The organism is Actinacidiphila sp. bgisy144 (assembly GCF_057708105.1).
Genome location: NZ_JBYIRM010000033.1, coordinates 1 through 57,420 on the forward strand (window position 1 = coordinate 1; position 57,420 = coordinate 57,420).

A 57,420-nucleotide genomic window follows, 5' to 3' on the forward strand; every position below is an offset into this window, starting at 1 on the left:
AACTCACCTTCACCTTCAGGATCTTGTCGTCCCCCGACTTGGGGCTGATCCGGCCGTCGGTGTTGCTGGTGGTCACCAGCAGAGCGCCGTCGTAGCCGAGAACGGTGCGCAACCGGCCGTACGTGGAGACGAGTTCGCTCTGCGGAGCGGCGACGAGCCGGGTGCCGTCCAGCGGGATGCGCCACAGGCGTTCGCCCTTGAGCGCGGCCATCCAGATGCAGCCGTCGGCCCAGGCGATGCCGCTGGGGGAGTCGGTCTCGGTGCCGAACTGGGCGACGGGCGAGGTGTATCCGGCGTGGCTGGTCTTTCCCTGGGTGGCGGGCCAGCCGTAGTTGTGGCCTGCTTTGATCAGGTTGAGTTCGTCGGCCTTCCGGTCGCCGAGTTCCGAGGCCCACAGGTTGCCCGACGGGTCCCAGGCCAGGCCCTGCACGTTGCGGTGCCCGATGGTGTAAACGACGGACTGGCCGAACGGGTTGCCCGGAGCCGGCTTGCCGTCGGGCGTCATGCGCAGGATCTTGCCGCCCAGCGAGGACTTGTCCTGCGGCAGCGCGGTGTTCTCCGCGTCGCCGGTGCCCGCGTAGAGCATGCCGTCGGGGCCGAACGCGATCCGGCCGCCGTTGTGGTGGATGCTGCGCGGGATGCCCTTGAGGATGACGTGGAGCGTGCCGAGCTGGTGGCCGGCGCTCGCCGTGGGCGTGTACGTCAGCCTCGCGACGCGGTTGTCGGTCGCGGTGGAGAAGTAGACGTAGATCAGCCGGTCGCGGGCGAAGCCCGGGGACAGCGCCAGTCCCAGCAGGCCCGTCTCGCCCTGGGAGCTCTTGGTGGAGACCACCCCGGGCACCGTGCCCGCCACGGTGCGCTTGCCGCCGCCCGGCGCGATCCGCTGGACCACGCCGGTGTCGCGCGAGTTGACCAGCAGGTCGCCCCCGGGCAGCCGGACCATGCCCCACGGCACGTTCAGGCCGCTGGCGACGGTGCCGGTGACCTTCGCCGACCCGGTGGCCGAGCCCGCGGTCGGGGTCGGTGCGGGGGTCGTGGCCACGGCGGAGGGCGCGGAACCCGCGGAGCCGGCCGTGCCGGTCGTACCGGTTGTACCGGTCGTGCCGGTCGCTCCCGTCGCGGGCGTGGCCGTCGTCGGGGTCGCCGACGACGAGGAGCCGTCCGAGGCCGAGGAGCAGCCCGCCAGCAGCAGCGCCGCCGCCGCGGCGGCGCACCCCGCCGCCCGCAGCCGCCGCGCTCCGGCGCCCGCCCCGCGCGGCCCGTCCGCGTGCCCCGTCCCTGCCCTGCGCCATCCCTTCATCCGACCGGTCGCCCTTCCTCGTCGCAGCCGGCGCGGTGCGGTGCGCCCGGCCGGGCCCGCCGCGGACCCTGCGACCACTCCTACCCGATGCCCCCGCCCGCCGCGACCCCGCGCGCCGGGGGCTGCGCCGACCCGGGGTCAGTGCGCGGCCAGCAGCTGCCTGATGCCGCGGCGGACGAAGGCGCGGGCCCGCAGGGCACGGCGTACGCGGCGGGGCAGCCCGATCGGCGGCGGGGCGGAGTAGCGGCGGTCGCGGATGTCGCGGACCAGGTCGGCGGGGGCGCCGAGTTCGGTCAGCACGTCGAGGGCCTCGCCCTTGGTGATCAGGCGCCCGTCGCGCAGGGTCACGGTGGCGCGGGCCAGCACCAGCGGGCCGAGGTCCACCCAGATGTCCCGCAGCCAGGGCACCGGGCTGCGGGTCGCCGGGAGCCAGAAGCGGGCCAGGTCGTGCCGGATGAACTCCTCCAACTGCCCGGGGGCCAGCGGCGGCAGCAGTTCCGCGGCCGGCGGACCGTACAGCGTCAGCGCGCCGTCGTGCAGCTCGCGGCGGGTGACGGGCGTCACGGGGCGCGCCATGAGGTGGTTGTGCGCCCAGGTGAAGTGGTCGGCGCGGGCGTCGTCGAGCGCGGTCCGCGCCATGTACGTGCAGTGCAGCTTGGCCGCGGCGGGTTCCTCGGCCAGCAGCCGCCGGTGGACGGCCCCCAGCTGTTCGCGGTGCCCGGCGTCCGGCGGGGTCTCGACAACCGCGACCAGGTCCAAGTCGCTGTGGCCGGGCCGGAAGTCGCCCATCGCCAGCGAGCCGTGCGCCCATACGGCCACGACCGGGGCCGCCGCGGTCGCCTCGGAGACGAAGCGCTGGAGCACGAGGTCCGTTTCGGTGGCCGCCATGCCGTCATCGTCGCACCGGCCGGCCCAACGGCGGACCGTTTCCCGCCGACCGGCCCGGACCCCGGGGGCGGGTGGTGCGGGGCAGGCGGGGCAGGCGGGGTGGGCGGAAATCGTATGGTCGCGGGCGCGGCAGGCGCTCTAGGGTCGCGGTATGTCTCTTCGTCTTCGTATGCGCCAGGCCCTGCCGGAAGCGATGCGCGCCCGGGACAGGGCCGCCGTGAGCGCGCTGCGTTCGGCGCTGGCCGCGCTGGACAACGCCGAGGCGGCGCCCGTGGACGAGGGCGCGCTGCGCGGCCTGGCGCTGGAGCAGGCGCCGGTCGGGGCGGGGGCCACCGAGGTGGAGCGGCGCGCCCTGAGCGAGGAAGAAGCGGCGGGCGTCGTACGGGCCGAGGCCGACGAACGGGAGGCGGTCGCGGCCTCGCTGACCTCGCCCGCCCACGCCGAGCGGGCCGCCCGCCTGCGCGCGGAGGCCGCGGTGCTCCACCGCTTCCTCACCGCCGAGTTGCCGTAAGGAGGGCTGTGTCACCGCGACCGGGGGGTGAGACGGACAAGTTCGGCAACCGCTACGAGGGCGCCTGGACCATCAGGCACGCGCTGTACGTGCTCCTGGGCAGGGGAACGTCGATCTGCCTGGAGCCCAGCGGGCCGGTGGGCGAGGGGGTCGAGTTCGTCTACCGCCATGCCGGGGAGACGGAGGTTCACCAGGTCAAACGGCAGGACCGGAACGCCAACGGCTGGAACGTGGCCTCGCTGCGGGCCAAGGGGATCTGGGACCACCTACGTTCCCATGTGACGGCCGGACGGACCTTCTGCTTCGTCTCCGCACTCCCCGCCCGCGCGCTCGACGAACTGGCAGATCGGGCCCGCCGGGCGGACGACGCCGCCTCTTTCGAGGCCGAGTGGTTGACCGAGGAACTCCGCGGCCCCTTCGAGGCCCTGGCCTCGGGCGACATCTACGGGTCGGCCGAGGTCGCCTGGCGCATGCTGCGTGGCTTCAGGGTCCACTGGCACGACGAACGGGACCTTGTCCGTACCAACGCGGTCCTGGCCGAGCAGGTCCTTGCGGGTGGTCCAGGCCCGCTGACCGCGGTCGGCCTCGGCCAGCTTCTGGTGGACAACCTGGGGACCACACTCGACGCCGCGGCCCTCACCGACCGCCTGGCGCCGTACGGACTGCGGCGCGTCGGGCGGGCGGACGGAACCGCGGTGTCCGACGAGGTGAGCCGGACAACGCGGAGGTGGGCGGCAACCGTCGAGCGCGAGCTGCTCCGGCCCGTCATCCCGCGACAGGAGGCCGCCCGGATCGTCGAGCAGATCAGGGCGGACCCCCGTCAGCTGGTTCTCCTGGTCGGTGCGGCGGGCGGTGGGAAGAGCTCGGTGCTGCACCAGGTCTTCACCTCTCTCGACGGTGCGGCCACTGCCGTACTTGCCTTCCGTCTCGACCGGCTGGGACCTTTCGACTCGACTCATGACCTGGGGCAGCGGGTCGGACTGAGCAGATCGCCGGTCGCTGCCCTCGCTGCTGTGGCCGACGGGCGTTCGTGCGTGCTGGTGGTGGACCAGCTCGACGCGGTCAGCCTGGCGTCGGGACGCATCCCCGATGCCTTCGACGCGGTGGCGGACCTCGTGGACGAGGCCGCGGCGTACCCGGACATGCGGGTGGTGCTGGCCTGCCGTGCGTTCGATGCCAAAGCCGACCACCGCATCCGCCGGCTTGCCGATGCGGACAGCTGCACTCGCATCACGGTCGAGTCGCTCACCGACGCCCAAGTCCACGCCGCCCTCTCGGGCATGGGGCTCGAACCGGCCCGGCTCACCGGATCGCAGCGGACACTGCTGCGGTCGCCGCTGCATCTGGTTCTCCTCGACCGGGTCCGCGACCAGGAAGAGGCGCTTTCCTTCCACAGCACCCGGCAGTTGTTCGACGCTTTCTGGGAGGCCAAACGCCGCGACTGCGAGCGTCATCGGCCCGGCATGCGCTTCCACGAGGCGATGTCCGCTCTCGTGTCCGCGATGAGCTCGCGGCAGAGTCTTTCCGTGCCCTACAGCCTGCTCGACACGGACGACCTCGCCGCCAGCCGGGAGATCCTGCTCTCCGAGCACGTCTGCGTGCGCGACGGCCGAACACTCGCCTTCTTCCACGAGAGTTTCTTCGACTACGCCTTTGCGCGTGACTGGCTGCGGCGCGGCGAAAGCCTGGTCGTGTTTCTCACCGGCGGGGAACAGGAGTTGTTTCGGCGGGGGCAGCTCCGGCAGGTGCTGGACCACTTGCGGGACGAGGACCCCGAGAGGTTCGCGGAAGAAGTCGAAAAGCTGCTCACCAGCCCGGAGATCCGCTACCACCTCAAGGACCTGACCCTGGCGGTGCTGCGCGGACTGGACGAGCCCAGTTCCACCGAATGGGGCGTCGTCACCCGGGTGCTGGACACCCACCCCGCGTTCCGCGAGCCGCTCATCGGCCTGGCCACCATGCCGGCGTGGTTCCGGCGCGCGGACGAGGAAGGGGCCGTCGAGAGGTGGTTGGCCGGCGCCGACCCGCGCGAGCGGGACACAGCTGTGCGACTGCTGGCCTCGGTCGCCGACTCACTGCCCGACCGGGTGGCCCGTCTCCTTCAGGCGCGCAGGTCGGATTCCTCCTCCCCGGACTGGCTGAAGCAGATCGTCCTCCGCAGCAGCCTGGCCGGCAGCCGGTCCCTCTTCGACCTCGTGCTCGACGGCGTGCGATCCGGCCTGTTCGGCGGAGCAGAACGCGAACTGTGGATTCCGGTGAGTGAACTCGCAGAAGGAAAGCCCGGCTGGGCGGTCGAGTTGCTGGACGTGCTCCTGACGGAACAGGTGAGTTCTCCGCGGCTCGACCCGCACGGACGGGTCACCTTCCTGCTGGGTAGGGACCACGAGGCCCTCCGCGCGGTGGAGGCTGCCGCCGCCGGCGCCCCGGAGGAGTTCTTCGTTCGGCTGGTGCCGGTCCTGGTGGCGGTGGTCAAAGCGACGGCCCGCACGACAGCGGACGGATGGCCGGTCCGCGACCGGCAGTTCCCGTACCGTCACGCGGACGACGACCCCAGAGACCTGGGCGGGGCTCTGGTCCACGGCCTGGCCGCTGCCCTGCGGCTCCTTGCCCGGCAGGACCCCGCCCGGGTGCCCGAGCTGGTGCGCGGACTCGTCGGCCTGCCGTACGACACCACGCAGTGGCTCCTCTACCAAGCCCTGTCCGCAGCCGGTCCCTCCCTCGCCGACTGGTCGGCCGAGATCCTCCTCGAGGGTGCCCACCGTCTTCTGACCGGCTCCGCGGAAAACGTCGTATGGGGCACCCGGGAGGTTCTCCTCGCCATCGGGGGGACCCTCTCCGACAAGACCCTGGGGCGGCTGGAGCACATGCTGCTGCACCTGCGCCTTCCCCCGGACGGGCAGCTCTCACCCTGGCACGAGTTCACGCTGCTGACGGCCCTGCCGGAAGCGCGACTCTCCGAGCGGGCGGCACGCCGCCTCGGCGAACTGCGCCGGCTCCACGGCGACCGGCGTCAGCCCGACGAGCCGGAGGGCATGACCGGTGGGTCCATCGGTCCGCCCATTGCTTCGGAGTCGGCCCAGCACATGAGCGACGACCAATGGCTGACCGCCATGCGAAAGTACAGCCGGGACGAGACCAACTGGACGAACTTCACCGGCGGCGCGGGCGAACTGGCCCTGGTGCTCCACACGATGACGGTGGCGGACCCCGACCGGTTCGCGCGGCTCGCGCCGCGGATCGACGCCGGGACACACCCCGCCTACGGTGCCGCACTTCTCCGCGGCTTGGGCGAGGCCGAAGCATGTGCCGACCCGGAACCGGTCTTCGCGGCGGTACGCCACTTCGCGGGTCACCATCAGACGGAACAGGAGCGTTGGCTGGGAGACGCGCTACGGAAATACCTCGACAGTGTTCCGCTCGACCTGGTGGAAATGCTTCTGGAGTGCGTTCTCGGGTCGGACGGGACGGGAACGGCCGAACACCCGGATCGCGCGCGTGCGGACGATCCGTCGCGTGACCTGCTCACCGCTGGGATCAACACGGTGCCGGGCAGCGCAGCCTGGGCGCTCGCCGACCTGCTCGTGCGGGACCCGGACGGGTCCCGCGCCTTAGCGATCGTGCCCCGCCTGCGGCACCTGGCAGATGTTCCGTCCCTCGATGTCCGGGCGTGCGTGGCCCGCGTGCTTCACGCCGCGATCGGTCACGACCGCCAGGCCGTCGCCGACGCCTTCGGCGCGCTGGTCCGCGGGCCTGACCACCTCCTGGCTTCGCCGTACGTGTCCCGCCTGGCCGTGGCCTTGATGCACGGGGACCCGGGCGCGGTCCGGCCCCAGGCGGAACGCATGCTGACGTCCGCCGTGGACGCGGTACGGCGGTTCGGCGGACAGGTCGCCGCGCTGGCGGCGATGGAGTGGGCGATGCCGGACCTGCTGGCAGCGGTGCTCGCAGGACACGACGCGGCGCAGCGGCAGGGAGCCGCCGGCGTGTGCGCCGTACGCCTTGGCAACACCGGGGACGCCGCGCTCGCCCATCATGCGCTCGTCCGGTTCTTCCACGATCCCGAGGCGGAGGTCCGGCAGGCAGCTGCGGAAGTAGCGGCCGAACTGCGGGGCCGGCGGCTGGGACCGCACCGACGGACACTTGACGCACTGATGGATTCCCTCGCCTTCGAGACGGCCCTACCGCAGTTGCTGATCACGCTCGAACGCGCCCCCGACCGGATCGACGAGCTGGTTCTGACGTGTGTCCGCCGCTTCATCGCGGTCTTCGGAGCCGCGTCGGCCGATCTGCGGCGTCGGGCGGCGGCCGACTCCTACCAGATCGGCGAGCTGCTGGTGCGGTCGTACGTCCAGGCGTCCTCGCCCACGCGCAGGTCCGAGATCCTCGACCTGCTGGACGAGCTGCTGCTTCTCGGTTCCTACGGAGTGGCCAAGGCGATCAGCGACATCGATCGGAACTGAGCGGGACCGGTTGCTCCGCGATGCCGACGGCGGCGGGGGAGTGCGGTCGATGCCTCGGATGTGCGCCGCCGCGCGCCCTGCCATGCGTCCGGCGCATCAGACGACGCGTTGAGAGCACCCGGCACCGCCAGGGGCCGCGTGCTGTGCTGTGCGGATGACATACCGATCGGAGCACACCAGGCACGCGAAGTTCCTCGACACCTTGTCGCACGAGGAACGTGCGGCGTTCTCCCAGCTCGGCACTCCGCGCCTCTATGCCGGCGGGGAGTTACTGATGCGCGAGGGCGAACACGTGCCGGAGCTGATGGTCCTCCACGAGGGCCTGGTGAAGGTGACCGCACGACTGGACGATCAGCGGGTCGCGCTGCTGGACATCAGGATGGACGGGGACATCGTGGGAGAGTTCGCGGTGATGGACTTCGGGCCGCGCTCGGCCACGGTCACGGCCTGCGGCCCGGTCACCGCCACCGTTGTCCAGCGGCGCGAGCTGGAACCCGCCAACCCCACGATCTGGAAGGCCCTTTGCTTCATGGTGGCCTTCGGGGCGCGCCGGTCCGTCCGCTGGCGACTGGACTTCGGTGGGCAGCAGGTCGATGTGCGGCTGGCCCGTGTACTGGTCGAACTGGCCGAGTCCTACGGGCGGCCCGATCCCGGGCGACCCGGCTCGGGTGCGGTGCTCATCGACGTCGACCTGTCGCAGTCCGAGTTCGCCGAGCTCATCGGGTCCACGCGGAACACCGTGCACAAGCACCTCGCACAGCTGCGACACGACCGCATCATCAGCACCGGAGACCGGCGGACCTACGTACGGGACCTGCGCCGCCTGCGGGAGAAGGCACGGCTGTGCGTGCCGGTCGACCGGGGTCGCGAGCACGGCACCGGGCAGAGGGCAAGGATTTCGCGTTAATACGGCTTTCTCGATGATGTCGGCCTCCTTCTCGGACAGTTGGCGTGCACCGCACCCAACACCATCCGAAAGGTGATGAGCCGTGAACGAGATCTCCCTGTACCGGCCGCCGGACGGTCTGCCGTCCTGCCGGCTGTGTCTGGCCGTGGACGTGGAGCAGTACAGCCGTTTCGACACCCGGACCCAGTCGGCCGTCCAGGCCGACTTGGTCCGGATGCTGGACGAGGCGGCAGCGGCGACCGGGCTGGACCGCACTACTTGGGCTCGCCAGCCGCAGGGCGACATGGAGTTCGCCGTGCTCCCCGAAACCACGCCGGAGACGTCCGTGCTGGGCCCGTTCGTGCACCATCTCGGGGCGCGCCTCGCGGACCGCAATGCCCGGTCGGCCGCCCCCCGGGTCAGGCTGCGGCTGGCGGTCGACATCGGCGTGGCCGCGGACGCCGCTCTTGGGCATGCCGGCCCGGCGCCCGTCGCTGTGGCGCGTTACGTCAACGCGTACCAGTTGAAGGAAGCACTCGCCGCCCTCACCACCGCGGATCTCGCGGTCATCGTGTCGGACCGGCTGTACCAGGATGTCGTGCGGTCCGGCCTGGTCGGCCTCGACCCGGCCCAGTACGTGCGGGTCCACGTCCAGGTGAAGGAGTTCGGCGGGTACGGCTGGATTCGGGTGCCGGGCCACACCCCCGACGAGGTGCGCCGGTGTGAACCCGCCGCTCGGGAGCCGCGCTCCTCGCCCGAGGGCTCCGCTCCGAGCCGGACGCCGCTGTCCCAGCACGTCCACCACGGCGTCGCGGTCGGGGGGAACGTGTCCGGTGCCCTCACGGTCGGCCCGTACGGGTGGCCTGCGCGGACCGGTCCTGGGGCCGCCGAGTGACCGCGCCGGCCGAGGACGAGGGCGAGGACCGTCCCGAGCGGTGGAACCGCCAGTGGGCGGAGTACGGGGTCAACGTCGGCCACGCCGTGTACGGCGGCATCCACATCCACCCGCCCGTTGTGCCCGGCCCGTCGTCCTGGTCTGCCGGCGGCATGCCGTACCTGGGGCGCGTCGCGCGTCACCGGAAGTTCCTGACCACCCTTGCCGACTTCACACAGGTATGCCGCCGAGCCGTCGGAGCCATGTCGGACCTCCGACTCGACGATGCCGGAAAGGAGCAACGATGACACCGACCGGGACCCAGGGCGTCTTCGCCCGAATCGACAGCAGGGTTCTCGAACTGTCATGCGGGCCGCGCACGTCGCCCGTAGAGAGCAGGAACGCCCTGTACGGGCCGCGACGGGACGCGGAGGCGGGCGCGGCGGTCCTGCGGGAAGCCGTCCGTGCAGCGCAGGGCGAACGCGGCGACAGCGACGAACGGCTGTTCGTCGTCTGGTTGCTCCTCCCCGGGTGCTACCGGACCCTGCATCGCCTGTCCCGCCAGTGGCCGGTGGGTCGTGCCGATCTCGAGGCAGAAGCCGTCCTCGCCGTACTGGAAGCCGTCGACGCCGCCGACCCGGACGACCCCGCGATGGGCGGACTCCTGGTCAAGGGCGCGGTGAACCGGATGTGGGCTTACGCGAAGCGCGTCGCGGCGGAGATCCCGGTGGCCGATGTCGGTGCGATCGCCGAGGCGCGCAACCGCGTCGACCCGCAGGAGGAGTCGCCCAGCTCGTACGAGGAGTGGGAACTGCACGTCATGCCGCCGCCGCGCCGTGAGGGGCTGAAGGCCACGCTCCGCTTCGCCGAGCCGCGCTCCCGGCAGCGCGGCGGGCGGGACGGAATCCGCCTGGCCGACGTGGTGTTCCGCGCGCGCCGCCACGAGGAGGCCGACCTCGTCGGCACGCTGGCCCTGCGCCCGACCGGAGCGGACCGGTGAGCGCGCGGTCCGGCCCGCCGCTGGGCTTCGCGGAAGCGCTCGACCTGCCCCTGAGCGTCGATCTGCGGACGGCTGCCCGAGCCCTCGGCATCTGCCCGGCAACGGCGTACAAGCTGATCCGCCTCGACGCCTTTCCCTGCACCGTGTTGCGCCTCGGCTGGCGCTACCGCATCCCCACGGCCGGCCTGCTGCGTGCCCTCGGCATCGAGGAACGGCCGGTCTACGCCGTGCCTCTGGAGGACGACGCGTCACCTGACGCCAGGTTCGACAACACCCACCCGCATGTATCGGAGGTTTCGACATGAGCATCCCGTCCCTGCTGCGGCAGAAGCCGGACCAGCCCCTGAAGTGCTTCGCCGTCGGCCCCATCGGCGATCCGCATGCCGCCTACGGCACTCCTGAACACGAGGCGTACGAGCACCACCTGGCCGTCTTCGAGCAGGTGATCGCGCCTGCCTGCGCGAAGCACGGCATCACCGTGCTGCGCGCGGACGGCATCGCGCACGCCGGTGACATCAACGAGCAGATCTGTCGGCATGTCGTCGAGTCCGATCTGGTCATCGCGGACGTCACCGGTGGCAACCCCAACGTGATGTACGAACTGGGCCTGCGGCACATCACCGGCAAGCCCACGATCCACATCGGGGAAGCTGCGCAACTGCCCTTCGACATCGCGTCGATCAGGACGATCCGGTACCAGCGCACCCGAAGCCATCTGGCTGCCGCACGCCGCGAGATCGAGAGCGCTCTGGAGGCCGGACTCCGGGACGGGTTCGAACTCCTCACGCCCGCAAGGGTGCTACGTGGGCTCCAGACCGGTGACGGTACGACACCGACCGAGGACGAGGGCGGCGAGGCGGACGAGGACCCGCCCGGGCTGCTGGACGACTTCGTCGTGATCGAGGACGGAGTGGGCGAGGTGACCTCCGACCTGGAGGAGATCACGAAGACGGTCGAGACGATCGTGACGCTCACCGAGCAGGCCAGCGTCGAGGTGCTCGATCTGGCCCATGCGAACGCGCCCGCCAGTGCACGGCTCGCCGCCGTGGGGCGGTACGCACGGGCACTCGGCGGGCCGGCTACCGAACTGAACACGGTCGCGGAGAGGTTCGCGGGACGCATGGCGACCATGGACAGCGGCGTGCGTGCCGCACTCGGCCTGATCGAGATGACACTGCCCGAGGAGCGGGGTGAAGGGGCGGAAGAGTTCCTGGAGCAGTTGACGTCCCTGGCGGAGATGGCGCAGGAGGGTTTAGTGCAGGCCGCCTCCTTCGGCGAGTCCCTGGAGGGATTGGTCCGTATGAGCCGACAACTGCGCAAGCCCGTGAAGGAGATCACCGCGGCGGTTAAGCAGCTGACCTCCTCGATCGGAAGGACGGGGGAGTGGGCGGAGAAGGCCCGCGCGCTGGCGCGGAGCGCCACCGCTGCGTGACGCGGTCGCGGTAGGGCGCAGGGGAGGGGTCCGGCCCGTGGGGCCGGGCCCCTTTGCGTGCCTGGTGAGCCTGCGGTGCGCTCACGTCCCCGGGGGCGGGTCGAAGGCGGTGGGGAGGGTGCCGGGGGCGACCGGGGTGCGCTGGCCGCTGCCCGAGACGGGGAGGCGGGCACCGTCCAGGGCCGGGTCGACGTAGCGGGCGAACCACTCGTCGAGCCGGGCGGCGAGCTCCGCCCGGGTGCCGGCGTGCTCGGGTGCCTCCGCGAGGTTGCGCTCCTCGCCGGGGTCCGCGGCGAGGTCGTACAGCTCGTGCGGGCCGTGCGGGTAGCGGTGGACGTACTTCCGGTCGCGGGTGCGGATCATGCGGACCGGGCCGTACTCGTCGTAGACGACCACCCGTTCGTGGCCGGAGGGGTGCCCGGCGTCCGCGAGCAGGGCGGCGAAGGAGCGGCCGGGCAGCTGCGGGTCTGGGGCGTGGTCCAGGCCGAGGTGGTCGACGAGGGTGGGCAGCACGTCGTACTGCGACAGCAGGGCGTCGCAGACGCGCCCGCCGGGGATGCGGCCGGGCTGCGCGGCGATGAAGGGCACCAGCACCGAGCTGTCGTACATGTTCTGCGGGAAGGTGCCGTTGCCCTTGCCCCAGATGCCGTGGTGGCCGGCGTTGAAGCCGTTGTCGCTGGTGAAGACGACCAGGGTGGACCGGGTGAGGCCGAGCGCGTCGAGCCGGTGCAGGACCCGGCCGATGGCGGCGTCCATCGCGGTGGTCGCCGCGAAGTAGCCGATCAGCGCCTGCCGGGTGTCGGGTTCGCCGCCGACCGGGGAGCCGTCGTCGGCGAACGGCTGCCAGGGGTGCGGCGGACCCTGCGGGCAGGTCTCGAAGGCGCAGTCCTCGTACAACGCGGTGTAGCGGCTGGGGTGCTGGCCCTTCCACGGCTTGTGCGGCGCGGTGAAGTGCAAGGAGAGGTGGAAGGGTTCGGGGCGCTCGGCCTCGGCGGCCAGGAAGCGCTCGGCGTCGGCGGCGAGGGCGTCGGTGAGGTAGTCGGGCTCCTCGGTGCGGACCCCGTCGCGGTACATCGGCGCGCCGCGGTAGGGGCCGCCGCCGCTCTCGTGGGCGTACCAGTGCACGAAGCCGGGGCGGGGCCGGTCGTTGGCGCCCAGGTGCCACTTGCCGCTCAGGCCCAGCCGGTACCCGGCGCCGGCGAGCAGATCGGTGAAGAGGGTGCGGCCGGCGAGGAAGTCGATGCCGGTGCGGCCGGCGTGGTGGTAGGAGAGCCAGTCGTGGACGCCGTGCTGGGAGGGCAGTTGGCCGGTGAACAGCGAGGCGCGGGCCGGTGAGCAGACCGGCGAGGTGCAGAAGAAGCGGCTGAGCAGCACGCCGCCGGCCGCCAGCGCGTCCAGGTGCGGGGTGTGGATCTCGTGGTTGCCGGCGCATCCCATGGCCCACGGGCCCTGGTCGTCGGAGAGGATCAGCAGGACGTTCGGGCGGTCCGGATCGTGGCTGGCCATGGCGCTCCAAGCAGGTGCGGCGCCGGGCCCGGGGCGGGCCGGCTGGACGCCTCACATGCTCAGTGCCGGTGCCGCGGCCAGTCAATCGCTGCAAGCGTATGAATAAGTAATGAATCAGCTGGTGGTTCACACGGACGCTGGAAACATTCCTGCAATGATTCACGAGAACCGCGAGTCATCTGCAATTCATACGCTCTAAGAGCGCTTGTTCTCGGCAATGTTCTGAGGCAATCATATGGCCACGCCTTCCCCGACCCAGGGTCACCGTCACCCGAGGAGTGCAGGTATGTCCGCTGCCAGACAGTCCACGGACGCCGCAGAGACCGGCCGTCCCCTCGCCCGCCGCGCCGTCCTCGGCGCGGTCCTCGCCACGGCCGCCGGCCTCACCGCCGCCTGCGGTTCCGGTTCCGGCTCCGGCGGGGGCGGCGCGAACTCCTTCACCTACTGGTCGATGTGGAAGCAGGACGAACCCCAGGCCAAGGTGCTCCAGGCGGCGATCGCGCGGTTCACCAAGGACACCGGCATCAAGGTGAGCGTCCAGTGGAAGGGCCGCCAGGTCATCCAGCAACTGGCCCCCACCCTCAACACCGGGAACGTCCCCGCCGACCTCGTCGACTCCTCCGACCGCTTCGCCTACGCCCAACTCCAGGCCACCGGCCAGGCGCTGGACCTCACCCCGGTGCTGGAACTGCCGATCCCCGGCGAGCGCGGCAGCACCGTCGGCAGCGTCGTCCCGGCGAAGTACCACTCCCTGAGCACCACCGCCGGCACCCTGTGGCAGATCCCCTACGAGATCGTCACCACCCAGATCTGGTACGACGGCCACGCCCTGCCCGACGTCGCCGCGAAACCCCCCGCCACCTGGGCGGAGTTCAGCACACTGCTGGCCGCCCGCAAAGCCGCCCGCGGCGACGGCCCGCTCGCCCTGGACGCCGACGTCCCCGACTACGCCGCCTACTGGACGTACTACGCGGTGCTGCGCGGCCTGGGCCCCGGCGCCTTCGGCAAGGCCGCCACCGACAAGTCCGGCGCACTGCTGAAAGCGCCCGGCTTCGTGGACGCGCTGCGCCCCATCGAGGCCCTGGTCAAGGCCGACGACTTCACCAAGGGCTACGACGGCTCCAAGTGGCCCGCGGTGCAGCAGAAATGGGCCAAGGGCAAGTCCGACTTCCTGCTGCTGGGCACCTTCGCGCCGAGCGAGACCGCCACCTTCGCCACCTCCGGCTTCACCTACCGCTCCTTCCCGTTCCCCGCGTTCACCGCCGGCGGCGACACCTCCCAGGACATCTCGCTGATCGGGTTCTCCATCCCCAAGAAGGCCCGGCACGCCGCCGCCGCCAAGAAGTTCATCGCCTACTTCCTCGCCAAGGAGCGCCTCCAGGGCATCGCCACCCAGGCCAAGAACATCACCCCGCGCGCGGACATCGCCGCCCCCGCCGAACTCGCCGACGCGCAGAAGGCGATCGCCTCCGGCCACGTCGTCAAGACCCTGGACGGCGTCAAGGAGACCGCCGCCGAGTGGTACACGAAGGTCTTCCTCCCGCTCAACACCAGCTTCCTCACCGGCCACCTCACCGCGCAGTCCTTCGCCGGCAAGCTCGCCTCCCAGTCCGCCTCCTACTGGAAGACGGCCTCGTGACGGCGGCCGGCACGCTGCGCCCGGACGCCCCCGCCGCCACCCGGCGGCGCGCCCCCACCGCGCCCGGGGGAGTACGGCCCAGCCCGCTCACCGCCCGCCGCCGCAAGCTGTTCTGGCCGCTGGTGCTGCCCGCCGCCGCGGTGTACGTCGTCTTCTTCGCCGGCCCCTCGCTGTTCACCCTGTGGCTGAGCCTCAACAAGTGGGCCGGGGCCGGCCCGATGACCTTCACCGGGCTGGACAACTACCGCCGGATCTTCCAGGACCCGACCTTCCGGCACTCCTTCACCAACACCCTGTGGATCGTCTTCGGCGCCGGCGGGCTGACCTTCCTGGTCTCCTTCGGGCTGACCATGGTGCTGCGCGACATGAAGGGCCGCAAAGCGGCGCGCTCCATCCTCTTCTTCCCCAACATCGTGCCCAGCGTCGTGATCGCCATCCTGTGGGGCTTCCTCTTCCAGCAGGGCGGCCCGGTCGACTCCCTCACCCGCGCCACCGGCCTGCCCACCACCAACTGGCTCGGCCAGGGCAACCTCTTCAAGGTCATCCTGATCGGCCTGGTGTGGACCTCCACCGGCTTCTACACCACCATCCTGATGGCCGCCGTCGACCAGATCCCGCCGGAGCTGTACGAGGACTGCGAACTGGCCGGCGCCGGCGCGCTGCAGAAGTTCCGGCACGTCACCCTGCCGCTGATGTGGGACGTGGTCGGCGTGTGCGCGGTGCTGTGGACCATCTCCGCGGTGAAGGTCTTCGAGTTCGTCTACGCCTTCGCCGGCGCCGCCGGCCAGATGCCCGACACCGGCGTGTGGAACACCGCGCTGTACACCTACGGCGAGGCGTTCGCGTCCGGCGGGGTGCCCCGCTACGGCTCCGCCGCCGCCAGCGCGGTGGTCATGCTCGCCCTCGTCGGCGTGCTCGTCGTCCTGATCCGCCGCTTCATGCGCCGCGACTCCGTGCAGTACTGAGCCGCGCCGCCCGCCCTTCCGGGCGTCCCAACCGCCCCGCCCGCACCGCACCCCCGTCAACGGAAGGCACCCCCGATGGCTGTCGCCAGCCCCGGCCGCTCGCCCGGCCCGTTCGCCCGCCGGCTGCGCCGGCTCACCGCAGGCCGGCTGCTCGGCGTGCCCCTGGTCTGGCTCTTCGCCGCCTTCAACGTCTTCGTCGCGCTGTGGCTGCTGCTGTCCTCGGTGAAGACCTCCGACGCGATCTTCAGCTCGCCCTGGCGGCTGCCGCACACCCTGAAGTGGGGCAACTACGCCCGGGCCTGGACCAGCGGCCAGTTCGGGCACGCCGCGCTCAACACGGTCGTGGTCGTCGGCGGCACCGCCGTGGTGACCGTCCTGCTGGCCGCGCCCGCCGCCTACGCCCTCAGCCGCATCACCACCCGGCTCAACTCCGTGCTCACCCTGTCCTTCGCGCTGGGCCTGGGCATCCCCGCCCAGATGGCGATGCTGCCGCTGTTCGTCCTCATGAACCGGCTCCAACTGGTCAACAGCCTCTTCGGCCTGGTCGTCGTCTACGTGGCGACGTCCCTGCCGTTCGCCGTGTTCTTCCTCACCGGCTTCTTCGCCACCCTCCCGGTCGAACTGGAGGAGGCCGCCGCGCTCGACGGCGCCACACCCCTGCGGACCTTCTGGCAGATCATGCTGCCCATGGCGCGCGGCGGGCTGGTCACCGTGCTGACCCTCAACATCATCCAGCACTGGGGCGAGACCGTCTTCGCGCTCGTCTTCATCCAGACCACCGACCACCAGACCCTCTCCCTGGCGCTGCTCGGCTTCCTCCAGCAGATGCAGTACAACGGCGCCGACTGGGGCGGGCTGTTCGCCGGCGTGGCCCTGGTCGTGCTGCCGGTGCTCGCCTGCTACGTATGGCTGGGCCGCCGGATCATCGAGGGAATGACCGTCGGCTCCGTCAAGTGAACCGAGCCGCTGGGGGATTGAGGACACCATGACCGGAGCGAACGAGCTGAAGTTCCGCCAACTGGCCGCCGAGCTCAGGCAGCAGGTGCGCCAGGGCATCTGGCCGGCCGACGGACGGCTGCCCACCGAGAAGGAGCTCGCCCGCAGCAGCGGCACCTCGGTGAGCACCGTGCGCCGCGCCGTGGACGAACTCGTCGCCGAGGGACTGGTGGTCCGGCGGCAGGGCTCCGGCACCTTCGTCGTCCCCCCGAGCGCCCCCGGACCCGGCCGCGCCCTGGTCGGCGTCAGCGTCCCCGACACCGCCTTCTACTACCCGACGGTCCTGCGCGGCATCGAGGAGACGCTCTCCGCCGCGGGCGCCCGGCTGCTGTTCGCCTGCTCCGACTACGACCAGAAGCGCGAGGACAAGGACGTCCGGGACATGCTGGAGGCCGGCGTCGACGGCCTGCTCCTCGTCCCCACCCTCAACGGCCCCGAACCGGCCCGCGACTACCTCGCCCGGCTGTCCGCCCTGCCCGTGCCGACCGTCCTGGTCGAACGCCGCGACGCCGCCCTGGAAGGCACCAACGAGTACGTCTGCACCCACCACGAAGCCGGCGCCTACGACGCCGTCCGCCACCTCGCCGGCCTCGGCCACCAGGCGATCGGCCTGGTGCTGCGCCACCCCAGCCCCACCTCCGGCCCCGTCGCCGAGGGCTTCCACCAGGCCGCGGGCGAACGCGGCCTGGCCACCGTGGAGTTCCGCGCCGCCCGCCAGGAGTGGAGCCCCGCGGCCGCCGACCGGTGCCTGGCCGCTCTGCGCGAGGCCGAGGTGACCGCCGCCGTCTGCTTCGGCGACCGGCAGGCCGCGCTGCTGCTCGGCGCCGCCCGCCGCGCCGGACTCACCGTGCCCGGCGACCTCGCGCTCGTCGCCTACGACGACGAGATCGCCGAGGTCGCCGACATCCCGCTGACCGCCGTCGCACCGCCCAAACGGCAGCTCGGCCAGGCCGCGGCACGCACCCTGCTGCGCCGGCTGGCCGACCCGGACCTGGCCCGCAGCCGGGTCCTGCTGCGCCCCACCATCATCGTCCGGCAGTCCTGCGGAGCCACGCAGCACACCGGGACCACCACCCGCGAGGAGAGCACCACGTGACCGACACAAGGCTGGGCCTGATCGGCGCCGGCGCCGTGGGCGCGCTGCACGCCGAAGCCGCGGCAGGCATCCCCGGCGTGCGGGTGACGGCGGTCTGCGACATCGTCCCCGAGGCCGCGCGCCGCGTCGCCGGGCCGCATGCCGCCGCGGTCTTCACCGACCACCGCGACCTCGTCGCCTCCGGCGCGGTGGACGCCGTCGTCGTCAACACCCCGCACGCCCTGCACACCGACATCGTCACCGCCGCCGCCACCGCGGGCCTGCACGTGCTGGTCGAGAAGCCGATGGCCACCCGTGTCGCGGACTGCGCCCTCATGACGGACGCCTGCGCGGCGGCCGGGGTGGTCCTGTTCGTCGGCCACATCCAGCACTTCCTGCCGCCGGTCGCCGCCGCGAAGGCCGCGCTGGAGGCCGGCGCCGTCGGGGCGGTGCGGGCCGTGCACGACTGGCGCAGCACCGACTACCGGCCCGGCACCCGGCCCGCGTGGTTCTTCGACCCCGCGGTCTCCGGTGGCGGGGTGTTCATCAACATCGGCACCCACTGCGTGGACCGGCTGCTGTGGCTGACCGGCCGCCGCCCGGTCGCGGTCGCGGCCACCGCGGTCCGCCGCGGGGACCTGCCGGTCGAGACCGACGTCCTGGCCCGCCTCGAACTCCAGGGCGGCATCACCGCGCACATCACCGTCACCAGCACCCTGCTGCCCGCCCGCGACGAACTCACCGTGATCGGCGACCACGGCACGCTGCGCGTCGCCCGCGGCAGCGGCGCGGTGCTGCACCCGGACGACGGCACCGCACCGGTCCTCCTGGCCGCCGAGTCCGCCGCCGACGTCGCCACCGCCTTCCACGACCAGCTCGCCGCCTTCACCGCGGCCGTACGCGGCGAAGCGCCGCCCGCCGTGCCCGCGGAGTACGGCCGCGAGGTCGTCGAGACCGTCGCGTCCGTCTACGCCTCCTGCGCCGCGGACGGCCGCCTGGTCCACCTGCCCGCGGCAAAGGCGTCCGTCGGCTGAGACCCGCGCACCCCGCACCCCGTGCACCCCGCACCCCGCGGCCCTCCTGCCGCTCTGCCCTTCTTGCGCTTCCTGCGCTCCCTGCCCTTCCTGCCCGACGTTCCTGGAAACCCCCGTTCACCCTGGAGGCACACCATGCACGACACCCCCGCAGGACACCTCGGCCGGCGCGGATTCCTCACGGCTGCGGCCCTCGCGCTCGGCGGCCTTTCCGGCGCGCTCCAACTCGGCCCGGGCGCCGCCCCCGCCACCGCGGCCGACGACGACACGTACGCCGCCCTGCGCGCCCTGTGGGCCGAGATCGCCACCGGCGGCGCCATCGACCCGGCCGACGACGCCTACGCCACCGCCCTGGCGGACCTGTCCGCCGGCGCCACCGACCTGTGGAACTCCCAGTCCGCCGACACCGCCGCGAACAGCCTCTGGCCGGGCCTGACCCTCGGCACCCCCGCCAACATGACGGCCAGTTACAAGCAGCTGGCGACCATGGCGACGGCGTACGCCACCCCCGGCACCACCGCCACCGACAGCACCGGCCGCACCCTGTACGGCAGCGCCGCGCTCGGCGCCGCGGTCGTCGCCGGCCTCGACTTCCTGCACACCCAGGTCTACAACGCCGGCACCGCCGAGACGGGCAACTGGTGGGAATGGGAGGTCGGTTCACCCGAAGCGCTGACCACCGCCGCCGTGCTGGTGTACCCCCTGCTGTCGGCGGACCAGCTGGACGGCTACCTCGCCGCGGTGGACCACTTCGTACCCGACCCGACCCTCAACAAGTACGGCAGCACCCGCTCGACGTCCACCGGCGCCAACCGGGTGGACCTGTGCCAGGTCGTCGCCGTGCGCGGCATCCTCGGCGGCAGCGGCGAACGCCTCGCCACGGCCGTCGCCGCCCTGTCCGACGTCTTCCCCTACGTCACCGCCGGCGACGGGCTGTACGCCGACGGGTCGTTCGTCCAGCACACGGACATCCCCTACACCGGCACCTACGGCATGGTCCTGCTGCGCGACCTCGCCGCCCTCTTCCAACTCCTCGCCGGCTCCGAATGGGCGATCACCGACCCGGCGTCCGCCCACGTGTACACCTCGGTCGACAGCTCGTTCCGGCCGTGGATCTGGAACGGGCTGTGCATGGACGCCGTGCGCGGCAGGGCCGTCAGCCGCCCGGGTGAGACCGACTTCCAGGACGGCAACCTCGTCATCCAGTCCGTGCTGCGGGCCGCCGCGTCGGCCCCGACCTCCGCGCAGGCCGACCACTTCAAGAGCCTGGCGAAGGGCTGGATCACCCGGGGCGAGGCGTACGCGCCGTTCGCCGCCACCGCGTCCGTGCCCGCCCTCGCGCTGGCGCAGCCGGTCCTCGCCGACACGTCGGTGCCGGCCGCCGCCGAGGCCGCCGGGCACGTCCAGTTCCCCGCGATGGACCGCGCCGTGCACCGCGGCGACGGCTGGGCCTACGCGCTGGCGATGTCCTCCGCCCGCGTCGGCCGCTACGAGTCGATGAACGGCGAGAACCTGCACGGCTGGCACACCGGCGACGGCATGGGCTACCTCTACCTGGACGCCGACCCCGGCCACTTCACCGACGCCTACTGGCCGACCGCCGACCCGCACCGGCTGCCCGGCACCACCGTGGAGACCCTCGCCCTCGCCGACGCGGCCGGCACCGGCACCCTGCCCGCCGCGACCTGGGTCGGCGGGGCGAGCCTGTCGGGCAGCTACGGCTGCGCGGGCATGGACTTCCGGCAGTACGGCTCCACCCTGACCGCCCGCAAGTCCTGGTTCTTCCTGGACGACGCGGTCGCCTGCCTCGGCGCGGGCATCAGCGGGGGCAGCGGCGGCGAGGTCGTCACCACGGTGGAGAACCGCAACCTGCACGCGGACGGCACCCACACCCTCACCGTGGACGGCACCGCCCAACCGGGCACCCTCGGCTGGAGCGACACCCTGACCGCCGTGTCCTGGGCGCACCTGGCGGACGTCGGCGGCTACCTCTTCCCCGGCACGGCCACCGTGCACGCCGCCCGCACCGCCCGCACCGGCGCCTGGAGCGACATCAACACCATATCCGGCACCACCGACGCGCTCACCCGCCGCTACGTCTCGCTATGCCTGTCCCACGGCACCGCGCCCGCCGCGGCCGCCTACGCCTACGTGCTGCTGCCCGGCGCCGGCAAGGAGCACACCGCCGCCCGCGCCGCCGCGCCCACCGTCACGGTGCTCGCCAACTCCGCCTCCGTGCAGGCGGTCCGGGACAGCGCGAGCGGCGTCATCGCGGCGAACTTCTTCGCGGCGGGCTCGGCCGGCGGCATCACGGTCTCCGCGCCCTGCTCCGTCATCACCCGGCAGAGCGGCGGCCGGCTGCTGGTGGGCGTCAGCGACCCCTCCCGTACGGCGGCCACCGTGCGGGTCCAACTGGTCTGGGGCGGAGACCTGGTGAGCGCCGACGACGCCGTCACCGTCACCGCGTCGTCGCCGGCCCTCACCCTCGACGTCGACCTGTCCGGCGCGGCCGGCGCCACCCGCGAGGCCGCCTTCACCCTCACCTCCGCGACGCTGCCCGCCGTCGCCGACGGCTACGTCCGCGACGGCTCCTACGCGGCGACCGGCTACGGCGGCGCCACCACCCTGGTGGTCAAGAACGCCACCGGCAGCGGCTACACCCGCCAGTCCTACCTGGCCTTCGACACCTCCGCCGTCCTCGGCCCGATCGGCGCCGCCACCCTGTCCGCCTACGGCTACGTCTCCGACAGCGGCGGCGACACCACCGAGCTGACCGCCCACGCCGTCGCCGACAGCGCCTGGACCGAATCCGCCCTGACCTGGGACACCAAACCCGCCCTCGGCGCCGCCCTGTCCACCGCCACCGCCACCACGACCAAGAGCACTCTGGCCTTCGACGTCACCGCCCACGTCGCCCCGGCCCCGGCCGGCCCGCTCTCCCTCGCCCTCGCCGAGGACGCCCCCGGCCTCGCGGTCATCCTCAACTCCCGCGAGAACCCCGCCTCCCCGCCCACCCTCCACCTCGACCTGACCGCCGCCGCGGCCGCCTCCCGGCGCCCGCGCCGCGCTCACCGTTCCGGGTAGTCCGGGTACCAGGGGGTGGGGCCGACATCGCGGAAGCGCGCGCGGCGGAACATGTCGCGCGGCGCGTACGGCCTGGTCGCGTCGTCGACCGTCTTCGCGGTGACGCCCTTGGCGGGGAGCTCCGGGTTGTACTCGGGGGTCCGGGACGGGTCGAGGACGTGCCCGGCGACTCGGCCGTGCGGCGGGCGCGACGCCTCCGCGGACCGCCCGCACCCCCGGGTGCCGCACCTGGCCCTACGGGTGCAGGACGATCTTTCCGACGTGCGCCCTGCGGGCGAGTTCGGCCTGCGCCCGGGCGGCCTGGTCCAGCGGGAACACCGCGGCGATGACCGGCTGGATCTCGCCGGTGCGCGCGAGGTCCATGAGGAGGCCGAAGTGCGCGGGCGTGTGCATCGCGGAGCCGATCACCTGCGCGTTGTGCAGGTAGAGGCGGCGCACGTCGAAGGCCACGCCGTAGCCGCCGAGCGCGCCGGCCACCACCCACCGGCCGCCCTCGCGCAGCAGCGGCAGCCCGTCACCCAGCAGTTCCCCGGCGACGACGTCGAGTGCGACGTCGATGCCGTCCGGGGCGGCGGCGCGGACCTGCTCGGCGACGTCGTGTGCGCGGTCGACGACCTCGTGCGCGCCGGCCTCGCGCACCGCGGCGACCTTGGCCGCGCTGCTGACGGCGAGCACCCGCGCGCCGCGCGCCCGGGCGAGCTGCACCGCCGCCAGGCCGACACCGCCGGAGGCGCCCGAGACCAGGACGGTCTCCCCTTCCCGCAGCCGGCCCCGCTCGATCATGCCCAGCGCCGTGCCGTAGGCGGTCGGCAGCGCCGCGAGCTGGTCGTCCGTGAGCGGGGAGCACGTCACGTCGTGCACGCGCGCCGCCGGCGCGGTCACGTACGCGGCGTAACCGCCGTCGCGTTCGCTGCCCATCAGGCCCACCGGGTGCGCATCGGGCCCCTCGCCGTCGTACAGGGCCGGGTCGACGACCACGCGGCGGCCGACGAGGCCGCCCTCCACGCCGGCGCCGGCCGCCACGACGTGGCCGGCCACGTCGGCGCCCTGGATGCGCGGGAAGTCGAGGGGGCCCCGCCAGCCGGACCGCGCCGCCGGGTCTCCCGGGCGGCCGTAGGCGCCCTCCCGGGTCCACAGGTCGGTGTTGTTCAGCGCCACCGCGCTGACCTGGACCAGGACCCCGCCGTCCGGTGGGGCGGGCACGGCCACGTCCGCCACCTCCAGGACCTCCGGCCCTCCGTGCCGGGTGATCCGCACCGCGCGCATGGTCTCGGGCACGCCCGTCATCTGAACCTCCTCCTCGGTATACTGATCGGTGAACCTTGGCACCTCGGCCACGGTACACCGATCGGTGAAGGGATGCCCGGTGCGGGAAGCACGGACCATGACGCCGGCCGGCCGCCGCATCGTCGCGGCGGCCGAGGAGCTGTTCTACCGGCGCGGCATCACCGCGGTCGGTGTGGACCTGATCGCAGAGCACTCGGGCGTGACCAAGCGGACCCTGTACAACCAGTTCGGCTCGAAGGACCACCTCGTGGCGGCCTACCTCGCCGAACGCGACCGGCGCTGGCGGTCGCACGTCCGCGCCGCCGTCGACGCCGCCGTCAACGCCGGCGCGAGCCCCGTCGAGGCCGTCACGGCGCCCTTCGAGGCGCTGCGGACCTGGAGCCGGACCCACACCCGCGGGTGCGCGTTCATCAACGCGCTGGCCGAACTGCCGGACCCCGCCCACCCCGCGCACCGCATTGCCGCGGACCAGAAGCTCTGGCTGCTGGACCTGTTCGGAGAACTCGCCGCCGCGGCCGGCTGCCCGGACCCCGCCACCCTCGCCACCCAGCTCTTCGTCTTGCACGAAGGCGCCCTCGCCTCCCAGCCGCTCCCGCACGACACCCTGCCGGCGGCCACCGAGCTGGCCCGGGCGCTGGTGCGCGCCGCTGCCCGCGGACCGGCCTGACCCGGGCGGGGCGCGGACGTCAGGCCGGCGGGAGGTCCTGGGCGGCGGTGAGGACGGCGATGTCCGCCGAGATCGCGTCGGCGGCGCGCCGCAGGCGGGGCAGGAAGTCCTCGCGGGCCTGCGCGGCGGACGTCCGGCCGGCGTGCATCGAGATGTTCGCCGCAGCGACGACCCGACCTTCGGCGTCGCGGACGGGCACCGCGAGCGACCGCAGCCCTTCCTCGAGTTCCTGCTCGACCAGGGCGAAGCCGTCCGCCCGCACCTGCTCCAGCAGTCGCGCCAGCGCGCCGGGGTCGGTGACGGTGCGGCCGGTCAGCCGCGGCAGCGGCGCCGCGCCGAGCCAGGCCGCGCGCTCCCGGGGCGGCAGCCCGGCGAGCAGGACCCGGCCCATGGAGGTGGCGTGCGCCGGGAAACGGGTGCCCAGGGTGATGGCCACGCTCATGACCCGGTGGGCCGCGGCCCGGCCGACGTAGCGGATGTCGCGGCCGTCCAGGACGGCCGTGGACGCCGACTCGCCCACCTGCGCGACGAGTTCGGCCAGGTGCGGCTGGGCGATCTCGCCCAGGGTGAGCCGGCTCAGCACCGGGTGGCCCAGGTCGAGCACCCGCGGCAGCGGGCGGAAGCGGCCCGCGTCGGCGGCGACGTACCTCAGGCTCTCCAGCGTCAGCAGCGAGCGGCGGGCGGTGGCCCGCGGCAGCCCGGTGCCCTGCGCCACCGCCGACAGCGTCATCCCGCCCGGCTCCCCGCCCAGCGCCGCCAGGACGGACAGCCCCCGCGCCAGTGACTGGAGGTACTCCGGGCCCAGGTCCCGCTTGGCGGCCGCGGTCAGGTCGTCCGCGCCGGCCCGCGGTGCGGGCGCGCCGGCGCCCGCGGCCAGCGCGGCCGACATCCGCTCGGCGGTCGCCCGCATCCGCGGCAGGGCGAAGTCCCGCAGCTCCCGCACCCCGTGGCGGCTGGTGTGGCTGACGACGCTGAGCGCCGCGGCGGTGGTGCCCGACGCGTCCCGTACGGGGACCGCCACCGCGACGAGGCCCGGCTCCAGCAGCTGGTCGTCCAGCGACCAGCCGCGGCGCGCGGCCTGCGCGGCGACCGCCCGCAGCGCGGGTTCGGCCGGCCGGGAGGCGTCCCCCGGCGGGAGCGCGGGGAAGTCCGCGGCGAAGTCCCCGGGGGAGCGCAGCCGCCAGGACGCGAAGTGCCCCTCGTCCCACTCCGCGGCGAACAGCGCGCCGGGCGCGCACCGTTCGGCCGGCAGGAGGTCGCCGACGCGGAAGCTCACCGACAGCGCGCGGCGCCGGGTGTACTGGACGACGAACCGGACGCCGGTCCCGTCGGGCACGGCGACCGACACGGACTCGTCGAGCGCGTCGGCGAGCGCGCGGGCCGGCGGGCCGAACGCCCCCGGCACCCCGCTGCCGCGCAGATAGGCCGCGCCCAGGGCCAGCAGCGGAGGGGCCAGTGCGAACTCCCCGCCCGCCTCCCGCAGATACCCCAGCCGCAGCAGGGTCGTGGTGATCCGGTCGACGGGGGAGCGGGCCAGCCCGGTCGCCCGCACCAGCGCGCTCGCCCGCAGCCGGCCGCCCGGGGCGCGGCTGAGCGCGCGCAGGACCAGCAGCCCCCGCTCCAGCGGACCGACCGAGGCATCACGGCTGCTGCCGTCCGGCATGGCTGCTTCCTCGCCTTCCTCGCCGTTTCCCGCGCGAAGTCCCGCGCGAACCGTTGACGGCGCGCAAGAGGCGGGGCGGCGCTCGGCACTTGAATGAACCGTAGTTCATCAGGCGAACGCGTACAAGGATCGCGGGACGCCCCCCGAGCGGCGGCGCGACGAGGCCCGGCACCCAGGTCCGGCGCCGTAGCTGGGCGCCGCGCCCGCCCGCCGCACCCGCAGCTGCGTGACGCTCACCGTCCTGGGAGCGCTCGGCCACCACGACGAACTGGCGCTGCACGTCCGGGCGGCCCGTACCAACGGGCACACCGACGAGGAGATCCAGGAGGTGCCGCTCCAGTCGGCGATCCACTGCGGAGTCCCCGCGGCCAACGCCGCCTTCGCCATCGCCGCCCGCGTCCTGGCCGACCTCGACGCGGAGGGCCAAGGCCGGTCCGGCGTCGGAGCCGGACCCGCTGATCGTCGGCCAATCGATGGGGCGGAGCGGGCGGGGGGATCGGGTCAAGAACGCTTCCACGTGCAAGAAGGCTTGTCCGCTCGTTTCCGTGGTGTTACGTTCCCCCGAAGTCTTGTCGGACAATCCAGGGGCGGTCCGGGCCTCGAGGGCAGGGCGCACCGCGATCCGCCGCCAGATCGGAGACCCGCGTGAACATGCCGCACAGCGACAGCCCGCACCCCGGCAATCCCTCGTGGCCCCGCCGGGACTTCCTCGGCCGGACGGCGGGCGCCGCGCTCGGCGCCGCGCTCGTCGGCGGGGTGGAGGCCCAACAGGCCGCCGCGGCCCAGCCGCCTCGGAGCGGACCGGTCAGGATCGACACCGGCCTGGTCGCCGGGGTGCCGGCCGCGCTGCCCGGCGTCACCGTCTACCGGGGCATCCCGTACGCGGCCTCCACCGCGGGGCCCAACCGCTGGCGCCCGCCCCAGCCGGCCGCGTCCTGGCAGGGCGTGCGCACCGCCGACACCTTCGGCGACGCGCCCCCGCAGACCGGCACCGGCTTCGCCATGAGCGAGGACTGCCTGAACCTCAACGTGTGGACCGCCGCGACCGGCGGCCAGGGCCGGCGCCCGGTGTACGTGTGGATCTTCGGCGGCGGCTTCTCCGGCGGCCGGGGCTCCGACCCGGCGTTCGACGGCTCGGTCCTGGCGAGCAAGGGCCTGGTCGTGGTGACCTTCAACTACCGGCTGGGCGCCCTCGGCTTCCTCGCCACGCCCGAACTCAGCCGCGAGTCCGGCCACCACGCCTCCGGCAACTACGGGCTGCTCGACCAGATCGCGGCGCTGCAATGGGTGCGGCGCAACATCGCCGCCTTCGGCGGGGACCCCGAACAGGTCTCCATCGGCGGCCAGTCCGCGGGCGCCGGCTCCACCGACATGCTGTCCATGTCCCCGCTGGCCGCCGGGCTGTTCCGGCGCACCGTCGCCGAGAGCCACGCCCGCCACCCCGGCGACCCGGACCTGCGCTACCTCGGCACCTCCTACCGGCGGCTGGAGACGGCCGAGCAGCAGGGCACCGCCTACGCCGCCGCCCACGGCGCGACCACCCTGGAGCAGCTGCGCGCCCTGCCCTGGCAGGACCTCAACGACGCCGGGACACTCCCGGACGACACCGTGGACACTCGGTCGGTGGCCGAACCGCCGCTGTTCCGGCCGGTGGTCGACGGCTGGGTGCTGCCGGCCGGCTACCACGACACGTACGCCCGCCGCGCGCAGAACGACGTGTGGTACCTCGCGGGCAACAACCTCGACGAGACCGGGGCCGTACCGGAGACCGCGTTCGACTACTGGCGCGCCACCGGCTACCAGGACCGCCCCGGCGCCCCGCCCGTGCACGTCACCCTCGACGACTACGTCAGCTCCGCGCAGCGCAAGTACGGTGCGATGGCGCCGGAGTTCCTGCGGCTGTACCCGGCCGCGACCGACGACGAGGCGGCCCTGGCCAGCAATGACGCGGTCCGCGACTGCTCGCGCTGCACCACCCACCTGTGGGGCGCCCAGTGGACCCGCGGCAGCCACCGCCCGGTGCACACCTACTTCTGGACCCACCGGCCCCCCGGCCCCGACCACGACATCCGCGGCGCCTACCACGGCTCGGAGATCGCCTACTTCTTCGGCACCCTCTACCCGGCCGACCAGGGCTGGACCGACCAGGACCGGGCCATCGCCGACACCATGTCCTCCTACCTCGCCCGCTACGTCGCCACCGGCAACCCCAACGGCCCCGGCCTGCCCGCCTGGCCCGCCTACGACCAGAGCCGGCCGACCGTGATGGAGGTCGGCGAGCGCTTCGGCCCGCTGCCGGTCGCCCCGCCCGCCAAACTCGACTTCTGGCGGCGGTACTTCGACAGCCAGCAGCTCTGGTAGCCGCCCCGCGGGCGGTCAGACGAACGCGATGACGCGGCGGCCGTGGGCGGTGCCCGCGGCCATCGCGTCCAGCGCGGCGGGGGCCTCGTCGAGGGTGATGGGCGTGACGGCCGGCAGGATGCCGTGGGCGGCGGAGAAGGCGAGGGTGTCGCGCAGGTCGTGCGGGGAGCCGGACGGGCTGGCGGCGACGTGGAGCCGGTTGAGCACCATGGGCTGGGTGGGCAGCACCAGCGGTTCGGGCCCGTAGCCGCACAGCAGGAGGGTGCCGTCGGGGGCGAGCCCGCCGAGGGTGGCGGCGGCCGCCTCGGTGGACGGGCTGGCGTTGAGGATGACGTCGGCGCCCCCGGCCCAGGACTTCAGGGCCGGGCCGGGGTCGGTGTCGGAGGCGGCGATGTGGAGTTCCGCGCCCAGCGCCCGGGCCTCCTCGGCGCCGCGGGCGGAGCGGCCGACCACCGCCACGCGGGCGCCCATCGCGACCGCGTAGCGGATGGCGAGGGCGCCGATGCCGCCGGTGCCGATGACGGCCACCCGGGAGCCGGCCCCGGCGCCGCCCTGGCGCAGCCCGTTGAAGGCGGTCAGGCCCGCGCACATCAGCGGGGCGGCGGTGACGGGGTCGAGGCCGGCCGGCAGCGGGGTGACGTAACCGGCCTTGAGCAGGACGTACTCGGCGTAGCCGCCGTCGACGACGATGCCGGTGACGCGCTTGGCGGGGCAGAGGATCTGGTCCCCGCGGGCGCAGTAGTCGCAGTGGCCGCAGGAGTCGTAGAGGAACTGGGCGCCGACCGCGGTGCCCACCTCCGGCCAGCTGACGCCCTCGCCGAGGCCGACGACGGTGCCGGTGATCTCGTGCCCGGGGATGACGGGGAAGCGGGCGAAGGGGTAGTGGCCGTGCACGAGGCCGAGGTCGGAGTAGCAGACCCCGCAGGCGGACACCTTGACGAGGACCTCGCCGGGGCCGGGCGTGGGGACGTCCCGTTCGGTGCGGGTGAGCGGGGCGTTCACTTCGGTGGCTACGGCGGCACGCATGTCGGCTCCCTCAGAAGGTGGGGCGGTCCGGGACACCAGTCGTACGACAGGTATCGCGGCAAGCGGCCGTTTCCCGGTATTCCACGCGGTGTGGCCCGCGACGCGGCCGTGCCGGACCCCGGATGGCCGCCCCCGCGCCTGCCCCTTCGCCGGAGTGTGGGACGTCAGGGGCGCGGGACGTCAGGGGCGCGGGACGGCGGGGGCCGGTTCGGCCGTACCGCCGGCGCTCGCACCCGGGCGGGCGGCGGGTTCGCCGCTCTGGGAGGGACGGTGGGCGCTCTGCCCGATCATGCCGAACGCGGTGAGGGCCGCGGCGACGGCGGCGGCCACGCCGCACACCAGGAAGGCGGTGCTGAAGCCGCTGCCCAGGGCGTCCAGGGCCAGGCCGTGCGCGGCGGCGCCCGGCGCCCCGGGCGGCAGGCTGTCCACGGCGATGGGGCCGCCCGCCGCGGCGACGCCGCGCGCGGCGGCGAGTTGGCCGGCCGGCAGGCCGCCGCCGGCCAGGTGCGCCGCGAACGCCGAGCCCGCGTGGCTCAGCGCGACCGCGCCGACCACGACGGGGCCCAGGGCGAACCCGAGGTCGCGCAGCATGTTGGTGGTGGCGCTGGCCATCCCCGCCAGCCGCGGCGGCACGCTGTCCAGCGCCACGGCCGTCACCGAGCTGACGGTGAGGGCGAAGCCGACCCCGATCAGCAGCGCCGGGGCGGCGAACGCGCCCAGGTGCGGGTTCTCGACGTCGAGCCGGGCGCACAGCAGGCAGCCCGCCGCCATCAGCACGAATCCCGAGGTGAGCAGCCAGGACGCCGCGACGCGGTGCAGCAGCCGGGAGACGACCGGGATGAGCACGAACGCGGGCCCCTGGAGGGCGAGGAAGGGCAGGGCGACCCGGATCGGGTCCTGGTGCTGCACGGGGCCCAGCCACATGCTCGTCGCGAAGCAGGCGCCGAGGAAGGCGAGCATGCCGATGACGGCGGCGACGGCCGACACGGTGAAGGCCCGGTTGCGGAACAGCGACAGGTCCAGGATCGGGGCCTCGGCCCGCAGCTCCACCCGTACGAACACCGCGAGGAAGCACGCGCCGACGACGAAGGCGAGTACCACCGGGAGCGTGCTCCAGCCCGACTCGGGGCCCTCGACGGCGCCGTAGAGCACCAGGATCAGGCCGAGGGCGAAGGTGATCTGGCCGGGTACGTCGAACCGGCGGCCCTCGGGGGCTTTGGACTCCGCGGACAGCGCCAGCGTGAGCACGGCGCTGACCAGGGCGAGCCCGACCAGCACCCAGAACGAGCCGCGCCAGGAGCCGAGTTCGGCGAACATGCCGCCGAGCAGCGGGGACAGCGCGGCGCCCGCGGACAGGAAGCCGCTCCACACCGCGACCGCGTGCGACCGCTCCCGCGGGGTGCGGGCGACGGCGGTGATCGCGGTCAGCGAGCCGGGGAACATCGCGCCGGCGCCCAGGCCGTTCAGGGCGGCACCGACCCACAGCACCTGGACGGTCGGCGCGAGCGCGGCCACGGTGCTGCCGGCGGTGACCAGGAGCGTGCCGGCCACGACGAGCCGCCGCCGGCCGAAGAGGTCGCCGAGGACACCGAAGGTGAACTCGAAGCAGACCACGGTGACCATGAACGCGGAGGTCACCCAGGTGAGTTGGGAGCCGTGGGTATCGAGGTCGGCTTGCAGGAGCCCGTTCAGCGAGGCCGGCAGCGCGTTCGCGACCTGCGCCACGAACACCGCGCCGCAGGCGGCGGCCAGTGTTCCCGCGTAGCCCGGCATCCGGGCGGCCCCCGCGGTGGGGCCGTGGGACGTCGTCGTCCCGTCGTTGAGCGTCATGGCTGGTTCTCCCTGGTTGTTGCCGTGGAGAATGACACTCGCTTTACGTCGCGTCAATAATCTGGTCACAAATTATGGTCAGTGGATGCCATGTCGTGGAAATGATCGCCATGTCGTGCGAGCCGGGGTGCTCAGCGGTCCGGCAGGTCCCGCGCCGTGTCTCGTGCCGGGTCCCGGCCCAGGTCCCGTGCCAAGTCCCGTTCCAGCGCGCGCGCCGAGGTCTCCAGCGCCGCGACCAGGGACTGGAGGCGGCCCGTGTCGTAGCGCACGCTGGGCATCGACACCGACAGGCCGCCGAGCGCGGTGCCGTCCCGGTCGCGGACCAGCACGCCGATGGCGACCAGGCCGCGTTCCGAGCGCTCCTTGTTGACCGCGAAGCCGTTGCGGCGCAGGCGCCGCAGCTCCGCCCGCAGCCGGGCGAGGTCGGGGCGCTCGGCCGGCCGGTCGCGGTAGCGCTCGGCGGCGTACACCTCGTCCAGCTCCTCGGCGGTGAGCTCGGCGAGCAGGAGCAGTCCCGCCGTCGTGCGGTGGGCCGGGAAGACCATGCCCTCCCGGGAGCCGGCCCGCAGCGCCTGCCGGCACTCCACGCTGGCGATGAAACGCGCGGTGTCCCCGGTGCGCACGATCAGGTTCGCGGTCTCGTCCACGAGGTCGACCACCCGGTGCAGATGGGGCAGGGCCGCCGCGCGCAGCCGCGACACCAGGGACTGCGAGTGCGCGGCCAGCTCCAGCACCGGCCCGGCGCGGTAGACGCGGTCCTCGCCGTGCACGGCGAAGTCCCGGTAGACCAGCATCGCCAGCACCCGGTGCGCGGTCGACCGGGCGACTCCCAGCCGCTCGGCGATCTGCGAGACGGTCGCCCCGCCCTCCATCTGCAAGATGGCCGCCGCCCGCAGCGCGTGGTCCACGCTCGCGATCGGGTAGGGCGGCGGCGTCCTCAGCGGCTTGTCCACGGTGCGACCTCTCGGATACGAGCAGGATTCTGCTCTCCAGAATCTACATGTCCTCCCAGAAGACGCGATGCAGCCTGTCGTACGTGACGCACTCCTCCCTCGCCCCAGACCCCGCCGCGGGCTCCCCGGTCCGGCTCCAGGCCGTCGCTGCCGCCGGGCAACCCGAAGTCACCCCGGAACTCCAGGAGTTGTACCGGGGCTTCGAACGTGAACTGCTCGTACCGCTGTGGACCGAGATCGGCGACCTGATGCCGGCGCACCCGCGCTCGCGCGCCGTCCCGCACGTGTGGCGGTGGCAGACCCTGCGGGCCCTCGCCGACCGGGCCGGCCACCTCGTCCCCGTCGGGCGCGGCGGGGAGCGCCGGGCCATCGCGCTCGCCAACCCCGCACTCGGCGGACGGCCCTTCGCCGCCCCGACCCTGTGGGCGGCCATCCAGTACCTGATGCCGGGCGAGGACGCGCCCGAACACCGCCACACCCAGCACGCCTTCCGCTTCGTCGTCGAGGGCTCGGGCGTGTGGACGGTCGTCGGCGGCGACCCGGTGCCGATGAACCGCGGCGACTTCCTGCCCCAGGCGGGCTGGAACTGGCACGCCCACCACAACGCCACCTCCGCGCCCATGGCCTGGATCGACGGCCTCGACATCCCCTTCCAGTACCTCACCGAGGCGCAGTTCTTCGAGTTCGGCCGCGACGAGATCAGCGCGGAGGAACGCACCACGCCGGTCCGCTCCCGCGCCGAGCGGCTGTGGGGCCACCCGGGGCTGCGCCCGCTGTCGGCCGCCCCGGCCACGCCGGGCAGCCCGCTGCTGTCGTACAAGTGGGAGCACACCAACGCCGCCCTGGCCGACCAGCTGCTGCTGGAGCGGGAGGGCCACGGCGGCACCGTCGAACCGGGCCACGCCGCGGTGCGCTACACCAACCCGCACGACGGCTCCGACGTGCTGCCCACGCTGCGCGCCGAGTTCCACCGCGTCGTCCGGGGCGCCGAGACCGCGCCGGTGCGCGAGACCGGCTCGTCGGTCTACCAGGTCTTCGACGGCTCCGGCGTGGTGACCGTCGGCGGCACCTCCTGGACCGTCGGCCGCGGCGACCTGTTCGTCGTCCCGTCCTGGCAGCCGTTCTCCGCCCGCTCCGAAGCCGGCGCCACCGACTCCGACGAGGGCGCCCTCGACCTCTTCCGCTTCTCCGACGCGCCGGTCCTCGAGGCGCTCCGGCTCGACCGCAACCACAAGGACGCCTGACCATGAAGCTCGCCACGCTCCGCACCGCCGACGGGACCCGGGCCGTGCGCCGCGACGGGGACACCCTCGTCGACCTCGGGTACGCCGACCTCGGCGCCCTGCTCGCCGAGCCCGACTGGCGGCAGCGGGCACGGGCCGCCGCAGGCGCCGCCCACCCCGTCGCGGGCGCCGACTTCGCGCCCGTCGTGCCCCAGCCGTCCAAGGTCATCTGCGTCGGACACAACTACACCGAGCACATCAAGGAGATGGGCCGGGAACTGCCCGCCCACCCGACGCTCTTCCCGAAGTTCGCCGACACCCTCCTCGGCGCCCGCGACCCCCTCGTCAAGCCCGCCGAGACCGAGGCGCTGGACTGGGAGGTGGAGCTGGCCGTGGTGATCGGCACGGCGGTGCGCCGCGCGGACGAGCAGCAGGCCGCCGACGCCATCGCCGGCTTCACCGTCATGAACGACATCTCGGTGCGCGACTGGCAGTTCCGCACCATCGAGTGGACCCAGGGCAAGATCTGGGAGCGCTCCACCCCGCTGGGGCCCTACCTCGTCACCCCCGACGAGGTCGGCGGCGTCCGCCCCTCGCTCCGGGTGGAAACCCTCGTCGACGGGCAGCTCATGCAGCAGGACGACACCGCCACCCTGCTCTTCGACCCGGTGTTCCTGGTGCGGTACATCTCCACCGTCATCACCCTGCGCCCCGGCGACGTCATCGCCACCGGCACCCCGGCCGGCGTGGGCAACGCCCGCGACCCCCAGGTCTTCCTGCGCCCCGGCCAGACCGTCACCACCCGGATCGCGGGCCTGGGCGCGTGCAGCAACCAGGTGGTCGCGCCGTGACCGGCCCCATCGGCCCCGCCCCCACCAGCCCGCCGCGGACCGCCGCCGACGCGCGGGCGTGGGCCCGTACCGGCACCGCGCTGCTTCTCGACGCGGCCGCGGGCCTGGACGAGGATGCCTTCCGCGCCCCCAGCCTGCTGCCGGGCTGGACCCGCAAGCACCTCGCCGCCCACGTCGCCGCGAACGCCGACGCCCTGGGCAACCTCGTGCACTGGGCGGCCACCGGAGAGCGGACCTTGATGTACGCCTCCGCCGAGGAGCGCGCCGCCGGCATCGCCAAAGGCCCCGACCTGACGGCACGGCAGCTGCGCACCTGGCTGACCGGCTCCGCGCACCGCCTCGCCGACGGGCTCGACGCGCTCACCGACGAGCAGTGGCGGCGCCAGGTCGTCACCGCCCAGGGCCGCACCGTGCCCGCCACGGAACTTCCCTGGATGCGCGCCCGCGAGGTGTGCGTCCACGCGGTCGACCTCGGTACCGGCACCGGCTTCGCCGACCTGCCCGAGGGCTTCCTGACCGCCCTGGTCGAGGAGATCCGCGCCAAGCGCGGCCTGACCGCACTGCCCGGCGGCCCGCTGCCGGAAGTGGCGGCCTGGCTGGCCGGCCGCCCGCACACGCTCGCCGACGCCCCCCGGCTCGGCCCGTGGCTGTAGAGGAGCCCACGATGACCCCACCTGACGTGATCGTCGCCGGCGGCGGCCTCGGCGGCCTCGGCGCCGCCTACTCCCTGGCCCGCCAGGGCCAAAGCGTCCGCCTGCTGGAGCGCGCGCCGGCCTTCGGCGAGGTCGGCGCCGGCATCCAGCTCGCGCCCAACTGCACCCGCATCCTCGACGACTACGGGCTGCTCGACGAGGCCAAGGCCCTGGGCGTCCTCCCGGACGCCATGGTCATGCGCGACGCCGTCGACGGCACCGAGCTGACCCGGCTCGACCTGCGCGACCTCGAACGCCGCTACGGCTACCCGTACCTCGTCATCCACCGCAGCGACCTGCACGGCCTGCTGCTGCGCGCCTGCGAGCGCGCCGGCGTCGAACTGGTCACCGACGCCCAGGTGACCGGCTACCGGAACACCCCCGGCGGCGCCGCGGTGACCGTCGCCTCCGGCGCGGTCCACGAGGCCGCCGTCGTGATCGCCGCCGACGGCCTGCACTCCCTGGCCCGCAAGCTGCTCGTCGACGACGAGCCGGTCTCCTCCGCCTACGTCGCCTACCGCGGCACCGTGCCCGCCGAGCTGCCGCGGGCCCGCTCCGCCGACCTCGGCGAGGTCGTGGTCCACGTCGGCCCCGGCTGCCACTTCGTCCACTACGGCCTGCGCGGCGGCGAACTGCTCAACCAGGTCGCCGTCTTCGAGTCGCCCAAGGCACGGGCCGGCGAGCAGGACTGGGGCACCCCCGACGAACTCGACGCCGCCTTCGCCGGCACCTGCGACTTCGTCCGGGACGGCCTGCCCTTCCTGTGGCGGGACAAGTGGTGGCGGATGTTCGACCGCGACCCGGTCATGACCTGGGTCCACGGCCGGATCGCGCTGCTCGGCGACTCCGCGCACCCGCCGCTCCAGTACATCGCCCAGGGCGCAATCATGGCGATCGAGGACGGCTGGGTGCTGGGCCGGCACGCCGCCGGCCACCGCGCCGCCGACGGCACGGTCGACTGGGACGCCGCGCTGGCCGCCTACGAGGCCGTCCGCCCCGAGCACTGCCGCCGCGTGGTGACCACCTCCCGCGCCTGGGGCGAGCTGTGGCACCTCGACGGCACCGCCCGGCAGCAGCGCAACACCCTGCTGCGCGCCCGCGACACCCGCGACTACGCCTTCACCGACTGGCTCTACGGGCCGACCGCCCTCACCCCGGACCAGGAGCCGCCCATGTTCACGCCCGTCCCGCTCTCCTCCGCCCGCACCGGCCGGCCGGAGACGGCCGCGCCCCTGACCGCGGGGCGGCCCCGGTGAGCGACGCCTACCTGTACGCCGCGCTGCGCACCCCCTTCGGCAGCTTCGACGGAGCCCTGGCCGCAGAGGGGGCACGGGCGCGGGAGACGTACGGCATCACGTGCGCCGAGCTGCGCCGGCGGCTGAGCGTCGACCTGATCGGCTGAGGCTTTACGTGCCGTCAAGGAGCCGTGCGAGGTGTGCGCCGGCGAATCGGCGCGTACGGCCGCCGAGCTATGGCGCGTTAGGATCGCCGGCATGGCGAACCTTCGACAGGCGCAGAAGCAGATGACGCGCCGGCTGCTGCTGGAGTCGGGCCTCGAACTGTTCACGACGAAGGGATACGCCGCCACCACGGTCGACGACATCGCGAGCGCGGCGGGCACCACCCGGGTGACGTTCTACGCCTACTTCCCCTCCCGCAGCGAGCTGATGAAGGCGCTGATCGACGAGCGGCTCAACGAGGCGCTCCAGCGCGTCAGTTCGCCCGAACACGGCTCCACCGCCCTGGGCCTGGTCGCGACCGTGGCCGACGGCACCCCGGAGGCGGTCGCCGCCTGGCTGCGGCGCACCGCCGACAGCTGGCCGGCGATCCGGCCGATCATCCGCGCGGGCCGCGACGCCGCGGCGGTCGACCCGGAGCTGACCGACCTCGTGGAGCGGTGGCTGGAGGAGGCCATCAGCGACATCGAGGACGGACTCGCGCAGGCCGGCCGGCTGGCCCCCCACCAGCGCCGCTTCCGCGGCGCGCTGGCGATGGCGGAGCTGGACTTCGTCGCCCAGCACTGGGACGGCGCCGACTGGAAGCTCACCCGCGAGCAGATGCTCGCCGAGCTGAGCGCCAGCTGGGTGCGGCTGCTCGCCTGATCCGGGCTGTTCCGACGGACCCGACCCGACCCGACCCGCGGTTGCGGGCCGGGCCGTCGGCGTGCCCGGGCACGCCGCTCCGACGTCGCCTGACAACGTTGTCAAGCGCCCTTGTGAAACTCAATGGCCAATCTATTTTCATGACGTTCGTTTCATTGACGTTGCGTAAAGCGAACGGTTAGCGTGGCCGAAGCCACCGGGTGCACAGCCGCACCCGCACCGGACACGTGAGGCAGTCATGAGCGAGAGCAGCAAGGTCGTGCACACCGTCCTGGGCCCGGTACCGGCCGGCGAACTGGGAGTCGTCTCGGTGCACGAGGCGCTGCTGTCGGTGCTCCCCGGCGCGGAGCACGCCTTCGACATCACCTTCGACCGGTCCGCGATCTTCGAGACGCTGGCCGCGAAGCTGCGGGACTTCCGCGCGTGCGGCGGCGGCACGATCGTCGACAGCACCGGGATGTTCCACGGCCGGGACGTCCGGCTCTACGAGGCCCTGTCGCGCGCCACCGGAGTCCACCTCGTCGCCTCGACGGGCCAGGGCCCGGAGGAGCTCCTCGGCGGGTACTTCCTCACCCCGCAGACCAACCCGCCCACTCCCTGGCCGGCCGAGCGGTTCGCCGACCTGTTCACCAAGGAGATCACCGAGGGCATGGCGGTCCCGCGCGTCGAGCGCCGCGGCCCGGCCGGCCTGGTGGCCACCGCCGTGACGCGCGGCGGGATGACCGCGACGGACGAGAGCCTGCTGCGGGGCGCGGCGCGCACCGCGCTGGCCACCGGCGCCGCGCTCTCGGTCCGGTACGGCGCCGACCCCGTCGGCGAACTCGGCGTCGTCCTCGACGAGCAGCTGCCGCCCGGGCGGGTCGTGGTCGGCGGGCTGGACCGCGAGGACGCCGTCGCCGCCGGCGCCCCCGCGAAGGTCGCGGCCATGGGCGCCCACCTCGCGCTCGACCACGCCGGCACCGAGGACGCCGCGCACGTCACCGACGCCGAACGCGCCCGTTTGGTCGCCGAGTTGGTGGCGGCCGGACACGCCGACCGGATTCTGCTGTCCACCGGCGCGACCGGGGTCGCCAAGGGGCACCCCGCCACTGACACGCCGTACGGCCATGTCCTGACCGTCCTGGTGCCGCTGCTGAAGGAGCAGGGCGTCGGCGACGACGACGTGCGGCGCATCCTCGTCGCCAACCCGCGCGACCTGCTCGCCCTGCGGTGAGCGGGCCGACCCCCACCCCCGTCAAGTCCTCTTCTCAAAGGTGAGTGTTGTGTCGAGAGTGAACACCGTTCTGGGGCCGGTCGCCGCCGAGGAACTGGGTTTTGTGGCGATCCACGAGCACATCGGGTACGGCATGCCCGGCTCCGAGCTGGACACCCGGTGGTGGAAGACGCCCGAGGAGCGCTACGAGGAGACCGTGCCGAAGCTGCGCCGGTTCCACGAACTGGGCGGCGGCACCTTCGTCGACGTGACCGGCATCTGCAACGGCCGCGACATCGACGCCTACAAGTCCCTGTCGGCGAAGACCGGCGTCCACATCGTCGCCTGCACCGGCTTCGTCGGCGGCGACACCGCGCTGCCGCACTTCGCGCGGGCGGACGTCGACTACCTCACCCGGCAGTTCGTGCACGAGATCACCGTCGGCATCGGCGGCACCGGGAGCCTGGCGGGCGTCATCAAGGTCGGCGTGAGCCGCGGCGGCCGCATGACGGACCTGGACAAGCGCATCTACCGCGCCGCGGCCCGCGCGGCGCGCGCCACGGGCGTGCCGATCCTCACGCACCTGGCGATCGACGCCGAGAACGCCGTGCGGATCTTCGCCGAGGAGGGACTCCCGCTGGACCGCGTGCTGTTCGGGCACGTCGACGACGGCGTCAACGCCGACAAGACGCGCGACGTGTGGATCGCCGAGCAGGGCGGCCGCCTCGGCTTCGACACCTTCGGCTACGAGACCGAACTGCCGGACCCGCCGTTCTGGGCCCGACCGCGCAAGGAGCGGCTGGACCACTTCCTGCGGTTCATCGACGGCGGCCGGCGGCTGACCCGGGTCCTCGCCTCCGCGGACGCCAACTGCAGCCCGCTGGGCTGGCCGGGCGTCAAGGGCCACACCGTCAACTACCTCTTCGACGACCTCCTGCCGGACCTGCGGGCCGCCGGGCTGGACGAGGCCGCCCTCACCACGCTCTTCGTCGACAACCCCGCCGGCTTCCTGACCATCCAGAAGTAAGAGAGACCCAGCATGCAGTCCTCGGACCTGAAGAACCTGAAGATCGCCGTCGTCGGGGCGGGGTACGGCGGCGCCGCCGCGGCCAAGGCGCTGAGCCTGCTCGGCGCGGACGTCGGCGTCTACGAGCAGGCGACCACGATCCGGGAGGTCGGCGCGGGCATCGGCCTGCGCCCCGCGACCCTCGACCGCTTCGGCCAGTGGGGCATCTTCGACGCGATCGCGAAGGTCAGCTCGCCGAGCGACTACTTCGAGATCCTCACCGCCACCGGCGAGCCCCTCATGAAAGAGGAGTGGCCGGCGGCCGGGGAGCGCAAGCAGACCCGGCTGATCCACCGCGGCGACTTCATCGACGCCCTGCTCGGCGTCCTGCCCCAGGACATGGTGCACCTCGGCCACCGGCTGCGGACGGTCCAGGACAAGGGCGGCAGCGCCGTGCTCGCCTTCGAGAACGGCGCCACCGTGGAGGCGGACCTCGTGGTGGGCGCCGACGGCATCAAGTCGGTCGTACGGCAGCGGCTGTTCAGCGACAAGGGACCGGTGTTCTCCGGCGAGCACGCCTACCGCGCCGTGGTCCCGGTGGACGACACCCACGGGATGGTCACCGACGACAACCTGCGCATGTACATCGGCCGCGGCACCAAGGTCTACCTGCTGCCGCTGCGGCACCGCGGCCAGGTGTCGTTCGACATCACCGCCCTGTGCGCGGACAGCACCTGGAACCCCCGGGTGACCAAGGACGACCTGCTGCGGACGGTCGAGGGCTTCGACCCGCGCCTGGTGGACATCACCCGGGGCCTGGACATGAGCACCGTCAACATCCGCGCCGTCTACGACATCGACCCGGTCGACACCTGGCACTCCGACTCCGTGGTCCTGGTCGGCGACGCCGCCCACTCGATGCTGCACCACCAGGGGCAGGGCGCGAACTCCGCCATCGAGGACGCCGGAGCCCTCGCCGACGCCCTGCGCGCGGCCGACTCCCCGCGGGAGGCGCTCGCCCACTACCAGGCCGCCCGCAAGCCGGTGACCGACACGCTCCAGGCCGTCTCGCGCCAGGGCTGGACCGAGGACGCGATCGACGACGTCTTCCCCGGCCAGCGGCCCGCCGGCCAGCAGCCTGCCGGTCAGGCCCCGGAGACGTCCGCCAGCGGAACAGCCGGCACGTCCGCGGCCGCCGCGGCGGGGGAGTGACGGCCGTGCCCCTGCACCCGGAGATCGCCGCCTTCCTCGCCGACCTGCCCGCCCCGCCCGCCGGGCCGATCGATCCGGCCGCGCTGCGCGCCGCCGAGGAGGCGCACCTCGCGCCCGCCGGGGAGCGCCTGCCGCTGCACTCGGTGCGGGACCTGAGAGCGCCGACCGCGGCCGGCGAGGTCCCGGTACGGATCTACACCGCGACGCAGGCGGCCGCACACGGCCTGCTCGTCTACTTCCACGGCGGGGCCTTCTTCCTCGGCAGCCTGGAGACCCACGACCACGTGGCGCGCGCGCTGGCCGCCGCGACCGGGCTGAAGGTGGTGTCCGTCGGATACCGCCTGGCGCCCGAGGCCGCCTTCCCCGCCGGGCTCGACGACTGCCACGCCGTGGTGCGGTGGCTCGCCGAGGAAGGGACGGGCCTGGGCTGGGACGGCACGACCCTGGCGGTGGCCGGCGACAGCTCCGGCGGCAACCTCGCCGCCGCCCTCGTCGCCAGGGCGCACGACGAGGGCTTCGACCGGATCACCCACCAGGTCCTCTACTACCCGTCGCTGGACCTGGACTTCGACGCCGACCGCTATCCGTCGCTGCGGGAGAACGCCACCGGCTACGGCCTGGAGACGGCGGGCCTGAAGCCGTTCAACGCCTTCTACGTCGGCAGCGGCGCGGACCCGGCGGACCCGCTCGTCTCACCGGCCAAGCGGGCCGATCTGCGCGGGCTGCCGCCCGCACTCGTCGTCACCGCGGAGCTGGACCCGCTGCGCGACGAGGGCGAAGCGTACGCCCGGCGGCTGCGGGAGGCCGGGGTCGAGGTGGAGCTGCGGCGCTACGCGGGCGCGAACCACGGGTTCGTCCAGCACTTCTCCTTTGTTCCCGAGTTCCACGAGGTCTTCGCGCTGACCCGCGACTTCCTTCGCACGCGGTGACCGCGGGACCGGGTACGCACGTCAGGAAAGAGGGATCATGACGCAGGACGTCGCCGTCCACCCCCTGGTCTCGCCGTGGGGCCGGTTCGGGCTGTACAGCTTCTTCGTCGACGCGCCCGAGCCGGCGATCGTCGACACCGGCATCGCGTCCTCGCCCGCCGAGGCCATGGCACCGGCCCTCCAGGCGCTCGGGCGCCGGATCGAGGACGTGCGCTGGATTCTGCTGACGCACGGCCACATCGACCACGTCGGCGGGGCGTTCGCCCTGTGGAACCTCACCGGGCGGCGCGCCCGGGTGGTCATCCACGAGGCCGACGCGCCGATGCTCCGCTCCCGCGCGGCCCATGTGGCGGAGTACCGCGCGGGCCGCGGCCGGTATCTGCGCGACCCGCAGGGCGCGGCACGGGTGGCGGCCGCCGCGGACGCCGTCATCTCCGGCGAGATGGAGCCCACCGTGCTGGTCCGCGGCGGCGAGATACTGCCGCTCGGCGGCGGCGTCACCGTCTCGGTGCACGCCGTCCCGGGCCACACGCCCGGGTCCGTGGCCTACGCCGTCGACGGGCAGCGGTCGGTCTTCACCGGTGACGCCGTACAGGTCCACGGTGCCGCGAACGGCTTCCCCGGCTACACCGACCCGGCCGCCTACCGTGCGGGCCTGACCCGCCTGCGGGACGAGGTGCGGCCGCGGACGCTGTACCTCGGGCACCCCTACCGCCGCGCCGACGGCAGGCCGTACGGCGTCGCACTCGACGAGGCGCAGACCCGGGAGGCGCTGACCCAGAGCCTCGACGCCGAGCGCCGGGTCGCCGCGGCCGCCTGCGCCTGCCTGGCGGCCGGGCCGGCGGAGAGCGACTCGCCGTACTCGCCCTTCGCACCCGTCGCCGACGCCCTCGGCTACACCGGCGACCCGGCGCTCGAGCCGTCGCCGTTCTTCACCACGCTGCACGGCTACCGCGCGCAGCACCACCGGACCGTGTAGGACAGGAGCCCCACCATGACCGACTTCCGTACGCTGCGGGCCGGCGAGGAGACCATCGCCGTCGGCAAGGACCTGCGGGTGCCGATGCGGGACGGCGTCGAACTCGCGGTGGACGCCTACCGCGGCACCGACGACACACCGCGGCCGGCGCTGATCGCGATGAGCGCCTACGGCAAGGAACTCCAGGCGCTGGCCCTCACCACGCCGCCGCAGCGCCGCCCCAGCCCGATGTGGGACGGCTGCATCGAGGCCGGCGACATCGCCCGCGTCGTCCGCGAGGGCTACGTCCACGTCATCGGCGACATGCGCGGCACCGGCGACTCCGGCGGCACCATGGTCGGCAACTACAACTTCGGCGGGGTCTCCCAGGGGCAGGACCTGTACGACCTGGTGGAGTGGGTCGCCGCGCAGCCGTGGTGCGACGGCAACGTGGGCATGATCGGCATCTCGTACTTCGGCTCGATGCAGGTGCTCGCCGCCGCCGAGCGCCCGCCGCACCTGAAGGCGATCTTCGTCAGCGGCGGCCACTACGACTTCTACGAGACGACGTACCACGGCGGGATCATGTGGTTCATGCCCCGCGCCGCCCGCGAGGGCCGCGGCGGCGACTCCGGCATCGCGCACACGGACGTCAGGTCCCGCATGCAGGACGTGTACGGCCCCGAGGAGCTGAACACGCTCGTCGACGCGCGGCTGGCCGACCCGGACGTGGCGGCCTGGCCGAACCTGGTCCACGTGCTGAAGTACCCCAAGAACCGCGAGTTCTGGTTCGACATCGTGATGAACCCGCTCGACGGCGACTGGTACGAGGAGCGCAACCCGATCACCCTGGCCCGGAACATCGACATCCCGGTCTACCTCCAGATCGACCAGGGCCGGGGCTGGACCGTCGACGGCCACATCGAGCTGTTCGACGTGCTGAAGGGCCCCAAGAAGCTCGACATCGGCTCCTACCCGCCGATGCAGTCGCGCCCCTGGATCGAGGAGCACGACACGATGTTCCGCTGGTACGCGTACTGGCTCAAGGGCATCGACAACGGGATCATGGACGAGCCGGCCGTGCGCGTGTTCGTGGAGGGCTCCCGCGAGACGGTCACCGCCGCGCAGTGGCCGCCCAAAAAGATCGCCTACCGGCCGCTGTACCTGCGCCCGCGCCACAAGCTGTCGGGCGAACCGGAGTTCATGGGCGCCGAGCACGCCGCCCCCGACGGCTTCTACCAGGCGCCGCTCACCGTCACCGACACGGTGCAGGTGCTGACCTGGCGCACCGAGCCGTTCGCGGAGCCCACCGAGATGATCGGCGCCGGCGCGGCACACCTGTTCGCCGAGATCGACCAGGACGACACGAACTTCATCCTGCGGCTGTGGGACGAGGCGCCCGGCGGCGCCCGCCAGCTGATCACCACCGGCTACCTCAAGGCGTCCCACCGCGAACTGGACGAGGACCGCACCACCGAGGGCAACCCCTACCACCCGCACACCCGGGCGGTGCCGGTGGAGCCGGGGCGGATCGAGGAGTACGTACTGCGGCTCTACCCCTTCGCCGCCACCTTCCGGCCCGGCCACCGCCTGGTGGCCGAACTGTCGAACGACGAGCCGCTGGCCGACGCCCACAACGCGCTCCTGCCGCCGGACGCCTTCCACCTCCCGGTGGGCCGCCCGGTCACCCACAAGATCTACCGGGACGCCGCCCACCCCTCCCGGCTCCTGCTCCCCTTCACCACCCCCGAGCCCCCGGCCACGGCATGACCCCGCCGGCCGGCCCGCGGGAGAGCCCGTGGGCCGGCCCGCGCAGATCCGCACGGCGGCCCCCGGACCGGCTGGATCAGTCCTGGATCAGTCCTAGATCAGCCCAAGGTCGCGGGCCCGCATGCCGGCCTGGAAACGGGACTCCGCGCCCAGCGCGGACATCAGCTCCGCCACCCGGCGCCGGTAGGTGCGCACCCCGAGGCCCAGCACCCGGGCCGCCGTCTCGTCCTTGCACCCCGACGCCAGCAGCTCCAGCACCCGCGGCGCCATCTCGCGCAGCTCCGCGTACTGCGCGTCGTACACCGCCAGGTCGGTCGCCGACCGCCAGGCCGCCTCGAACAGCGAGGTGACGTTCTGGACCAGCGCCGGTTCAAAGACCACGCTGTAGCTGCGCCGGCCCGCGCTCAGGTCGCCGGCGAGGATCGCGAACCGGCGGTCGATGATGATCGTCTCGTTGACGCTGTCGGCGGTGATCCGGACCTGCGCGTCGGGGCCGGCCGCCACGGCCCGCAGATGCCCGGCCGTCCGCGGGCTCATCAGCGCGCTCGGCTGGTACAGCTTGCGCAGCCGGGGCCGCGCCCCGGACAGCCGGTCCGCGACGTCCTGCCCGAGGACCCAGGTGTTCAGGTCCCGCGCCGCACACCACAGCTCGCCGGCCGTGGCGAACAGGTGCCCGGTCCGGGCGAACACCTCCGCCTCGCCGTGCAGCACGCGTACCCCGCTCTCCACCGTCATGGCCCCAGTCTTCCCCGGCGCCCCCCGTGCCGCCAAGCGCGGCAGGAAGTTGCCATCTGCGGCCGCCGGCCGCCCCGCGGGGGAAGACTTCCTCCCATGACTACGAACAACGCCGGCGCGGCCGGCACCTGGACGCTCGGCGACCGCACCGTCAACCGCCTCGGCCTGGGCGCCATGCGCCTGATGAGCAAGGCCGACGGCAGCCCGAGCGACCGCGCGCAGGCCGTCGAGGTGCTCCAGCAGGCGGTCGAGCTGGGTGTCAACCACATCGACACCGCCTCCTTCTACTTCTCCGCCCTGCGCTCCGCGAACGAGCTGATCAACACCGCGCTCGCCCCCTACCCGGACGACCTGGTCATCACCACCAAGGTCGGGCCGGGGCGCGAGCCGTCCGGTGCCTTCGTCAGGGCCCACACCAAGGACGAGCTGCGCGGCCAGGTCGAGGAGAACATCCGCCAGCTCGGCCTGGACCGCCTCGAGGTGGTCAACCTCCGGATCGGCACCGGCCTCGAACGCGGCGAGGGCTCCCTCAAGGAGCAGTTCGCGGCGCTCGCCGAACTGCGGGAGGAGGGCCTCATCCGGCACCTGGGCGTCTCCAACATCGGCCCCGAGCACCTGGAGGAGGCGCTGGACATCGCGCCCGTGGTGTGTGTGCAGAACCAGTACGGGCTGACCACCCGCCGGGAGGACGACGCGATCCAGCAGGCCTGCGCCGAGCGCGGCATCGCCTTCGTCCCCTTCTTCGCGGTGGGCGGCGGCCCCGCCGGTGTCACGGCCGCCGCCGACGCCCCCCAGGCCGCGGCGGACCGGGCCGTCGCCGAGGTGGCCGCCCGCCATGGCGCCTCGCCCTCCCAGATCCGCCTGGCCTGGACCCTCCACCAGGGCCCCAACGTGCTGGCCATCCCCGGCACCGGCAACCCCGCGCACCTGCGGGAGAACGTGGCGGCCGCCGCCCTGCGCCTGACCGAGGAGGACTTGGCCCTGCTCGGCTAGGACGGCCACAATGGGGCGCCATGAGTGAGAACGGGCGCGCGGCGAGCCGGACGGCGGTACTGGTCTGCCAGGGGCGGGCGGCCGCGGACGGCAGGACGGACACCGACCGGTTCGCCGACCCGGTGGCGGCGCGGCTGCTGCGCGGCGCGGAGCGCACGCCCGTGGAGCAGGTCCGCGCGTCCGCGCAGCCCGCCGGGTGGGGTGAGCGCATGGCGTACGAGAAGGTGCGGGCGTGCGCGGAGCTGATGGTGCCGCGGACCGTCGCGATCGACGAGGCGCTGGGCGCGCGGGGGGCCGGCCAGTTGGTGGTCCTCGGCGCCGGGCTGGACACGCGCGCGTGGCGGCTGGCCGGCCTGGCGCGGACCGACGTGTGGGAGATCGACCACCCGGCCTCCCAGCAGGACAAGCGCGCCCGCCTCGCCGAAGCGGAGCCCGCCCTCGCCGCCCGCTCCGTCCGCTTCGTGCCGGTCGACTTCGCCGTCGACGACCTCGGTGCGGCGCTGGACGCCGCCGGGCACGACCCGGCCGCGCCGACCACCTGGCTGTGGGAGGGCGTCGTGCCCTACCTCACGCGCGACCAGGTGCACGCCACGGTCGCGGCCCTGGCCGCCCGTACGGCCCCGGGCAGCGCACTCGTCGTCAACTACCAGGCGCCCTCGACCCGGGCGGCGCTGGGGCGGCTGCTGGCCCGCGTGCTCCGCGGCTCCGCCACCTCCGGCGAGCCCTGGCGGTCGCTGTGGCGGCCGGAGCGCATGGCGGCGCTGCTCGCGGAACACGGCCTGGCCGTGGCCTCGGACCGCAGCCTCCTCGACCTCGCCCACGACATCGGCAGCCCGACCCGCGGCGGCACGTCCCTGGCGTCCGGCCGGGTGGCCGTCGCCACGGCCTGACCGGAGCGGCGGGCCGGGCCCCGCGGCCGCCCTGCGGGGACGGCGGCTATCCCTGCGCCCGGAACGCGTCGGCGTGGTCGGTGACGAAGGCGCGCAGGGTGCGGGGCGCGCTTCCGGTGAGCGCGGCGACGTCCTCGGACCGCCAGGCCGCGTCACCCTCGGCGATCAGGGCGAAGACCTGGGCGTTGGAGGCGGCGACCGCCTCGGGCAGCCCGGCCCGCACCATCAGCTCCCGGTGCCGGTCGGGCGTGAGCCGGCGGTAGGCGATCGCGCGGCCCAGCGCGCGGGTCAGCTCGGCGGCCACGTCGGCGTAGCCGACGAGTTCCGGGCCGGTCAGCAGGTAGGTCCGCCCGGCGTGGCCGGCGGGCGCGGCCGCCACCGCGGCGGCGGCCGCGGACACGTCCCGCGCGTCGACCATGCCGAAGAAGCCCTCGCCGGTCGACATCGCGAACTCGCCGGTCTGCCGGATCGCCGGGGCCACGAGGAACAGGTTCTGCATGAGCAGGTTCGGCGCGAGCAGCGTGAAGGGCAGCCCGCTCGCCCGCAGGTGGGCCTCGATGCGCGCGTGGTCGCGCCGGCGGTCGACGGGGGAGTCCGCGGTGGCCCGGTGGTTGGTGATCTTCACCAGGTGCCGCACGCCCTGCCGGACGGCGCTGTCGATGACCGCGATCTCCTGGGCCGGCACCGACGGGCTGATGAGCAGCAGCGTGTCGGCGCCGCGCGCGGCCGCGTCGAGGGTGTCCGTCCGGTCGAAGTCGCCCACGGCGAGCTCGGCGCCGCGCCAACTGCCGTCCTGCGGGGCGCGGGAGATGTCGCGTACCAGAGCCCGCACGGGAAGGCCCCGCGCGGCCAGCAGCCGTACCGCCTCGGTGCCGATCGTGCCCGTCGCCCCGGTGACCAGGATCATGGTGCCTCCGCTGTCGGCGCCGGGACGGTCGGTCCGCTGCCCGGCGTGATGAGTGATCACCTCCAGCCTGCACAGCGACGGTTTCGTTTGTGAAGTAGGCACCGGTTGGATATACAGATACCCGATGGATACCGACTCGACGACCGTCTACGCGAAGGACTGCCCGTCACGCACCGTCCTGGGCGTGCTGGCGAACAAGTGGTCGCTCTACGTCCTGGGCGTCCTCGGCCGGTACGACCGGCCGCTCCGCTTCACTGAGGTGCGCCGCCGGGTCGAGGGCGTCACCCAGAAGTCCCTCACCCATGCGCTGCGCAACCTCGAACGCGACGGCCTGGTCCGCCGGACCGTCTACCCGACGGTGCCACCCCGGGTCGAGTACGCCCTCACCGCACTGGGGCGCGAGGCGGAGACGCTCACCACGGCCGTCGCCGACTGGTCCCGGACCCGTGCCGACCGCGTCCACCAGGCCCGTGCGGCCTACGACTCCCGCCCCGCCGACGGGAGTTGACGCACCCGAAACCCGGACCCGCACCCCGCACCCGAACCCCGGGCCCGCACCCGCCCGCGCTCAGCCGGCGTCGCGTTCCGGCGCGGTCAGCGCGGCCAGGTCGCGGCGGTTGGCGCCGCCGGTCTTGGCCAGGAGGTTGGCGACATGGCGCTCGACCGTGCGCGGGGAGATGTGCAGGGCGGCGGCGATCTCGCGGTTGGTGCGGTGCCGGGCGAGCTGCACCAGCACCTCGTGCTCGCGGACGGTGACGCCCATGAGCCACAGCCGGCGGGGGACGCCGGCGCTGCCGTGGCGGCGCTGGCGGACGGGTTCGCCCAGGCCGCGCAGGAGATCGCGGCAGTGCCGGGCGGCGGAGTGGATGCCGTGCGCGGTGAAGAAGGACTCGCCCTCCTGGAGGGAGCGGGCCGGGTCGCCCCAGCGGTCGCGGGCGGCGGCCGGGGCGACCAGGAGCAGGCCGAGGTGGCGGGCGAGCGGGAAGGGCGCGGAAGCGGCGAGCGCCTGGGCGAGGGCCTGTTCGGCGCCCGCGGTATCGCCCGCGCGCCCGGCCAGCACCGCCCGGCTGAGGTGCACGAACTGGCTGTTCCAGGGCAGCCGGCCGGCCGCATGCCGCGCGACCGCGTCGTGGTCGGCCCGGGTCGCGGCGCCGTGCACCGTCTCCACCAGCAGCCCGAGGCCGTACTGCCCGCACAGGTAGGACGGCGTGGCGGCGCCGGTGCCGTCCAGGCCCTTCAGGTGGGTGCGGGCGGCGGCGGTGGCGCCGTGCAGCAGCGCGCAGACGGCGAGGCCCAGCCCGGTGACGAGCGGGACCTCGTCCTTCCGGGCGCCCCGCCACCGGTCGAAGTCGGCCAGCGCGGAGCGCAGTTCGGCCTGCCGGCCGCGGTGGGCGGGTACCAGCGCCCGGACCGCGAGGGCGTAGCTGCCCAGCGCGGGCAGGCGCAGCCGGGCGATGTCGCGCCAGGCGGCGGCGAGCAGTTCCTCGGCGTCGGCGAAGCGGGCGCGCAGCAGTGCGTCGACGGCCAGCGCGAGGCGCAGGTGGCAGTCCTCCACGACGGCGCCACCGGCCTCGAACCGGCCGCGGGCGCCGGTGAGCAGCAGCGCCTCGGGCGCGGGCACATGGGCGCCGCCGGTGAGCAGCTCGGGGCGCGCGCCGGGTGCCGCGGCCGGGCCACGAGGGGCGGCCACGGCCACGTGTGCGGCCACGTCCGGTGCCGCCGTGGCCCGTTCGCCGCGCTGGCGGGCGGCGGGCCCGTACGGTCCCGGCCGGCGCGGGCGGGGGGTGAGCGGGGTGACTGTCGCGGACCGGGCGGGCGCCCGCACCGGTGCCGGGCCGCCACCTGGTGCGACGCAGGCCCGGTCCTCGCCCTCGCGCGGCGCGTGGAGCGGCCGCCACGGGGCGGGCACCAACCCGCCGGGCGCCGCCCCGGCGAGCACCGGACCGCGCAGCAGCTCGGTGACGGCCAGCGGGTTGCCGCCGCTCTGTCGGAACACCGTGTCGCACAGGCCCGCGGGCACCGGCCTGCCCTGCGCCCCCAGGAGCGCGGCCACCAACTCCGCCGTGGCCGACCGGTCCAGGCGCGCCAGGGGCAGCAGCGCGGCCGGGTCGCGCCGCCGGGCGTAGTGCGCGAGGTCCGCCGCCGGGCCGGGTACGTCGCGCAGGGTGCCGATGACCGCGACCGCCTGGCCGGCGAGGTTGTCCACGAGGTACTCCAGGGCCGCCAGCGTGTGCGGGTCGGCGTCGTGGAGGTCCTCCAGGACCAGGACGTACGCGTCCGCGGGCGCCGCCGCCAGGACCCGCAGCACCGCCTCGCCGTGCAGGTACGGTTCCGCGGGGGCCGCCGCCGGCAGCAGCGCGCCGCGCCGCCAGTCCGGGACGAGCCGGCCGAGCATTCCCGCGTACGGTTCCAGCCGGGGCGGCGGCGACCAGCCGGTACGGGCCAGCCCGAGCAGCGCCTCGGCGAACGGCCGCAGGGCGGGGCAGCCGGCCGGCCCGGACCGGACCGCGCGGCCGCGCAGCACACCGACGCCCGCGGCCTGCGCGGCGGCGGCCGCCCGGTCGGCCAGCCGCGACTTGCCGACGCCGCCTTCACCCGTCACGAACACCGCGCCGCCGTCCCCGGCCGAGGCGGCCGCGACCAGGTCGCACAGCGCGCCCGCCTCGGCCTCCCGGCCCACCAGACGCGCCGGACGCCTGCTCCCGAAGCGGGGCTCACCCATGCCCGGCACCGGCTGTGCCCTTTGCCCCGGCCGAGGGCCGCACGGGCCGACCCGGGCCTGCCCCGCGGGTCCTGACGCGGCGCCAGGAGCCGCGTGCGCTGCATGGTGGAACGGTCCCCACAAGCCTGCTCCGGTCATCAGCAGTCGTTAAGAACGATCACCGGGATAATAGCTGAGATGAATGGCGCGGTCGTGGGGCGGCGCGGGCGGTCACAGGCGCGGGCGGTCACAGGCGTGGGCCGCACCCCCCTGAGGTGCGGCCCACGCGAGCGGCGCTGATCAGTTGATGGAGCAGTCCGAACACAGCGTCGTGTCGCAGCAGCTGAACGACCACTGCCAGCTTCCGCCGACGACCGAGCCGCCCTGCGCGACGTCGGCGATGTCGATCGAGCTGACCGGGCTGAAGCCGGTCGTCGTCCCGGCCGGGGCGTATTCCTTCCAGGAGCGCACGACGGCGTTGTCCATGTCCATGAGTCGACCTCTCTCTTCGGTGGTGCCGGATGGGGAACCGCAACATCGCCGGGAATCCCCGGCGCATGCGCGCTTGGTCGACCCGCGGGCCCGGGCGCCTGCGCGGGCCCGCGGATCTCAGACCGGGGGAGGGGGTGCCAGCAGCAGGACCGGAGCCACCCGTCCGGGAGCGGCGATCCGGAGCAGCCCGTGGCCGATCCCGGCCAGCCCGGTCATGAGCCCGGGCGTCGCGATCCCGCCCGGTGTCCCGCAGACCGGCCCGTCCCGCTCGATCCGCCGTACGACGGCCGCCGCGTCCCGCGACCACGCGCCGTCCGCGGCCATGCCGTCCGATGCGGCGGCGGCGAGCAGTTCGAGGTTGCCCAGGGCGCCGTGGCACAGGCTGTCGTTGCGGTGCCGCCCGAAGCGGGCGGTGCTGTCCAGCGCCCGCCGCAGGTCCGCGCGGCTGTCCGCCAGGGCGTCCGCCGCGCCGGTCCCCGCACACCTGCGCAGCACCGAGGCCCTGGCCAGACCGACCCCGGGCGCGCCGTGGCACCAGGAGTGCTGGCCGCCCGGCTCCGCCCTGCGGTGGTCCGGCCAGTTGTCCAAGGCGGCGTCGTACGCGCCGTGTTCGTAGCCGAACGCACGCAGGCCCGTGGTGCGGGCGGCCTCGTCGCCGGTGCGCGCGGCGTACGACAGCAGGGCCCAGCCGGCGCCCGCGGCGCCGTGGGAGAAGCCGAGCAGCGGGCGCGGCGCCGTACCCGGCCAGCCGGCACCGGCGCCGGCCGGCACCGCGCCCGCGACGAGCGCCTCGGCGCAGCGCTCCGCCAGCCGGCGCGCCGCGGCCCCGTGCCCGGCACCGCCGGACAGGGCCTCGGCGACCGCGAGACAGCCCGCGGTGCCGCTGATCACGTCGTGGGCGACGCCACCCGACACGCGCTCCCGGGCATGGTCCAGCAGGGGTGCGACCAGGGCCCCGGCGGAGGTGTCGCCGAGCAGCGCGGAACAGCAGGCCAGCGCGTACGCCACCCCGCTCATACCGGTGAACGCCCCCACGGCCGCCTCGGCTTCGTGCGGGCCGCCGCCGTCGAGCACCTCCCGCGCGTACCCGGTGACCGGGTCCAGGGCCCGCCGGGCCAGGTCGGCGTGGGCCGGCTCGCCGGTGACGCCGGCGAGTTGCGCCAGGAACAGGGCGATGCCCGCGTACCCGTTGTACAGGTCTACGCCCAGCGGCCGTACGGACCAGCGCGACTCCTGCCACAGGTCGAGCCCGAGCCAGCCGAGCCGCCCTGCCGCGCCGGGCGCTCCGGGACCGGCGAACGCCGACGCCTCGAGGCGGTCCGCGACGGCGCGCGCGGCCTTAAGCGCCCGCGCGGCCAACTCCGCGGGCACGGCGCCGGGTTCGGGCCCGGCGCCGTCAGGCGCGGGGGCGCTGTCGGCCGGGCGCGGCGCGGCGCCGTCGGTCCGGGTGGCCAGGTGCGCCGCGACGATCCACCCCTGGTCGGCGAGGTCGCGCTCGCCCATCCCGGCCAGGGTGCGCCCGACCCGCTCCGCGCCGGACTCCGGCAGCAGGCCCGCGATGACCGTGCCGCTCGCCGCGCGCACGTCGCGGGAGCCGGCGCGGGCGGTGAACAGCGGGACGTCGCCCGCCCACAGGTCGGCCACCTCGTGCCGGACCAGCCGGGCCCGGGCCGGGTCGGCGGCGGCCCTGGCCCACAGCACGCCGAACACCTGGTCCCGGTCGAGCGCGTCGCGCAGCGCGTCCGGGTGCGTGGTCTCGGCGAGCAGAGTGGCGTACTCGTGGGTGGGCCGCGGGATGATGCGCGCGGGGTCGTCCGTGAAGCGGGCCAACACGCCGTCCGCCGCGAGGAGTTCGGTGCGTGCGGCGGCGAGCGCCTGGTACCCCTCGCGGTAGCCGGCCAGCAGCGGGGCCGCGTAGCGCACGGCGTCCAGGTCGGTGCCGTCCAGCCGGGGCCGGTTGCGGACCTCGCCGAGCACGGGCCGCACCCGCTCCACGCGCATCGTGTCGGTGCCCGCCCCGGCGAAGTCCGCGACCCGGTACGGCAGCGCCGCGTCCTGGTCGCCGCCCATGCCGCCCGCGTCGAACGCCTGCCCGTCGGCGCCGATGACGACGGACGGCAGCAGGCCGACCCGGCCCACCGACTCGCGGTAGGCCGTCACCGCCGGGTCGCCGTCCAGCGTCGGGCTGCCGTAGGTGCGGGGGAGGTCGGCGCAGAACAGCGACTCGAGGTCGATCGGGACCGGCTGGTCGCCGACCGCGATGAGGTTCTCGAAGTGGAAGTCGACGCCGCCCAGGGTGTGCAGCAGCGCGAGCAGCACGCCCTGGCGGTGGAAGTACCGGGTCGCGGCGGCGGCGTCCGCGCACGGCGCCGGGTGGACGAACCCGACCCAGCCGTGGCCGCCGCGGTCGAGGACGGGGAGCGTCATCAGCCGGGACCGCGCCGGCAGCCGCCCGTTGTACCACTCGACGGCGTCGTTGAAGTGCCGGTGCATGCGCGGCGGCCGGGGCTTGTAGACCGCGCGGGCGCCGGAGGCGAAGGCGGCGACGCCCACCGAGCGGCCGCCGTCGTGCGGGTCGCCCTTGGCCGGCTCGAACGAGGCGAGGGCGCCGGGGTCGGCGCCGCCGAACAGCCGGCGCACCAGCTCCGGCCGGTCGTCGGCGAGCCGCCGCAGGAACTCGGCGTGCACCGCGGCCACTTGGGCGGCGGTGTCGACCAGCAGCCGGGCCAGTACGGCGTACTCGTCGAGGAGTTCGGCCAGCGGCTCCGGGCGGCGGAAGTGCCGGACGAACGAGCCGAAGCGCGCCTCGGGGGTCTCGCCCTCCAACCGGCCGGTGACGCGCAGGACGTTCAGTTCGAGGACGAGCACCCGGGCGGACAGGCGGACCAGGCGCCGGGCGGCGTCGGCGCGGACGGCCTCCCTGACCACGGCGCGGTCCGCGGCGGCAAACGGCCCGGCGGGCCCGGCGCCATCGGCCGCAGCGTCGAAGCGGCGCAGGGCCTCGCGGACGAACGGCGCGACGACGCGGGCGAAGCCGCGCTGCCATCCGCCGGGCCCGTCCCCGTCGAGCGTGTCGGGGTCGTCGGGGGCGTCGTGCGCAGCCGAGGCCGCCACCCGTTCGACGTCCAGCGCCCACGCGGGCTTGGCCGCGCCGCACCGGCGGGCGAGGCGCTCGGGCGGTTCGGCGAGCAGCGCCCGCAAGGCGCGCGGGGTGCCGCCGTACTCGGCCGTCTGGCGCTCCAGCGCGTCTGCGGCCAGCTCGCGGAAGGCGTCGCGCCAGCGCCGGAAGCGGATGTCGGCCACGGCCGCCCGGTCGGCGTCCTCGGGGTCCTCGGCGTCCTCGGCGTCCTCGGGGTGCGAAGCGTCGCCGGTGCCGCCGGCGTCCTCGGTGTCCGGCCACCCGGCGGCGGCGCGCTCGTCCAGGCGGAGCGCGCGCACCCACCAGGCCCCGGTCAGCGCCGACCTGCCGCGCCGCTCCCACGGCATGGCGAGCGGGCGGTCGGCGGTCGGCCCGGTTGTCGGCACCATGCTGGCCTTCCTCGTCCTCGGTCCGGTTTCCCGGCCACGAGTCGACCGCGAGCCGCGGCCGCGCCGCATGCGCGCCCACCACCCACATTCATCCCGCGCGCACGGCCGGCAGGTCCCCGCCCGGCGCGGAAACATGGGTGCGCACCACCCACCCCGCCCCGCCTGGTCGCGGGTTCAAACGGTGCCCGCGTCCGCGAACTGGTCGGCGACGGTGCGCGGTTCGCGGCCCAGCAACGTGCCGAGCAGCGGATCGACCGCCGCGAAGCGGCCTTCCCGGGCCGCCTGGAAGGTGGTGAGCGTCATCCGGGCCATCGCCTCCGGGGTGCCGGCGGCGGTCCGGGCCGCGATCCACGCCTCGTCGTCGGTGGTGACACGTGTGACCGTACGGCCACTGGCCTTCGACGCGAGGGCGGCGACGTCGTCGAACGTGAGGGCCTGACGCGCCGTCAGGGTGGCCGGGCCGTCGACGGTCCGGTCGCCGGCGAGGAGGGCCGCGGCCGCCTCGGCGGCATCGGCCCGGTCGGTCCAGGACACGGGCCCGTCCGCCGGGGCCGTGATGGTGCCGGTCCGCTGCCACGGGCCGAGCAGCCAGGCCAGGCTGTGGGCGTAGAAGCCGTTGCGCAGCGCGGTCCAGGCGACACCCGAGGCCGCCAGGAGCCGTTCGGTGGCGGCGTGGTCGCGGGCCGGGGGGAAGGGGCTGTCGGCGCCGGCGCCCTGGTGGCTGGTGTAGAGGATGCGCCGGGCGCCGGCCGCGACAGCGGCCTCGATCCCGGCGCGGTGCAGTGCGACGGCGTCGGCGTGCGGGTCGTTGGAGGAGACGAGCAGGACCTGCTCGGCCCCCTCGAAGGAGTGGCGCAGCGCGGCCGGGTCCTCGTAGGAGCCCTGGCGCACGCGCACGCCCCGGTCGGCGAAGTGCCGGGCCCGCTCGACGTCGCGCACGCTGACGCCGATCCGCTCGGCGGGTACGCGCGTGAGGAGGTGCTCGACGGTGGCGCCGTTGAGGGCGCCGGTCGCGCCGGTGACGACAATCATGGGTTTCCCTTTCGTTTCCGCGGCGCGCCGGGCGCCCGGCCGGTGTCAGCTCGCGCGCAGCAGCGGCAGGAGGATGTCGTCGACGAGGTGCGCGACGAACGCTTCGTCGCAGGGCGCGCCCGCGACCACGACGCGGTGGACGATCACCGCCGGCGCGACCTCGGCGAAGAGCTCCGCGGCCCGGGGGGACAGCCGCTCGCCGTGGCGGGCCGCCCTGCGCAGCGGCTCGCCGGTCATGGCGGCCTCGTCCCGGCGCCGGATGCGCCGCATCTCCTCCGCGAGCCGGGGATCGCCGCGCATTCCGGCGAACAGCGCTCCCAGCAGGCCGATCTCCTGCTCGGCGATCTGCCGGCCCAGCCAGCCGACGAGCGCGAGCAGATCGCCGCGGAGGTCTCCCGCGGCGGGCTCGGGCGGCACGGCCGGCGAGCGGTACTCGACCGCGGCCGCGACCAGCGCGGCCTTGTCCCGGTGGCGGCGGTAGATCGTCGTCTTCGCCGCCCCGGAACGGCTCGCGACCGCCTCCATGGACAACTGCTCGTAGCCCACCTCGGTCAGCAGCGCCAAGGTCGCCTCGTAGATGGCCACGTTCCGGCTGCTGTCGCGCGGCCGTCCCGTCGCGCCCGCCCGGCCCGGACCGCCCGCTGCCTCCGCCACACCCGCTCCCTACTTTCGCTACGCTACCGTTGCGTATCGAAAGTACCCCGCCGCCGCCTCCCACGGCAACCCGTCCGCGCCCCGCCCGCCCCCTGGCCGGAGTTGCAGGGCTGCCTGGCGCTGCTCAGCATGGTGAGGAGTGGACCGCCGCCCGCCCCGCCGTCCGACGGCCCGTCCGGCACCCGCCGAGCGAAGGACCACCGACATGGCCACCAGGAACCCCCGCCGAGCCGTACCGCCGTGGCCCCGGCTGCGGGTCGCGGAGTGGGAGGACACGCGCGAGACGCTGCACATGTGGGTCCAGATCGTGGGCAAGGTCCGGCTGGCTCATGCGCCCCTGCTCAACCACTGGTGGCAGGTGACGCTCTACGTCAGCCCGCGCGGGCTGACCACCTCCGCGGTGCCCTGCGCCGGCGAGTTCTTCGACATCGAGTTCGACTTCGTGGACCACGTGCTGCGCCTGCGCAGCAGCGACGGCGGCCTGCGCACCGTCCCCCTGGAGTCGATGCCGGTCGCGGAGTTCGCCGCGCGCGTCAGCCGGGCGCTGGAGGAACTGGACCTGCACACCACCATCCAGGACCACCCCAACGAGGTCGAGCCGGCGATCCCCTTCTCGCAGGACCACCGCCACCACACCTACGACCCGCGCGCGGCGCACCTGTTCTGGCGCCAACTCCTCCAGGCCGACCGCGTGATGGGCGCCTTCCGGGCCCGCTTCGTCGGCAAGGCCAGCCCGGTGCACTTCTTCTGGGGCGCGATGGACCTGGCGTGCACCCGCTTCTCCGGCCGCCGCGCCCCCCGGCACGCCGGAGGAGCCCCGAACTGCGGCGACTGGGTCATGGTGGAGGGCTACTCGCACGAGCTGAGCAGCTGCGGCTTCTGGCCGGGCGGCGGCGAGGAGGGCGCCTTCTACTCCTACGCCTATCCCGAACCGCCCGGCTACGCCGACCGCCGCGTCACACCCTCGGACGCCTTCTACAGCCGCGAGCACGGGCAGTTCCTGCTCCCGTACGAAGCGGTGCGCACCGCCGACGACCCGGACGCGGCCCTCACCGGCTTCCTCCAGAGCACCTACGAGGCCGCCGCGGACGGCGCCGGGTGGGACCGGGCGTCCCTGGAGGCCGACCCGGAGCGCTGGGGGTAGGCCGTCCGGTGGATGTTGCGGCCCGCTACCGCTTGGCGGGGCGGGCGCGGGGCAGGGGGGACCGTATGGACCACTCACAAGCGCCGGTGCTGGAGGCCGTGGCGGCGTACCACGCCGAGGGACAACTGCCGTTCACCCCGCCGGGGCACAAGCAGGGCCGCGGCGCCGACCCGCGCCTGCGTGCGGTGCTGGGGGAGGAGGTCTTCCGCGCGGACGTCCTCGCGACCGGCGGGCTGGACGACCGCACGTCCTCCGGGCACGTCCTGCTGCGCGCCGAGGCGCTGATGGCCGACGCCGTCCGCGCCGACCACACCTTCTTCTCCACCTGCGGCAGTTCGCTGTCGGTCAAGGCCGCCATGCTCGCGGCCGCGGGCCCGCACGAGAAGCTGGTCGTCAGCCGCGACGCGCACAAGTCCGTGGTCTCGGGGCTGATCCTGGCCGGCATCCGCCCGGTGTGGGTGGAGCCCCAGTGGGACCCCGGGCTGCACCTCGCCCACCCGCCGTCCCCCGCGTCCTATGAGGCGGCCTTCGAGGAACACCCGGACGCCCGGGGCGCCTTGGTGACCAGCCCGACGCCGTACGGGACGACCGGCGACCTGGCGGAGATCGTCCGGATCGGCCACGCGCGGGACCTGCCGGTGATCGTCGACGAGGCGTGGGGCGCGCATCTGCCCTTCCACCCCGACCTGCCGACCTGGGCGATGGACGCGGGCGCGGACCTGTGCGTGACGTCCGTGCACAAGATGGGCGCCGGCTTCGAGCAGGGTTCCGTCTTCCACCTCCGAGGCGGCCGGATCACGCCCGCGACCCTGGCGGCGCGCGCGGACCTGCTCGGCACCACCAGCCCGTCGGTGCTGCTGTACGCGGGGCTGGACGGCTGGCGGCGCCAGATGGTCGAGCAGGGAGCCGAACTGCTCGACCGGGCGCTGACGCTGGCGTCGCAGGTCCGCGCCACCGTCGAGGGCATCGACG

48 protein-coding genes and 1 pseudogene (1 of these 49 only partly in view) are annotated in these 57,420 nt (G+C 74.2%); 34 read left to right on the top strand and 15 right to left on the bottom strand.

Translation table 11 applies throughout. The features are described 5' to 3' along the window. Positions 1-1,300: PQQ-dependent sugar dehydrogenase (locus AC3EVP_RS29785; protein ID WP_435135234.1), on the bottom strand; the 1,300-nt coding region annotated here is incomplete at its 3' end. 138 nt (positions 1,301-1,438) lie between these two features. Then, the gene (locus AC3EVP_RS29790) at positions 1,439-2,188 is read right to left on the bottom strand and encodes a nucleotidyltransferase domain-containing protein (protein ID WP_335980563.1); all 750 of its coding nucleotides are present in this window, start codon (positions 2,186-2,188) and stop codon (positions 1,439-1,441) included. A 193-nt stretch (positions 2,189-2,381) separates the two neighbouring features. Between AC3EVP_RS29790 and AC3EVP_RS29795 the strand changes: the two genes are divergently transcribed. From AC3EVP_RS29795 to AC3EVP_RS29830, 8 genes are all read left to right on the top strand, one after another. Continuing rightward, positions 2,382-2,699: a hypothetical protein gene (locus AC3EVP_RS29795; protein WP_435135359.1), complete on the top strand. Its 318-nt coding sequence runs from the start codon at positions 2,382-2,384 to the stop codon at positions 2,697-2,699. A 230-nt stretch (positions 2,700-2,929) separates the two neighbouring features. Then, positions 2,930-7,159: an nSTAND1 domain-containing NTPase gene (locus AC3EVP_RS29800; RefSeq protein ID WP_435135238.1), complete on the top strand. Its 4,230-nt coding sequence runs from the start codon at positions 2,930-2,932 to the stop codon at positions 7,157-7,159. A gap of 154 nt (positions 7,160-7,313) precedes the next feature. Then, on the top strand, positions 7,314-8,066 hold the full coding sequence (locus tag AC3EVP_RS29805) for a Crp/Fnr family transcriptional regulator (protein ID WP_435135241.1): 753 nt from the start codon (positions 7,314-7,316) through the stop codon (positions 8,064-8,066). Positions 8,067-8,148: 82 nt separating this feature from the next. Then, positions 8,149-8,940, top strand: coding sequence for a hypothetical protein (locus AC3EVP_RS29810; RefSeq protein ID WP_435135243.1), 792 nt, complete (start codon positions 8,149-8,151; stop codon positions 8,938-8,940). Continuing rightward, the gene (locus tag AC3EVP_RS29815) at positions 8,937-9,227 is read left to right on the top strand and encodes a hypothetical protein (protein WP_435135246.1); all 291 of its coding nucleotides are present in this window, start codon (positions 8,937-8,939) and stop codon (positions 9,225-9,227) included. The genes AC3EVP_RS29810 and AC3EVP_RS29815 overlap by 4 nt, the downstream gene beginning before the upstream one ends. After that, positions 9,224-9,919 (top strand): hypothetical protein, encoded by a 696-nt coding sequence (locus AC3EVP_RS29820; RefSeq protein WP_435135249.1) that lies wholly within the window; start codon positions 9,224-9,226, stop codon positions 9,917-9,919. The genes AC3EVP_RS29815 and AC3EVP_RS29820 overlap by 4 nt, the downstream gene beginning before the upstream one ends. Then, positions 9,916-10,224: a DNA-binding protein gene (locus AC3EVP_RS29825; RefSeq protein ID WP_335980548.1), complete on the top strand. Its 309-nt coding sequence runs from the start codon at positions 9,916-9,918 to the stop codon at positions 10,222-10,224. Before AC3EVP_RS29820 ends, AC3EVP_RS29825 begins: the two co-directional genes overlap by 4 nt. After that, the gene (locus tag AC3EVP_RS29830) at positions 10,221-11,351 is read left to right on the top strand and encodes a hypothetical protein (protein WP_435135251.1); all 1,131 of its coding nucleotides are present in this window, start codon (positions 10,221-10,223) and stop codon (positions 11,349-11,351) included. The genes AC3EVP_RS29825 and AC3EVP_RS29830 overlap by 4 nt, the downstream gene beginning before the upstream one ends. A gap of 81 nt (positions 11,352-11,432) precedes the next feature. Here AC3EVP_RS29830 and AC3EVP_RS29835 read toward each other — a convergent pair whose 3' ends face one another. Further along, positions 11,433-12,857 carry a sulfatase family protein gene (locus AC3EVP_RS29835; RefSeq protein ID WP_435135254.1) on the bottom strand — a complete coding sequence of 475 codons (1,425 nt, stop codon included), beginning with the start codon at positions 12,855-12,857 and terminating at the stop codon, positions 11,433-11,435. Between the two features lie 286 nt (positions 12,858-13,143). Here AC3EVP_RS29835 and AC3EVP_RS29840 point away from each other — a divergent pair, with 286 nt between their 5' ends. The 6 genes from AC3EVP_RS29840 to AC3EVP_RS29865 all read left to right on the top strand — a co-directional run bounded on the left by AC3EVP_RS29840 (position 13,144) and on the right by AC3EVP_RS29865 (position 21,650). After that, complete coding sequence (locus tag AC3EVP_RS29840; RefSeq protein WP_435135257.1) at positions 13,144-14,496, top strand: ABC transporter substrate-binding protein; 1,353 nt, start codon at positions 13,144-13,146, stop codon at positions 14,494-14,496. Beyond that, complete coding sequence (locus AC3EVP_RS29845) at positions 14,493-15,461, top strand: carbohydrate ABC transporter permease (protein WP_335980539.1); 969 nt, start codon at positions 14,493-14,495, stop codon at positions 15,459-15,461. Before AC3EVP_RS29840 ends, AC3EVP_RS29845 begins: the two co-directional genes overlap by 4 nt. A gap of 75 nt (positions 15,462-15,536) precedes the next feature. Further along, the gene (locus AC3EVP_RS29850; RefSeq protein WP_335980538.1) at positions 15,537-16,418 is read left to right on the top strand and encodes a carbohydrate ABC transporter permease; all 882 of its coding nucleotides are present in this window, start codon (positions 15,537-15,539) and stop codon (positions 16,416-16,418) included. Between the two features lie 28 nt (positions 16,419-16,446). Next, positions 16,447-17,553, top strand: a complete 1,107-nt coding sequence (locus AC3EVP_RS29855; RefSeq protein WP_435135261.1) for a LacI family DNA-binding transcriptional regulator — start codon at positions 16,447-16,449, stop codon at positions 17,551-17,553. Further along, a complete protein-coding gene (locus AC3EVP_RS29860; RefSeq protein WP_435135263.1) occupies positions 17,550-18,566 on the top strand; it encodes a Gfo/Idh/MocA family protein in 1,017 nt (338 codons plus the stop codon). The genes AC3EVP_RS29855 and AC3EVP_RS29860 overlap by 4 nt, the downstream gene beginning before the upstream one ends. Positions 18,567-18,701: 135 nt before the next feature. Next, a complete protein-coding gene (locus AC3EVP_RS29865) occupies positions 18,702-21,650 on the top strand; it encodes a polysaccharide lyase family 8 super-sandwich domain-containing protein (protein WP_435135265.1) in 2,949 nt (982 codons plus the stop codon). A 234-nt stretch (positions 21,651-21,884) separates the two neighbouring features. Here AC3EVP_RS29865 and AC3EVP_RS29870 read toward each other — a convergent pair whose 3' ends face one another. After that, positions 21,885-22,937, bottom strand: a complete 1,053-nt coding sequence (locus tag AC3EVP_RS29870) for a zinc-binding dehydrogenase (RefSeq protein WP_435135267.1) — start codon at positions 22,935-22,937, stop codon at positions 21,885-21,887. Positions 22,938-23,034: 97 nt separating this feature from the next. Between AC3EVP_RS29870 and AC3EVP_RS29875 the strand changes: the two genes are divergently transcribed. After that, positions 23,035-23,604 (top strand): TetR/AcrR family transcriptional regulator, encoded by a 570-nt coding sequence (locus AC3EVP_RS29875; RefSeq protein WP_435135361.1) that lies wholly within the window; start codon positions 23,035-23,037, stop codon positions 23,602-23,604. A gap of 19 nt (positions 23,605-23,623) precedes the next feature. Here the strand turns inward: AC3EVP_RS29875 and AC3EVP_RS29880 are convergent, their stop codons facing one another. Then, the gene (locus AC3EVP_RS29880) at positions 23,624-25,267 is read right to left on the bottom strand and encodes an IclR family transcriptional regulator domain-containing protein (protein ID WP_435135269.1); all 1,644 of its coding nucleotides are present in this window, start codon (positions 25,265-25,267) and stop codon (positions 23,624-23,626) included. Between the two features lie 208 nt (positions 25,268-25,475). Between AC3EVP_RS29880 and AC3EVP_RS29885 the strand changes: the two are divergent. Next, positions 25,476-25,688 (top strand): annotated as a pseudogene (locus tag AC3EVP_RS29885) (carboxymuconolactone decarboxylase family protein); the annotation flags it as partial. Positions 25,689-25,918: 230 nt separating this feature from the next. Then, on the top strand, positions 25,919-27,628 hold the full coding sequence (locus AC3EVP_RS29890) for a carboxylesterase/lipase family protein (RefSeq protein WP_435135364.1): 1,710 nt from the start codon (positions 25,919-25,921) through the stop codon (positions 27,626-27,628). Positions 27,629-27,643: 15 nt separating this feature from the next. Here the strand turns inward: AC3EVP_RS29890 and AC3EVP_RS29895 are convergent, their stop codons facing one another. From AC3EVP_RS29895 to AC3EVP_RS29905, 3 genes are all read right to left on the bottom strand, one after another. Continuing rightward, entirely contained in the window at positions 27,644-28,654 is a 1,011-nt protein-coding gene (locus tag AC3EVP_RS29895) for an alcohol dehydrogenase catalytic domain-containing protein (protein WP_435135271.1), read from the bottom strand. 180 nt (positions 28,655-28,834) lie between these two features. Beyond that, positions 28,835-30,484, bottom strand: coding sequence for an MFS transporter (locus AC3EVP_RS29900; RefSeq protein ID WP_435135273.1), 1,650 nt, complete (start codon positions 30,482-30,484; stop codon positions 28,835-28,837). A 131-nt stretch (positions 30,485-30,615) separates the two neighbouring features. Next, positions 30,616-31,437 (bottom strand): IclR family transcriptional regulator, encoded by an 822-nt coding sequence (locus AC3EVP_RS29905; RefSeq protein WP_435135275.1) that lies wholly within the window; start codon positions 31,435-31,437, stop codon positions 30,616-30,618. Positions 31,438-31,520: 83 nt separating this feature from the next. Here AC3EVP_RS29905 and AC3EVP_RS29910 point away from each other — a divergent pair, with 83 nt between their 5' ends. From AC3EVP_RS29910 to AC3EVP_RS29965, 12 genes are all read left to right on the top strand, one after another. Further along, positions 31,521-32,681 (top strand): cupin domain-containing protein, encoded by a 1,161-nt coding sequence (locus tag AC3EVP_RS29910; RefSeq protein ID WP_435135367.1) that lies wholly within the window; start codon positions 31,521-31,523, stop codon positions 32,679-32,681. Between the two features lie 2 nt (positions 32,682-32,683). Beyond that, positions 32,684-33,511 carry a fumarylacetoacetate hydrolase family protein gene (locus AC3EVP_RS29915; RefSeq protein WP_435135277.1) on the top strand — a complete coding sequence of 276 codons (828 nt, stop codon included), beginning with the start codon at positions 32,684-32,686 and terminating at the stop codon, positions 33,509-33,511. Then, positions 33,508-34,164 (top strand): maleylpyruvate isomerase family mycothiol-dependent enzyme, encoded by a 657-nt coding sequence (locus AC3EVP_RS29920; RefSeq protein WP_435135279.1) that lies wholly within the window; start codon positions 33,508-33,510, stop codon positions 34,162-34,164. The genes AC3EVP_RS29915 and AC3EVP_RS29920 overlap by 4 nt, the downstream gene beginning before the upstream one ends. Before the next feature lie 26 nt (positions 34,165-34,190). After that, positions 34,191-35,459: an FAD-dependent oxidoreductase gene (locus AC3EVP_RS29925; protein ID WP_435135370.1), complete on the top strand. Its 1,269-nt coding sequence runs from the start codon at positions 34,191-34,193 to the stop codon at positions 35,457-35,459. After that, on the top strand, positions 35,456-35,605 hold the full coding sequence (locus AC3EVP_RS29930; protein ID WP_435135281.1) for a hypothetical protein: 150 nt from the start codon (positions 35,456-35,458) through the stop codon (positions 35,603-35,605). Before AC3EVP_RS29925 ends, AC3EVP_RS29930 begins: the two co-directional genes overlap by 4 nt. Before the next feature lie 91 nt (positions 35,606-35,696). Beyond that, entirely contained in the window at positions 35,697-36,305 is a 609-nt protein-coding gene (locus tag AC3EVP_RS29935; protein WP_335980510.1) for a TetR/AcrR family transcriptional regulator, read from the top strand. Positions 36,306-36,543: 238 nt separating this feature from the next. Continuing rightward, positions 36,544-37,518 carry a phosphotriesterase family protein gene (locus AC3EVP_RS29940; RefSeq protein WP_435135284.1) on the top strand — a complete coding sequence of 325 codons (975 nt, stop codon included), beginning with the start codon at positions 36,544-36,546 and terminating at the stop codon, positions 37,516-37,518. A gap of 49 nt (positions 37,519-37,567) precedes the next feature. Then, the gene (locus AC3EVP_RS29945; protein WP_435135287.1) at positions 37,568-38,524 is read left to right on the top strand and encodes a phosphotriesterase family protein; all 957 of its coding nucleotides are present in this window, start codon (positions 37,568-37,570) and stop codon (positions 38,522-38,524) included. A 12-nt stretch (positions 38,525-38,536) separates the two neighbouring features. Next, on the top strand, positions 38,537-39,715 hold the full coding sequence (locus AC3EVP_RS29950; RefSeq protein ID WP_435135289.1) for an FAD-dependent oxidoreductase: 1,179 nt from the start codon (positions 38,537-38,539) through the stop codon (positions 39,713-39,715). Between the two features lie 5 nt (positions 39,716-39,720). Continuing rightward, positions 39,721-40,644 carry an alpha/beta hydrolase gene (locus AC3EVP_RS29955; protein WP_435135291.1) on the top strand — a complete coding sequence of 308 codons (924 nt, stop codon included), beginning with the start codon at positions 39,721-39,723 and terminating at the stop codon, positions 40,642-40,644. 37 nt (positions 40,645-40,681) lie between these two features. Then, entirely contained in the window at positions 40,682-41,623 is a 942-nt protein-coding gene (locus AC3EVP_RS29960; protein ID WP_435135293.1) for an MBL fold metallo-hydrolase, read from the top strand. A gap of 15 nt (positions 41,624-41,638) precedes the next feature. Beyond that, the gene (locus tag AC3EVP_RS29965) at positions 41,639-43,372 is read left to right on the top strand and encodes a CocE/NonD family hydrolase (protein WP_435135295.1); all 1,734 of its coding nucleotides are present in this window, start codon (positions 41,639-41,641) and stop codon (positions 43,370-43,372) included. Positions 43,373-43,465: 93 nt separating this feature from the next. Here AC3EVP_RS29965 and AC3EVP_RS29970 read toward each other — a convergent pair whose 3' ends face one another. Next, positions 43,466-44,107 (bottom strand): DNA-binding response regulator, encoded by a 642-nt coding sequence (locus AC3EVP_RS29970; protein ID WP_335980498.1) that lies wholly within the window; start codon positions 44,105-44,107, stop codon positions 43,466-43,468. A 96-nt stretch (positions 44,108-44,203) separates the two neighbouring features. Between AC3EVP_RS29970 and AC3EVP_RS29975 the strand changes: the two genes are divergently transcribed. Together AC3EVP_RS29975 and AC3EVP_RS29980 are read left to right on the top strand one after the other, a co-directional pair. Then, the gene (locus AC3EVP_RS29975; protein WP_435135298.1) at positions 44,204-45,100 is read left to right on the top strand and encodes an oxidoreductase; all 897 of its coding nucleotides are present in this window, start codon (positions 44,204-44,206) and stop codon (positions 45,098-45,100) included. A 20-nt stretch (positions 45,101-45,120) separates the two neighbouring features. Beyond that, positions 45,121-45,990 (top strand): class I SAM-dependent methyltransferase, encoded by an 870-nt coding sequence (locus AC3EVP_RS29980; RefSeq protein ID WP_435135300.1) that lies wholly within the window; start codon positions 45,121-45,123, stop codon positions 45,988-45,990. 46 nt (positions 45,991-46,036) lie between these two features. Here AC3EVP_RS29980 and AC3EVP_RS29985 read toward each other — a convergent pair whose 3' ends face one another. Then, positions 46,037-46,897, bottom strand: a complete 861-nt coding sequence (locus tag AC3EVP_RS29985; RefSeq protein ID WP_488179834.1) for an NmrA family NAD(P)-binding protein — start codon at positions 46,895-46,897, stop codon at positions 46,037-46,039. A gap of 124 nt (positions 46,898-47,021) precedes the next feature. On the opposite strand from AC3EVP_RS29985, the gene AC3EVP_RS29990 reads away from it, so the two are divergent. Continuing rightward, on the top strand, positions 47,022-47,405 hold the full coding sequence (locus tag AC3EVP_RS29990) for a winged helix-turn-helix transcriptional regulator (protein ID WP_335980491.1): 384 nt from the start codon (positions 47,022-47,024) through the stop codon (positions 47,403-47,405). 60 nt (positions 47,406-47,465) lie between these two features. On the opposite strand, the gene AC3EVP_RS29995 is transcribed toward AC3EVP_RS29990, so the two are convergent. From AC3EVP_RS29995 to AC3EVP_RS30015, 5 genes are all read right to left on the bottom strand, one after another. Beyond that, a complete protein-coding gene (locus AC3EVP_RS29995; RefSeq protein WP_435135304.1) occupies positions 47,466-49,619 on the bottom strand; it encodes a helix-turn-helix transcriptional regulator in 2,154 nt (717 codons plus the stop codon). Between the two features lie 279 nt (positions 49,620-49,898). Then, a complete protein-coding gene (locus tag AC3EVP_RS30000) occupies positions 49,899-50,090 on the bottom strand; it encodes a hypothetical protein (RefSeq protein WP_335980487.1) in 192 nt (63 codons plus the stop codon). A gap of 117 nt (positions 50,091-50,207) precedes the next feature. Continuing rightward, the gene (locus AC3EVP_RS30005) at positions 50,208-53,618 is read right to left on the bottom strand and encodes a type 2 lanthipeptide synthetase LanM family protein (protein ID WP_435135306.1); all 3,411 of its coding nucleotides are present in this window, start codon (positions 53,616-53,618) and stop codon (positions 50,208-50,210) included. A gap of 174 nt (positions 53,619-53,792) precedes the next feature. Then, a complete protein-coding gene (locus tag AC3EVP_RS30010; protein WP_435135308.1) occupies positions 53,793-54,650 on the bottom strand; it encodes an NmrA family NAD(P)-binding protein in 858 nt (285 codons plus the stop codon). Between the two features lie 45 nt (positions 54,651-54,695). Further along, a complete protein-coding gene (locus AC3EVP_RS30015; RefSeq protein WP_435135310.1) occupies positions 54,696-55,304 on the bottom strand; it encodes a TetR/AcrR family transcriptional regulator in 609 nt (202 codons plus the stop codon). A 205-nt stretch (positions 55,305-55,509) separates the two neighbouring features. Between AC3EVP_RS30015 and AC3EVP_RS30020 the strand changes: the two genes are divergently transcribed. Continuing rightward, entirely contained in the window at positions 55,510-56,448 is a 939-nt protein-coding gene (locus tag AC3EVP_RS30020; protein ID WP_435135312.1) for a DUF5996 family protein, read from the top strand. A 65-nt stretch (positions 56,449-56,513) separates the two neighbouring features. Then, on the top strand, positions 56,514-57,420 hold the 5' portion of the coding sequence (locus AC3EVP_RS30025; RefSeq protein ID WP_435135315.1) for an aminotransferase class I/II-fold pyridoxal phosphate-dependent enzyme. 572 nt of this gene lie beyond the right edge of the window; only the first 907 of its 1,479 coding nucleotides appear in the window; the start codon lies at positions 56,514-56,516; its stop codon lies off the right edge, out of view.

Bases quoted from the DNA above. Each gene is read 5' to 3' on its own strand.
- AC3EVP_RS29790 (WP_335980563.1), bottom strand. From the start codon at position 2,188: ATGGCGGCCACCGAAACGGACCTCGTGCTCCAGCGCTTCGTCTCCGAG.
- AC3EVP_RS29795 (WP_435135359.1), top strand. From the start codon at position 2,382: ATGCGCGCCCGGGACAGGGCCGCCGTGAGCGCGCTGCGTTCGGCGCTG.
- AC3EVP_RS29805 (WP_435135241.1), top strand. From the start codon at position 7,314: ATGACATACCGATCGGAGCACACCAGGCACGCGAAGTTCCTCGACACC.
- AC3EVP_RS29820 (WP_435135249.1), top strand. From the start codon at position 9,224: ATGACACCGACCGGGACCCAGGGCGTCTTCGCCCGAATCGACAGCAGG.
- AC3EVP_RS29830 (WP_435135251.1), top strand. From the start codon at position 10,221: ATGAGCATCCCGTCCCTGCTGCGGCAGAAGCCGGACCAGCCCCTGAAG.
- AC3EVP_RS29835 (WP_435135254.1), bottom strand. From the start codon at position 12,857: ATGGCCAGCCACGATCCGGACCGCCCGAACGTCCTGCTGATCCTCTCC.
- AC3EVP_RS29840 (WP_435135257.1), top strand. From the start codon at position 13,144: ATGTCCGCTGCCAGACAGTCCACGGACGCCGCAGAGACCGGCCGTCCC.
- AC3EVP_RS29850 (WP_335980538.1), top strand. From the start codon at position 15,537: ATGGCTGTCGCCAGCCCCGGCCGCTCGCCCGGCCCGTTCGCCCGCCGG.
- AC3EVP_RS29855 (WP_435135261.1), top strand. From the start codon at position 16,447: ATGACCGGAGCGAACGAGCTGAAGTTCCGCCAACTGGCCGCCGAGCTC.
- AC3EVP_RS29865 (WP_435135265.1), top strand. From the start codon at position 18,702: ATGCACGACACCCCCGCAGGACACCTCGGCCGGCGCGGATTCCTCACG.
- AC3EVP_RS29870 (WP_435135267.1), bottom strand. From the start codon at position 22,937: ATGACGGGCGTGCCCGAGACCATGCGCGCGGTGCGGATCACCCGGCAC.
- AC3EVP_RS29875 (WP_435135361.1), top strand. From the start codon at position 23,035: ATGACGCCGGCCGGCCGCCGCATCGTCGCGGCGGCCGAGGAGCTGTTC.
- AC3EVP_RS29880 (WP_435135269.1), bottom strand. From the start codon at position 25,267: ATGCCGGACGGCAGCAGCCGTGATGCCTCGGTCGGTCCGCTGGAGCGG.
- AC3EVP_RS29890 (WP_435135364.1), top strand. From the start codon at position 25,919: ATGCCGCACAGCGACAGCCCGCACCCCGGCAATCCCTCGTGGCCCCGC.
- AC3EVP_RS29895 (WP_435135271.1), bottom strand. From the start codon at position 28,654: ATGCGTGCCGCCGTAGCCACCGAAGTGAACGCCCCGCTCACCCGCACC.
- AC3EVP_RS29900 (WP_435135273.1), bottom strand. From the start codon at position 30,484: ATGACGCTCAACGACGGGACGACGACGTCCCACGGCCCCACCGCGGGG.
- AC3EVP_RS29915 (WP_435135277.1), top strand. From the start codon at position 32,684: ATGAAGCTCGCCACGCTCCGCACCGCCGACGGGACCCGGGCCGTGCGC.
- AC3EVP_RS29935 (WP_335980510.1), top strand. From the start codon at position 35,697: ATGGCGAACCTTCGACAGGCGCAGAAGCAGATGACGCGCCGGCTGCTG.
- AC3EVP_RS29940 (WP_435135284.1), top strand. From the start codon at position 36,544: ATGAGCGAGAGCAGCAAGGTCGTGCACACCGTCCTGGGCCCGGTACCG.
- AC3EVP_RS29950 (WP_435135289.1), top strand. From the start codon at position 38,537: ATGCAGTCCTCGGACCTGAAGAACCTGAAGATCGCCGTCGTCGGGGCG.
- AC3EVP_RS29960 (WP_435135293.1), top strand. From the start codon at position 40,682: ATGACGCAGGACGTCGCCGTCCACCCCCTGGTCTCGCCGTGGGGCCGG.
- AC3EVP_RS29965 (WP_435135295.1), top strand. From the start codon at position 41,639: ATGACCGACTTCCGTACGCTGCGGGCCGGCGAGGAGACCATCGCCGTC.
- AC3EVP_RS29970 (WP_335980498.1), bottom strand. From the start codon at position 44,107: ATGACGGTGGAGAGCGGGGTACGCGTGCTGCACGGCGAGGCGGAGGTG.
- AC3EVP_RS29975 (WP_435135298.1), top strand. From the start codon at position 44,204: ATGACTACGAACAACGCCGGCGCGGCCGGCACCTGGACGCTCGGCGAC.
- AC3EVP_RS29980 (WP_435135300.1), top strand. From the start codon at position 45,121: ATGAGTGAGAACGGGCGCGCGGCGAGCCGGACGGCGGTACTGGTCTGC.
- AC3EVP_RS29985 (WP_488179834.1), bottom strand. From the start codon at position 46,897: ATGATCCTGGTCACCGGGGCGACGGGCACGATCGGCACCGAGGCGGTA.
- AC3EVP_RS29990 (WP_335980491.1), top strand. From the start codon at position 47,022: ATGGATACCGACTCGACGACCGTCTACGCGAAGGACTGCCCGTCACGC.
- AC3EVP_RS29995 (WP_435135304.1), bottom strand. From the start codon at position 49,619: ATGGGTGAGCCCCGCTTCGGGAGCAGGCGTCCGGCGCGTCTGGTGGGC.
- AC3EVP_RS30000 (WP_335980487.1), bottom strand. From the start codon at position 50,090: ATGGACATGGACAACGCCGTCGTGCGCTCCTGGAAGGAATACGCCCCG.
- AC3EVP_RS30005 (WP_435135306.1), bottom strand. From the start codon at position 53,618: ATGGTGCCGACAACCGGGCCGACCGCCGACCGCCCGCTCGCCATGCCG.
- AC3EVP_RS30010 (WP_435135308.1), bottom strand. From the start codon at position 54,650: ATGATTGTCGTCACCGGCGCGACCGGCGCCCTCAACGGCGCCACCGTC.
- AC3EVP_RS30020 (WP_435135312.1), top strand. From the start codon at position 55,510: ATGGCCACCAGGAACCCCCGCCGAGCCGTACCGCCGTGGCCCCGGCTG.